Below are 56,638 nucleotides of genomic sequence, written 5' to 3'. Positions count from 1 at the left end.
TGCTGGGGGCGTGGGACCACGCGTCGGGCGACGCCAACGCCACGGGCTATCAGGCCTCGACCTACGGGGTGCTGGTGGGGCTGGACTCGGCGGTAGCGGACGACTGGCGGCTGGGGGTGGCGACCGGTTACACCCGCACTTCGCTGCACGGCGGCTACGGGTCGAAGGCGGACAGCGACAACTACCACCTGGCGGCGTACGGCGACAGGCAGTTCGGGGCGCTGGCGCTGCGTGGCGGGGCGGGCTACACCTGGCACCGCATCGACACCAGGCGGTCGGTGAACTACGGGATGCAGTCGGACCGCGACACGGCGAAGTACAGCGCGCGCACCGAGCAGCTGTTCGCGGAAGCGGGCTACAGCGTGCAGGGTGAGTGGCTGAATCTGGAGCCGTTCGTGAACCTGGCGTACGTGAACTTCGAGAACAACGGCATCGCGGAAAGCGGCGGCGCGGCGGCCTTGCGCGGGGATAAGCAGCACACGGACGCGACGGTGTCGACGCTGGGCCTGCGTGCGGACACCGAATGGCAGGTGAGCACGGGCACGACGGTGGCGCTGCGCAGCGAGCTGGGGTGGCAACACCAGTACGGCGGGCTGGAGCGAGGCACCGGGCTGCGGTTCAACGGCGGCAACGCGCCGTTCGTGGTGGACAGCGTGGCGGTCTCGCGCGACGGGATGGTGCTGAAGGCGGGGGCGGAAGTGGCGGTGAACAAGAACGCCACGCTGTCGCTGGGCTACGGCGGGCTGCTGTCGCAGCACCATCAGGACAACAGCGTCAACGCCGGCTTCACCTGGCGCTTCTGACGTTCAGCGGCGATCTCAACGACAACGGAGCCGGCATGCCGGCTCCGTTTTTATTTGCGGCCGCGGGGTGAGAACGTATGATGGCGCGGCGCCAGAGCAATAAAAAACCGGGATCCTGACGGATCCCGGCTTAAAAGTGGGTAAAACAGATTAGCGCTAAAGGCTCAAGCCCCGTATTGCTTGTGCAGTCCGAGCGATGTGGACATCGTCTCAGTAGCGGCAACGGAACAAATTTTCCCTGGTGTCATTATGGTTATTATCAAAAAACGTGCTGGTGTTATTTTTTATAGTGTATTGCTGTATGTCTCTTTTGATACCATGTTTGACGATGCAACATGGTATGTCAAGCAACGTTTTTAACGCATAATTGCATGAGATGCTAGTTTTAGATGTGGCTTTTTCAGCAGAAATAATCAAAACGACTGATAAATCAGTAAAAAAAATCGAAGGAACAAATGGATAACAATCATCAAAAATTCGATTCACAGTCGATTGCCAATCGGGTCAGGGAGCTGTTTTTACATTATGGGATTGGAAAACGTCAGCATGCCCGAGAGCTCAGCCGCATCCTGGATCTGAGTTTTTCACATGCGCATCGCAAACTGAAGGGGCAAAGCCCCTGGACGCTGGAACAGATCAACAGCGTCGCGGCCGCGTTGGGAGAAACGCCGGCGGCGATCGCCGATTTGAGCGCCGAACACGAGACCGTCGAACCAAACATGGCGCGCGACGCCATCTTTTTTGTGGCAGGGGTGGAAATTCCTTGCGTCGGACACATCGGCGATCCGTTGCCCGCCGGACGGCTGTCGGAGTTCGTGGCGTTAAGGGCGGATCGGCAATGGCATATCTATCGCGCCGATGAGGCACCGGCAGGTGAGCGTTACGGTGTCGATCTGATCGAAATCCGCCCCGGCTACGGCGACGACGAGCGGCTGAGCATCGCGGTGTTGGACGATTCGCATCAGGCGGCCGATGAGCTGGCCAAGTACCTCGGCAGCTGCGGTTTCAACGCGGTGGCGTTTTACGACGTCGACAGCTTCTGCCAGGCGTTGCAACAAAGCCTGTTCGACGGTTACGTGGTGGACTGGCTGATCGGTGAGGAAACGGCGGATCGCTGTATCGCCACCATCCGCGCCTCCGACAACCCGGACGCGCCGGTCCTGGTGCTGACCGGCGAATTGGGCACCGACCGACGCGAATCGGAAATCGCTCAGGCGATGCGTGAGTATGACGTGCTCGGCCCTTATGAAAAACCGGTGCGGCTCCATGTGATCGAAGCCGCACTGCAACGCTGCTTTAATCTTTAGCGGGGAACACCTCGGCCAGCGCGCTCGACAGCGCATCCAGCCGCACCGGCTTCATCAGGTAGTTGTCGAACAGGGCGCGCTGATCCGCCGTCAGCTGCTCCGGCGTGTAGGCGCTGATGCCGATGATCGGCACATGGCGGTTGGGGCCGCGACGGTTGCGCAGCTGCCTGGCCAGGGCGGCGCCGTCGATGCCCGGCATCTGCAGATCCAGCAATAGCGCGTCGTAAGGGCGTCTGAGCAGTTTTTGCAGCGCGCGTTCCGGCGAATCGCACAGTTCGTGCTGGTAACCCAGCTTGTCCAGCAGCGCCGCAAAGGCGTCACCCACCGACTTATTGTCATCCACCACCAGAACCTGCTGCGGCTTTTGTTGCAGAGGGGCTGTGGCGGCGGCGGGTTCGTCGGCGCGCTCTTCTTCACTGATCTGCACCGGAATGCTGACGATAAAGGTGCTGCCCTTCTTGATTTCGCTGTACACCGTGATGGTGCCGTCGAGCAGCGTCACCAGGCCGTGCACGATCGCCAGCCCCATCCCCACGCCGGCATACTGTTTGGTATGTGACTGATCCAACTGGGTAAAGGGTTTGAAAATCTGATCGAGCTGGTCTTTTTCGATACCGATGCCGGTGTCGGTCACTTCAATAATCAACGAACTGCCGCCCGGCTGGCGGCGCAGGCAGCTGTGCAGCGTAATGCTGCCGCTGTCGGTGTATTTGTAGGCGTTGGTCAGCAGGTTGACGATAATCTGCCGGATGCGCAGCGGATCGGAGTGCACCAGCAGGTGGCTGCACTCCACTTCGCAGCTCAGTTTGACCTGCTCTTTGCGGGTCAGGGTGGCGATTTCGTTGGCGGTCTCCGCGATCAGCTTCTGCGCGTCGAACGGCACGATGCGCAATTCCATCATGCCGCTGTCGAGGTGCGCGTAGTCGGTCAGATCCTTCATCTGGCTTTCGATTTGCTGTGCGGCGGTCTCCAGGCGCTGGAAGGTGTCCGCATGCTCCGCCGACACCCGGGTGTTCACCAGCACGTCGATGGCCGACATCACGCTCTGCAACGAGGTGCGCAGCTCGTGGCCGATGGCGCCGAGGAAGGCGTTTTTGGTGCGGGTCGCTTTCTCCGCTTCGATCGCCTTGGCCTGCTGGCGAATGGTCAGCCGCTGCTGGCGGAACACGATCAGGGTGATGGCGATCAGCGCGATCACCGAGAACATGACGATCACCAGCCCATAGAAAATGATGTGCCGTTTCTCGATGTAGTCCTCATAGGCGGCGGTGCGCTGCTTCACCTCAGCGTGGTCGGTCAGGTTGGCCATTTCGATGGCGTAAGGCTTGATGGCCCTCATGGCCGCGGAAACCTGATTGAAGTCGATTTTCGGGCTGTCCAGCAGCTTGTCGATGCGATCCATCTGTATGCGCATCTGTTTGACCACTTCCGGATAGTCCGGTTCGGCGTACAGCGGCTGGGTGGATTCGGAGACGGTTTCCAGCACGTAAAAGCGCGAATAGAGGATTTCAAACCGCAACCGCAGGTTGTCGTTGTCCACCTGCGCAGCGTGGCTTTGCTGCTCGACCAGCGTGTCGAATTCCGCCAGCTTGATGGAGAACTTGGCGATCGACCACGAATAGTTCTCCTGCGTACCGGCGATGGCGTACAGCCCTTTCTTCGACAGGGTGGCGCTGTAGTAATAGAGCGTAACGGTCGACGCCACCAAAAACAGCGCGGCGAAGATGGCCGGGATCGCCAGCCTGCTGCCGTTCTTAAAGGTCGTCAGCTTCATTTGATCACGATCCTGTCGACTTGCCAGATAAAGCGCGAATTGTACAACGGCGAGTTCAGTTCAGGCCCGGCGGCGTCGCGCGGGTAAACCAGGAACAGCGGGCCGAAGTTTCTAAGCTTCAGCATCTCCCCGTCCATCTTGTAGGCCAGGATCATGTTGTACTTCTTGACGTCGGACAGCGGCACGTCGATGTAATAATCGTTCAGCGCGTAGAAGGTCAGCGTCTCGCCCTTGGCGCCGACGCGCTCGAGGATATCGGCCACCGAAATCCCTTCGAATTTTCTCTGCGGCGTCCAGGACGTGGAGGTGGTGATGCTGTGCACCGGCATCGCCAACAGCTGCTTATCGGTGAACAGATAGCTTTTGTTGACCGGGTCGGTCACGTTGTCGATCTTGCCCGCCACTTCCAGGGTAAAGCTGAGCGCGCTGCTCTGGGCGATAATCAGGGCCACGCAGGCCATCGCAAGGGTTTTGCATAGTTTGAACAGCATCGGTGTTCTCCAGAGGCGCGGGGAGGTTGTATCAGTCCCGCTAATTTATCAGGCAGAATAATGGCAGAAAAAGCAGGCGGGTGCGAAGGGAATAGTAAACCGCACAAAAAGAACAGGCCGGTGTTTACCGGCCTGAGAATGGGCTAACCGCAGCGGTTAGCGCATGGTAACGAACTCTTCCGCCGCGGTCGGGTGGATCGCCACGGTGTTGTCGAAGTCCTTCTTGGTGGCGCCCATCTTCACCGCTACCGCGAAGCCCTGCAGGATTTCATCCATGCCGAAGCCGATGCCGTGCAGGCCGACGATCTTCTCTTCTTTGCCCGCGCACACCAGCTTCATGCGGCACGGCTGACGGTGCTGCGTCACGGCGCTGTACATGGCGGTGAAGGAGGATTTGTATACCTTCACGTTGTCCGCCCCGAACTTCTCGATGGCTTCCGGCTCGGTCAGGCCGACGGTGCCGATCGGCGGGTGGCTGAACACCACGGTGGCGATGTTGCTGTAATCCAGGTGCTCTTCCGGCTTGTTGTTGAACAGGCGCTCGGACAGGCGGCGGCCGGCGGCCACGGCGACCGGGGTCAGCTCTACCGCGCCGGTGTTGTCGCCCACCGCGTAGATGCCTTTGACGTTGGTATTCTGGAACTTATCGACGTCAATGTAGCCTTGCTCGTTGGTCTTCACCCCGGTAACGCCGAGGTTCAGGTTGTCGGTTGCCGGTTCGCGGCCGATGGCCCAGATCAGGCAGTCGACGGTGAATGCCTTGCCGTTTTCCAGCTGCAGCGTCAGGCTGCCGTCGGCGTTCTTGACGATCGCTTTCGGCACCGATTCGGTGTGCAGGCTCGGCCCTTCGGTGTTCATCACTTCCACCAGGGTTTCGACGATCATCGGATCGAAGCTGCGCAGCGGCGCGTGCTTGCGCACGAACAGATGCGTTTCCGCGCCCAGCGCGTTCAGCACGCCGGCGATCTCCACGGCGATATAGCCGGCGCCGACGACGGCGACGCGCTTGGGCATGGCGTCCAGCTCAAAGAAGCCGTCGGAGTCGATGCCGTATTCCGCACCCGGAATAGCCGGGTGGCTCGGGCGGCCGCCGGTGGCGATCAGGATGTGGTCGGCGGTGATGAGCTCGCCGTTCACTTCCACGGTGTGCGCATCAACGAAGCGCGCGAAGCCTTTGATCACGTCGACCTTGTTCTTGCCCAGCACGTTGTCGTAGGCGTTGTGGATGCGGTCGATATAGGCGGTGCGGTTGGCGACCAGCTTCTTCCAGTCGAAGGCGTTGACGGTGGTGTCGAAGCCGTAGTCCGGGCCGTACTGATGGATGGCCTCGGCGATCTGCGCCGCGTGCCACATGACTTTTTTCGGTACACAACCCACGTTTACACAGGTGCCGCCCAGCTCTTTGGCTTCAATCAGCGCACACTTTTGGCCGTACATGGCTGCCCGGTTGATCGATGCGATACCGCCGCTGCCGCCGCCAATTGCTAGATAATCGTAATGTTTCGTCATCTGGGATTTCCATGAGTTGTGAATTTGAAGAGGGTAAGAGTTTAACGCCTGACCGGGGTTTGTCGCAAAGATTGCGTCGATGGCTGCGATAGGTGGACGCAGGGCGCGGCGAACCGCGCCCTGCTGGGGATTATTCCGGTACCACCCAGTTCACCAGATGGTGGCCGATGCCCGACGGCACCAGCACCTTGTGCAGCCACGGCAGCACGTTTTTCATCTGCTGTTCCAGCTTCCACGGCGGGTTGATGACGATCATGCCGGAGGCGGTCATGCCGCGCTGATCGCTGTCGGGTTTCACCGCCAGTTCGATCTGCAGAATGCGGCGAATGCCGGTGGCTTCCAGATCGCGCAGCATGCGTTTGATCTGCTGGCGCATCACCACCGGGTACCACAGCGCGTAAGTGCCGGTGGCGAAACGCTTGTAGCCTTCCTGAATGCCTTTGACCACGTCCTGGTAATCGGTCTTCATTTCATACGGCGGGTCCATCAGGATCAGGCCGCGGCGCGACAGGGGCGGCAGCTGGGATTTCAGCTGCTGATAGCCGTCGGCGCGCTGCACTTTGGCGCGTTCGTCTTTCTGGAACTCGCTGCGCAGCAGCGGGTAGTCGCTCGGGTGCAGCTCGGTCAGGTGAATTTTGTCCTGCGGGCGCAGCAGCTGGCGGGCGATCAGCGGCGAGCCGGGATAGTAGCGCAGCGTGCCGGAACGGTTGAAGTTGTGTACCACGCTCATGTAGGCCGCCAGCTCTTCCGGCAGATCGTCGCGCTGCCACAGCAAGCCGATGCCTTCCAGGTATTCGCCGGTGCGCTCGGCGTGTTCGCCGCTGAGCTGATAACGGCCCGCGCCCGAGTGGGTATCCAGATACAGGAACGGCTTCTCTTTTTCCTTCAGCGACTCGATGATCAGGCTCTGAACGGTGTGCTTGAGCACGTCGGCGTGGTTGCCGGCGTGGAAACTGTGGCGATAACTTAACATGACGGGTGGCGATTCCTTGTACTCCGCAGGCGGAGCATTCAATGCAATAAGGCTTATAATCTGCACAGTATAAACTGTCTGGCCGGGAAAAACCGGACTCCGTTGCCGCAGACGTTCACACACCGGGGCAGAACGAGGCGTAAACGGGCGTTTCGGCGGCGGAGGCATCGGTTCGAACGGGTTGAAACGCTGTGAATCACCAGGAGAAAGCATGAGCTGCATTTTTTGCGACATCGTGGCGGGCAAGGCGCCGTGCCATAAAATTTGGGAAGACGACGACCATCTGGCGTTCCTGTCTATCTTTCCCAACACCGAGGGTTTCAGCGTGGTGATCCCCAAGGCGCACCACCCGAGCTACGCCTTTGGCCTGCCGGATGAGGTGCTGAGCGCGCTGATGCTGGCGACCAAGCGGGTGGCGAAGCAGCTGGACCGCGCGTTCGACGACGTCGGCCGCTGCGGCATGGTGTTCGAGGGCTACGGCGTCGACCATGTGCACGCCAAACTGATCCCGTTGCACGGCACCGCGTCGCAGGATCGGTGGCGGCCGATCGAATCGACCTCGCCGAAGTTTTTCGCGCGTTACGAGGGCTATATCTCCTCCCACGACGCCGCGCGCGCCGACGACGAGCAGCTGGCGGCGCTGGCCGCCCGCATCCGCCAAAGCGCCGTTTAAGGCACGAACGATCAACGCCGGGCATTGATTTTCCTGTTGTCTGGCTCCATGTTAGAGATTCATACGCATTTTAAGGCTCGCCCCTGCGGCGGGCCTCAACGCTAATCAGGACTGCCCTATGACAAATCCGTTGCTGACCCCGTTTTCCCTGCCGCCGTTCTCGGCGATCCGCCCTGAAGATATCGTGCCTGCGGTGCAATCCGCGCTGGCGGACTGCCGCGCCGCGGTAGAGCGCGTGGTCGCGCAGCCGGGGCCGTTCACTTGGGACAATCTGTGTCAGCCGCTGGCGGAGTCGGACGATCGCCTGTCGCGCATCTGGTCGCCGATCGGGCACCTGAACTCGGTGAAAAACAGCCCGGAGCTGCGCGCCGCCTATGAGCAGGCGCTGCCGCTGCTGTCCGAGTACGGCACCTGGGTCGGCCAGCACGAAGGGCTGTACCAGGCCTACCGCAGCCTGAAAGAAGGTGCGGCGTTCGAGGCGCTGAGCGTGCCGCAGCGCAAGGCGGTGGACAACGCGCTGCGTGATTTCGAACTGTCGGGCATCGGCCTGTCGGCGGATAAACAGCAGCGCTACGGCGAGATCGTCGCACGCCTGTCCGAACTGGGTTCTACCTACAGCAACAACGTGCTCGACGCCACCATGGGTTGGAGCAAACTGATTACCGATGAAGCCGAGCTGAGCGGCCTGCCGGAGAGCGCCCTGGCGCAGGCACAGGCGATGGCGCAGGCCAAAGAGCAGGACGGCTGGCTGCTGACGCTGGACATGCCGAGCTACCTGCCGGTGTTGACCTACGCCGACAACCGCGCGCTGCGTGAAGAGATGTACCGCGCCTTCGCCACCCGCGCCTCCGATCAGGGGCCGAACGCCGGCAAATGGGACAACAGCGACGTGATGGCGGAAACGCTGGCGCTGCGCCACGAGCTGGCTCAGCTGCTGGGCTTCGATACCTACGCCGACAAGTCGCTGGCGACCAAAATGGCGGAGAGCCCGGAGCAGGTGATCGGCTTCCTGAGCGATCTGGCCAAGCGCGCCCGCCCGCAGGCCGAGCAGGAGCTGGCGCAGCTGCGCGCCTTCGCCAAACAGCACTATGGCGTGGACGAGCTCGAAGCCTGGGACATCACCTATTACGGCGAAAAACAGAAGCAGCACCTGTTCTCCATCAGCGACGAGCAGCTGCGCCCGTACTTCCCGGAACAGCGGGTGGTGGAAGGGCTGTTCGACGTGGTGAAACGCATTTACGGCATCACCGCCAAAGAGCGTAAAGACGTGGAGACCTGGCATCCGGACGTGCGCTTCTTCGATCTGTTCGACGCGAGCGGCGAGCTGCGCGGCAGCTTCTACCTCGATCTGTACGCCCGCGAAAACAAACGCGGCGGCGCCTGGATGGACGACTGCGTCGGCAGCCTGCGCAAGGCCGACGGCACGCTGCAAAAGCCGGTCGCTTACCTGACCTGCAACTTCAACCGCCCGCTGGGCGACCAGCCGGCGCTGTTCACCCATAACGAAGTGACCACGCTGTTCCACGAGTTCGGCCACGGTCTGCACCACATGCTGACGCAGATCGATACCGCCGGCGTCTCCGGCATCAACGGGGTACCGTGGGATGCGGTCGAACTGCCGAGCCAGTTTATGGAAAACTGGTGCTGGGAGCCGGAAGCGCTGGCGTTTATCTCGGGCCACTACCAGAGCGGCGAGCCGCTGCCGAAGGCCATGCTCGACAAGCTGCTGGCAGCCAAGAATTACCAGGCGGCGCTGTTCATCCTGCGCCAGCTGGAGTTCGGCCTGTTCGATTTCCGCATGCACTTCGAATACAGCCCGGAAAAAGGGGCGCAGATCCTGCCGACGCTGGCGGAAGTGAAGAAAATGGTGGCGGTGGTGCCTTCGCCAAGCTGGGGCCGCTTCCCGCATGCCTTCAGCCACATCTTCGCCGGCGGCTATGCGGCGGGTTACTACAGCTACCTGTGGGCGGAAGTGCTGTCGGCCGACGCCTACTCGCGCTTCGAAGAAGAGGGGATTTTCAACGCCGAAACCGGCAAATCCTTCCTCGACAACATCCTGTCGCGCGGCGGGTCGGAAGAGCCGATGGCGCTGTTCAAACGCTTCCGTGGCCGCGAGCCGCAGCTGGATGCTATGCTGCGCCATTACGGCATTAAAGGATAACCCGACACGTGAGCGTGTGTTTATTGTGTGAAGCAGGTGCCGATCCCGGCGCCTTGTCTGTTTTGGCGCAGCGCTGGCAGCTGACGTCCGACGACGACGCGCCGATGGCGCTGGTACTGACCCCGCAGCGGCTGGAGCTGCGCAAGCGCGACGAGCCGAAGCTCGGCGGGATCTACGTCGATTTCGTCACCGGCACCATGGCGCACCGGCGCCGCTTCGGCGGCGGCCGCGGCGAGGCGGTGGCCAAAGCGGTCGGCATCAAGGGCAGCTATCTGCCGGACGTGGTGGACGCTACCGCCGGGCTGGGGCGCGACGCCTTCGTGCTGGCGGCGCTGGGCTGCCGGGTGCGGATGCTGGAGCGCAATCCGGTGGTGGCGGCGTTGCTGGACGACGGTCTGCAGCGCGGCTATCAGGATGCGGAAATCGGCCCGTGGCTGCGTGAGCGTCTGACGCTGCTGCACGCCTCCAGCCTGACGGCGCTGGCGGATCTCAGCCCGCGCCCCGAGGTGGTGTATCTCGATCCGATGTTCCCGCACAAGCAAAAAAGCGCGTTGGTGAAGAAAGAGATGCGGGTGTTTCAATCGCTGGTGGGCAGCGACGATGACGCCGACGGCCTGCTGGAGCCGGCGCGCCGCCTGGCGACCAAGCGCGTGGTGGTGAAACGCCCGGACTACGCGCCGCCGCTGGCCGACGTGCCGGCGCACGCCGCCACGCTGACCAAAAGCCACCGTTTCGATATCTACATGCCGCTGTAATGCCAGCCGGGCCCGCGGTGTCGGGCCCTCAGTTTTGCTCCCGCAAGCTTTTCCCCACGCCGCCGCCCGGATGCACCGCCAACAAGGCCTCCTTGTCGTAACCGCTGCGCGCCATCAGGCAGGCGCAGGCGGCGTCGAAGATCGCCAGCACCAGCACAATGGAGGTGGTGGCCAGCAGGTTCAGCGGATCTATCTCCTTTTGCACCCCGGTGGCGATCGTCAGCTGCGCCGCCTGCGCGATGGCGGAATGCGGGTTTTCCGTGACCGCGATCAGCGTCACGCCCTTGGCCTGCAGCGTCGGCAGCAGGCGGGTCAGCTCGTCGGAATTGCCGCCGCGCGAGATCAGGATCAGCAGATCGTCGGCGCGCAGAAAGCCCAGATCGCCGTGCGCCGCGCCGGTGGCGTCGAGGTAGACCGCCGGCCGTTCCACGCAGGCCAGCATGTGGGCTATCTTGCGCGCCGCAATCCCCGAGGTGCCGACGCCGGTGACGGCGATTTTACCGCGGCAGTCGGCCAGCAGCGCCAGCAGCCGTTGCCAGGTGCGTGCGTCGAGGCGCTCGCCCAGCTGCGCCAGCTCCTGGCTGTAGGTTTGCCAGCCCTGCACGGCCTGCCGCCATTCCTGCTGCATCACGCCTCCTCCTGCATCAACCGGCGGTATTTCATGTGGTCGTTGTACAGCTCGTGGAATACCCGGTATTTGCGGTCGTAGTAGCTTTTTATCTGGTTGGTCTGCGGCGTGACCGTCTTGCCGATGCGGCTCATGGCGCTCATCGCCTCCGGCAGGGTGTCGAACACGCCCGCCGCCACGGTGCCCATCATGGCGCCGCCGAGCAGCATTGCTTCGCTCTCCTCCGGCAGCAGCATGGCGCAGCCGGTGGCGTTGGCGTGCTCCTGCACGAAGATCGGGTTCTTGGTGCCGCCGCCGCTGGCCATGATGGTGTCGATGCTGTAGCCGCTGTGGTTCATGGTTTCGATGATGTGGCGGGTGCCGAGCGCGATGGCCTGAATGGTGGCCAGGTAGTGCAGCGCCATGTCCTCCGGCGTGCGCGACAGCTTCAGCCCGGTCAGGATGCCGGTCAGCGTCGGGTTGGCGCGCGGCGAGCGGTTGCCGTGGAAGTACGGCAGCATATGGATGTCCTGCGTCAGGAAGGCGATATTCTCCGGCTCGCCGGCCATGCGGCGCAGAATGGCGTTCAGCACCTCATAGATGGTCTGCCCCTGGGTTTTCGCCTGCGCCAGCAGCTCCGGGTAGCACGGGTGCGACTGGATGACGTGGTCGATCAGCGCGCCGGTGGCGGACTGGCCGCCCTCGTTCAGCCAGTATTCCGGCAGGATCGCCGAGTAATACGGCCCCCAGACGCCGCCGATAAAGCGCGCGGTGCGCGACATCGCCATATGGCCGGTGGAGGTGCCGCCGATCAGCGCGACGCGGCGGTTGAAGTCGGCCACCTCGCCGGAGACGCCGGTGGCGCCCAGCGTGCCGAGGGTGCCGGCGTGGGCGTCGATGATCGACACGCTCACCGCCGTGCCGGCGATCAGCCCCATCTCGCTGGCGGCGCGCTGGGTCAGGCCGTGGCCCAGCGGCTCGCCCATCATTTTGACGTCGCTGCCGATCTTGGCCGCGTCATGTTCCAGCACGTCTTCCAGCCCGATCTGCTGGAAGTAGCTCTTGTCCCAGCGCTGTTCGTGGCCGAGATAGGTCCACTTGCACACCGTCGAGCACAGCGAGCGGGTGGCGTCCTGGGTGGCGCGCCAGGTGAGGAAGTCCGGCAGATCGAACAGGTAACCGGCGTTGGCCCAGGTGGTGGGCATGTGCTGTTTCAGCCACAGCAGTTTCGGCGTCTGCATCTCCGGCGAAATGATGCCGCCGACGAAGTCCAGCACCCGGTGTTTGGTGGCGTTGATGCGCTCGGCCTGGGCGATCGCCCGGTGATCCATCCACACGATGATGTTCTGTTCGGTGCGGCCGGAGGGGCTGACGGTCAGCGGCTTGCCCTCTTTATCCAGCACCACCAGCGAACAGGTGGCGTCGAAGCCCAGCCCCTTGACCTGGATCGGGTTGATGTCGGCCTGGTTGACCGCGTCGCGCACCGCATTGCACACCGCCTGCCAGATGTTATCCGACGACTGCTCGACGAAATCCGCCTTCGGCCGGTACAGATCGATGGCCCGGCTGGCCTGGCCGACCATGCGGCCATTGAGATCGAATACGCCCGCGCGCGCGCTTCCGGTGCCCACATCTACGCCAATAAAATAGCTCGCCATTATTTTCTCCTAAAGGTTGTGCCTCGCCATTGCCCGTGAGCGCCGCTGGCGGTCATTTAAGCGCGAAGCAAAGCGTGAGCCGTGAAGTTTGGTGGGCCCAAATAAGCGGTGAATAACGATGCTGCGCGCTTAAATGGCCCCAGCCCGAAGGGACGCGCCCCAAAATCCCGCTTTCTGCGTTGTCAGGTTTGGACATAGACCCGCTATGCCCTGCACCTTCCGCCTTGATAGCGGAATTTTGGGTCTGCGTCGGCGCCACGTTCAATGACGGGGCGCAACCTAAACTTTTCGATTCTGTAACGCGATAAACAGGATCAGCACGCCGCCCCACAGGGCCATGGTCAGGTAGCTGCTGACCCCCAGCAGATTGAGGCCGCTTTCCAACATTTGCAGCACGATCAGCGCCAGCACCAGCCCCAGAATACGGCCGAAGCCGCCGTCCGGGTTAATGCCGCCCAGCACCGAGGCCAGAATGGTCACCAGCAGATAAGATTCGCCGTAGCCGGCCTTGGCCGAGTTGAACTTGGCCATCATCAGCAGGGCGGCGCCCCAGCCGAGCAGCGCCGACAGGATATACACCGCGATCTGCACCCGCGCGGTGTTCACGCCGCTGAAGCGGGTGGCCTGCTCGTTGGAGCCGATCAGGTACAGGCTGCGGCCCAGCGTGGTGTGCTCCAGCAGCAGCCACAGCCCGGCCGCCACCAGCAGGAACAGGATCAGCGCCACCGGCACGCCGAGCACGGCGCCGTTGCCGAGAAATTGAATCGCCGCCGGGAAGCCGGAGATCACCGCGCCGTTGGACAGCAGGATATTCAGACCGGTGATCAGGGTCATGGTGCCGAGCGAGGCGAGGATTGGCGAGACGCCGATCCAGGCCACCAGCGCGCCGTTGAGCGCGCCGATCGCCACCGCCACCAGCAGGCCGGCCAACAGTGCCAGCGCCAGGAACAGCGGCTGGTCAGGGTGGCTGACGATGATCGCCGCCATCACCAGCGAACAGGCGTTGGCGCCGGCGATGATCGAAAGATTGATGCCGCCGGTCAGCATGGTGATGCCCATGCCGAGCGCCAGCAGGCCGAGGATCGGCAGCTGCGAGGCGATCGACTGGAAGTTGCCGAGGCTGAAGAAGCGCGATCCGAGCAGCCCGGCGAAGAGCAGCGCCACCGCGATGATGATCGCGCCCTGCAGGCGAATGATCCGATCGCTTGGGATCAACCGAGTTAACTGCGTCATGTCAGATCTCCTTGAGCAGCTTGCGTTTTTCGTTCCAGGCGGTGGTGCTGATGCTGATCAAAATGATCGCGCCGCTGAACACCTGGTGCCAATAGGCCGAGACGCTGAGCAGCGTCAGCCCGTTTTGCAGGAAGGCCAGCAGCACCACGCCGAGCAGGGTGCCGGTCAACGAGCCGCGGCCGCCGCTCATGCTGGTGCCGCCCAGCACCACCGCCGCCAATACCGTCAGTTCGAAGCCAAGCAACGAATTGGGGGCCACCGACTGGGTGATCTGCGCCTGCACCACCGCCGCGACGCCGGCCAGAATGCCCATGTAGCCGTAGACGCAAAAATGCAGCCGCAGCAGGTTCAACCCCAGGCGCGACGCCGCGTCGCGGTTGCCGCCCATCGCGTAGATCTGGCGCCCCAGCCGGGTGCGGTTCATCAGCACGCCGGTGACGATGATGGTCCCCAGCAGGCACAGCAGCGGCAGCGTCAGGCCGTAGTCGTAGCCGTCGGCGCCCTGGAACGAGAACCAGTTGATGCCGTTCATGAACCAGTCCGGGAAGCCGTACAGCCAGGTGCCGTTAGTGGCGTACACCAGCAGGCCGTAGAACAGGTTAAGGGTGGCGATGGTGATGATGATCGCCGGCACCTTCAGCCAGTACACCAGGAAACCGTTCACCAGCCCGAGCAGCAGGCCGACGCCAATCGCCAGGGCGAACGCCAGCGGGAAGCTGCCGCCGTGCTGGATCACCCAACTGGCCATCACATACTGGGCGATGGCGGTGACTGCCGGGAACGAAATGTCGATGCCGCCGGCGATCAGCACCACGAACAGCCCGCAGGCCAGGATGCCGAGAATGGCGTAGCTGGTGGCGACGTCGGTCAGGTTGCCGAGCGTCAGGAATTCGTCGGTGCCGGCGCTCAGGCCGATCGCCAGCAGCAGCACCAACAGGCCGAGATAAAACTCGTGCCGCCCGGCCAGGCGGGCCAATAATGACTTATCCATTCACCACCTCGGCGATCTGTTGCTCGGTACTCTGGTGCGGCGCGAATTCGGCGATCAGTTCGCCCTTGCGCATCACCATCACCCGATGGCTGTTGTAATAGGCTTCCGGGATCTCGTCGCAGATCATCAGCACCGCCATGCCCAGCTGCGCCAGATCGCGGGCGATCTGGTAGATCCCTTCTTTGTTGGCGATGTCCACGCCGACGGTGGGCGAGTCGAGGATCAGGATCTTCGGCTGGGTCGCCACCCACTTGGCGATGGCGATGCGCTGGGCGTTGCCGCCGGACAGGGTTTTCACCGGCAATGCGCTGTCGGACACCTTGATGTTCAGATCGCGGATCAGCCGGTTGACCAGCTCGGTCGCCTTGGCGTGATCCAGCAGCCCGAGCGAGGTATGCAGCCGATCGAAGACGGTGACGATGGTGTTGTCGTAGATGGATTGTTCCATGATCAACCCCTGCGTCAGGCGATCCTCCGACACATAGCCGATGCCGTGGCGCACCGCTTCGCGGTTGTTGTGCAGCTGCACCGCCCGGCCCTCAATGCGGATCTCGCCGCTGTCCGGCCGCGTCATGCCGAACAGGCTGAGGCACAGTTCGGTGCGGCCGGCACCGAGCAGGCCGACGATCGAGACGATCTCGCCGCCGCGCAGCGCCAGATTGACGTTACGGTATTTCTCGCCGCGGCTGAGGTTGCGCAGCTCGAGCAACGGCGCCTGTTCGGCCGGCGGCAGCGGCGGCAGCGGGCTGTAGTGGAAGCGTTGGCCGGTCATCAGGAACGCCAGTTCATGGCTGTCCAATTCGCTGGCCGGCCAGGTGCCCACCAGCTTGCCGTCGCGCATCACGCTGATGCGATCGGCGACTTCCATTACTTCATCCAATCTGTGGCTGACGAATACCACGCAGATGCCGGCCGCCTTCAGCTCGTTGACCACCCGCAGCAGGCCGTCGACCTCCTGGCGGGTCAGCGAGGCGGTCGGTTCGTCCATGATAACCAACCGCGCCTCGGCGGCGATGGCGCGGCAAATCGCCACCAGTTGCCGATCGGCGATCGACAGTTTTTCCACCTTTTTATCGGGGTCGATGCGCACCCCGACTCGCGCCATGGCGTCGAGCGCCGTCTGGCGCATCACCCGCTTGCGCACCCAGAAGCGGCCGCCGGGCAGGTAACGGTGGATGGCGATGTTCTCCGCTACCGTCAGGTTGGGGAACAGCGACAGGTCCTGGTAGATCACCTGTATGCCGTAATAACCGGACAGCTGCGGCGTCAGGGCGTGGAAGAGTTTGCCTTCCAGCGAAATGTTGGCGCCTTTTTCCGGCTGATAAACGCCGGAGATAATTTTAATGATGGTGCTTTTGCCGCAGCCGTTTTGCCCGGCCAGGCAGTGCACTTCGCCTTTATTCAGCGTCAGGTTGATCTGGTCTAATGCCAGCACGCCTGGGAATCGCTTGCTGATATTCTCCAGGGTGATAAATGCGGGGGAGGCTGTCATAACGTTAACCTGTGCTTGCGTAGCGGCCGAAGCCCTGGGCGCAGCCATGCTGCGCCCCTACGAGGGTTTAACTACTTTCCCGGTGTGGCGAAATTACGCGAAAAATCAGAATCCAAGCGATTGGGCGTTGTCTTTGGTGACTTCCAAAATCTTATTAAACCGAATCACTTTGTGTTCCATGTCGACGTCGGCCTTGCCGAGGCCCTCGATCGACAGATCCTTATTCACTTCCTTGCCCTGCAGCAGCTGGTCGGCCACTGTCACCAGCGCATAGCCGGCGTCTTTCGGATCCCACAGCAGCGCTTTTTTGATGTCGCCGCGCATCAGGTAGGGGGCGGCCTGCGCCGGCATGGCGATGCCCACCACCGCGATTTTGTCCTTGGCGCGTTTCTTGGCCACTGCCTGGCCGGCACCGATCGGGCCGAGTGAGCCGAAGCCGATGATGCCCTTCATCTGCGGATAGGTTTTCATCAGGTCCAGCGTGGTGGCGTAGGATTTGTCGATGCTTTCCGCCACCGGCAGGCGCGAGGTGACTTCAAACATATCCGGGTATTTTTCTTTCTGGTATTTGATGGCGGCGTCGGCCCAGGCGTTGTGCAGCGGCACGGTCAGCGAGCCGACGTAGATCGCGTAGCCGCCTTTGCCGCCCATGTCTTTTGCCAGCTCATCGACGTTGGCCTGCGCGTATTTCTCGCTGTCGATGGTCTCGATGTCCCACTGGCCGATCTGCTGGTCCGGGGATTCATGGGTCAGCACCACGATGCCTTTGTCGCGCGCTTTTTTCAGCACCGGCTCCAGTACCTTGGCGTCGTTCGGCACCACGATGATGGCGTTGACGTTCTTGGCGATCAGATCCTCAATCACCTTGACCTGCGCGGCCGGATCCGGCGTAGAAGGGCCGGTCTGGTAGGCGTTGACGTCGAGTTTTTTCGCCGCTTCGTTGACGCCCACTTCCATGCGGTTGAACCACGGAATGCCGGTCACTTTAGCGACCACGGCAATCTCATACTTATCAGCGGCGAACACAGGTGTTGTTGATAACATGCACGCAGAAACCACACATGCATTTAATAATGCGAGGTTAAATTTCATTAGCTGTACCTTTTTTTATCTGTAGGGGTGGCGGTTTTTCCACCGCTGCAGATTACAAAGGAATGGAAGAGGGGGCGTAGCCGAAGTTAACGGAATGTGATCTGCGCACATTTAAGTAAAATAATGGCGCACTTAGTGTTAAATAAATGTTTAATTATTGGGTGGTGGTAAATTTACCACCGATTAAGAAGCAATAAATAACCGATTATTAACTTTTATTTAACGCATTGGCATCATTTTGCTGGCGAGAAAGCAGAAAAAAATGCCGGCGCAGAGGCCGGCATTGAAGCATTTAATCGATGTGTGAACAAGATCACCTTTAAGGCGGATTACAGCACGCCCTGAGCCAGCATGGCGTCCGCGACCTTGACGAAACCGGCGATATTCGCGCCGTGCACGTAGTGGGTTTGCTTGCCTTCGCCGCCGTATTCTACGCAGGCGTGGTGAATATCGGCCATGATATGTTGTAAACGTACATCCACTTTCTCTGCTCGCCAGCCGATGCGCGCGGCGTTTTGCGCCATCTCCAGCCCCGAGGTGGCCACGCCGCCGGCGTTGGCCGCCTTGCCCGGCGCGAACAGCACGCCGGCGTCGAGGAAGGCGTCGGTGGCCTGAATGGTGGTCGGCATGTTGGCACCTTCCGCTACCGCCTTCACCCCGTTGTGGATCAGCGTCTGCGCCGCCTCGAGATCCAGTTCGTTCTGGGTGGCGCACGGCAGGGCGATATCCACCGGCACGTTCCACGGCTGCTGGCCCGCCAGATACGTCAGGCCGCGTTCGCGGGCGTAGTCCGCCACCCGGCCGTAGCGTTGGTTTTTGATCTCCGCCAGGTGCGCCAGCTTCTCGGTGGTGAAGCCGTCTTCGTCCACCAGGGTGCCGCCGGAATCTGACACGGTGATCACGCGCGCGTCCAGCTCCAGCGCTTTCTCGATGGTGTACTGCGCCACGTTGCCGGAGCCGGACACCGCCACCCGCATGCCCTCAAAGCCCAGGCCGTGGCGCTGCAGCATGGCGTCGGTAAAGTACACCAGGCCATAGCCGGTCGCCTCGGGGCGGATCAGGCTGCCGCCGAAGGAGAGGCCCTTGCCGGTAAATACGCAGGCGGTATTGTTGGACAATTTCTTCATCATGCCGGCCATAAAGCCGACTTCGCGGCCGCCGACGCCGATATCGCCGGCCGGCACGTCGGTGTCTGGGCCCAGATGGCGATACAGCTCGGTCATCAGCGCCTGGCAGAAGCGCATGATCTCGCCCTGGCTTTTGCCCTTCGGATCGAAATCGGAGCCGCCTTTGCCGCCGCCCATCGGCAGGGTGGTCAACGCGTTCTTGAAGGTCTGCTCAAAACCGAGGAACTTCAGGATCGACAGGTTTACCGACGGGTGGAAGCGCATGCCGCCCTTGTAGGGGCCGATGGCCGAGTTGAACTGTACGCGGAAGGCGCGGTTGACCTGCACCTGGCCGCGATCGTCCACCCAGCTGACGCGGAACTGAATGACGCGCTCGGGCTCCACCAGGCGCTCCAACAGCGCCTGTTCGCGATAGTGCGGGTTGCGTTCGATAAACGGCCACAGCGAGGTGAATACTTCGCGCACCGCCTGCAAATATTCCGGCTGGTGGGGGTTATGGCGTTGTAACGAGGACAGGAAAGACTCTACCGATACGGCATATTCCATGGATAACTCCTTTTCGCATTAAATTTCCCCCGCTATTTCTTATAGATATGGGTATAGGCGATGCCCGGGGGAGGATGTTGTGTCTTTAGCGACTATATCATCGGAGGGCGGTTGATTATCAAGCGATTAATCGGCGTGGCGGCATGAAAAACGCCCGCAGGGCGCGGGCGTTGGGCAGTTAAGTTAGCAAGTGCTTACTTTATTCGTCTTCTTCATCGCGCAGCGGCACGATCAGCATATCGATGTGCACGGTATTGATCAGCTGGCGGGCGGAAGACATCAGCTTGCTCCAGAAGTCCTGGTGGTGGCCGCACAGCACCAGGTCCATGTCGTATTTCTTGATGGCATCGACCAATACCTGCGCCAGATCGCCGCTGCCGCTCAGGGTCTCGGTGATCGGGTAGCCGGCGTTCTGCGACAGCTCGGTCAGCGCCTGATGGGTTTCCTCGGAGATGCGTTTTTGCATGTCGCCGAGATTGACGTCGATAAGGCCGGTATAGAGGTCGGAATAGTTGACATCGACGTGGATCAGAGAAACTTTAGCGTTGTACGGCCGCGCCATCGAGACGGCTTTTTCTACCAGGATTTTGCTTTCCGGGGATAGGTCCACCGCGATCAGTATGTGTTTGTAAGCCATAAGAATACTCCTTCCATAAACATGCCGATTAAAAAGGGTTAGCAGGCGTTCCGTTTACCCGCCTGGCGCTTTTGGTTCCATAGTATCATTCGGATAACGCAATGATATGTTGGGGCGATCACACTGCGCCGCATCGAAAATCTCTCCGCCCGATACCTTTCGTTGTACACCCGCGCGGCGTAAAAGCCTATGAATTATGCGGATGCCACCGGTCTGACCGCTTGAATTATAAGCGTTATTAAACAAAGTATAGCGCTAAATGTGCAATCAGCGCGCCAGATGCGGCTGCAGCAGGCTTTCAAACCACTCATGAAACACCGCCAGGCGGCGCGATCGCTGGCGGCGGTGGGGGTAGATCAGGGCGATCGGCATGGAGGCGGCGCGGTAACCGGGCAGGACTTCCACCAGTTCACCGGCGTCGAGCAGGTGTTGCACGTCGTAGCGCGGGATTTGCATCAGCCCCAGCCCGGCGCGGCAACAGGCGATATAACTTTCGGCGTTGTTGACTACCACCCGGCTGGGCAGTTCGAGCCGTTGCGTATGGCCGTCGTCGGCCAGGTATTCCCAGGGAAATTCGCGGCCGGTTTTGGGCGAGGCGTAGCCGATGCTCCAATGTCCCTTGGCGAGATCGCCGGGCTGGAGTGGATGACCGAATTCGTCCAGGTAAGCGGGGCTGGCGCAGTTGATCAGCGCGATATGACCGAGCGGGCGCATCACCAGGCTGCTGTCGTGCAGATCGCCGACGCGCACCGCGCAGTCGACCCCTTCCTGCACCAGATCGATGGCGCGATCGGCGGAGCCGAGCACCAGCTGCAGATGAGGGTGGCGCCGCAGCAGGCCGGGCAGCGCTGGCGCGATCAGCCGGCGGGCGATGCGGCTCGGCACGTCGACGCTGAGCCGGCCGGAGGCCTGGCGCTGGCTGGCCTGAAACGACTGATCGATGTCTTCCACCTCGGCCAGCAGCGGGCGCAGCCGCTCGAGCAGCTGTTCACCGTCGGCGGTCAGCCGCACCTGTCGCGTAGTGCGGTGCAGCAGGCGCACGCCCAGCTGCGTTTCCAGCTGTTGCACGGCGGCGGACACCGAGGCGCGCGGCACCTCCAGCGCATGGGCCGCCCGAATAAAGCTGCCCATCTCCGCCACCTGTATGAATACGCGGTATTGATTGAATCTGTCCATCTCGTTGACCTGCTGTTCCTTGGCGCCGTTTCTGACAGAGAGTGTAGCCGCATGGCGCGGTTGCGTGCGAGCAGGTGCGGGGGCATCTCCGCCCCGTCGGACTTATTTGGTGGTGTAGCCGCCGTTGATCAGGATGGTTTGGCCGGTTATCCACCAGCCGTCGCTGACCAGATGGCGGATGAACGGCACCACGTCTTCGATATCCGTCAGGCCGGTTTGGCTGAACGGCGACAGCGCCGCCGCCGTCTTGTGGTAGGCCACGGCGTCCGCGCCCTCCGCCGGGTAGAAGAACGGGGTGTCCATCGGGCCGGGGCCGACCGCCGTCACGGAGATGCCGCGTTCGCCGAACTCCTTGGCGGCGGCGCGGGTGAAGTGCTCCACCGGCGCTTTGGTGCCGGCGTAAGCGGCGTAAAATGGCGTGAAGGCGCCGAGCAGCGAGGTGACCAGCGTGCAGATTTTACCGTTGTCGTTGAGGTGTTTGCCCGCCTCTTTCAGGAAGAAGAACGCGGTTTTGGCGTTGACCGCCGTCATCTCGTCGTACTCGGCTTCGCTGATGTCGACCATCGGCTTTTTCAGCACTTTGCCGACGGTATTGATGGCGATATCCGGCTTGCCGACGGCGGCGACCGCATCGGCGAACAGCTTTTCGACCGCGCCCGCGGTGGTGAGATCGGCCTGCAGCGCGACGCCCTGCGCCCCGGCGGCCTGAATGGCGGCGACGGTTTTCTCCGCCTCGGCTTGGGAAGCGGCGCTGTTGTAGTGGATCACCACCGCTTTGGCGCCTTGTTCAGCCAAATCGCGTGCGATCAGCCCGCCGAGGTTTTTGGCGCCGCCGGCGATGAGGACGGTTTTTCCCTTGATTGAATGGTTTGCCATAACAGTTTCCTTGGATGAGCGTAACGGAAACCTGAGTCTAGCCAGCGTGGGGGGAAAGATCAGCGGCGTGGGGCGGGATAGACTATCCAGAAAAACCGACCAATCACCGGCCGGCGAGGAGCTGTTATCTCGCCCCGGCGGGGGCTTTCCAGCGCAGAGCGGTAAATTTTATCCACTGATCAGGCCAGTTTGCGTTTCATTAACCTACAATGATGGATATGGGCCTCATCATTTCCCCTCTGAGTGGAACCACGCTGTGCAAATCTCTCTGTGCGGTGCGGTAACGTCTCCGGAGGCGGTGGGTGATGGGCGTGGCCCGTGCAGGCAAAAAAGGGGATGAGAGCGGTAAGCTCCAGCAGAGTATCGGGTAATGAGGTAGGGCGGTTGGACCCGGCGGATGGCCGCGGATAACAACGCCTTGAGGGGGCAATCATGATCAGTACCGTCGCGCTGTTTTGGGCCTTATGTGTGGTGTGTGTGGTAAACATGGTGCGGTATTACTCTTCTCTGCGCGCGCTGCTGGTGGTATTGCGCGGCTGTGACCCGCTGCTGTACCAATACGTCGACGGCGGCGGTTTCTTCACCGCCCACGGGCAACCCAGCAAGCAGCTGAGGCTGGTGCGCTATATCTTCGCGCAACGCTATGTCGAGCACCACGATCCGGAGTTTATTCGCCGCTGCGAGCGGGTGCGCGGGCAGTTTATGCTGACCTCGGCCCTGTGCGGCCTGGTGGTCATCAGCCTGATAGCGCTGATGATTTGGTATTAATGCCTTCCTGTTTCCCTTGTTGCAGGCAAAAAAAGGTGGCCTTTCGGCCGCCTTTCTCATGATGCTTATCGCTTAGATCAGTTTCAGCGCCACCCAATACAGCGCACCGGAAAGCAGAATCGAGATGGGCAGGGTCAGTACCCAGGCCAACAGGATGTTCTTCACGGTTTTGCTCTGCACGCCGCCGCCGTCCACGATCATCGTCCCGGCAACCGCCGAAGAGAGGACGTGGGTGGTGGAGACCGGCATGCCGGTATAGCTCGCCACGCCGATCGACAGCGCTGCGGTCATCTGGGCCGACACGCCTTGGGCGTAGGTCATGCCTTTCTTGCCGATCTTCTCGCCGATGGTGGTAGCCACGCGTTTCCAACCCACCATGGTGCCGAGCGACAGTGCCAGCGCGACGGCGACGATGATCCACATCGGCGCGTACTCGACGGTCTGCAGCAGATCCTGACGCAGGTTCTTCAGGAAGCGCTGGTCGGCGGATGAGGTTTCCGGCAGCTTGGCGACTTTATCCGCCGTGTCGGTCACGCACATCAGCAGGCGGCGCAGGTGGCTGCGCTGCTCAACCGTCAGCTGGTCGTAGCTTTGCAGGTTGGTCAGCATCCCCTGAGCCAACTCGATCGCCGGCATGGCGCGCGAACTGTCGCAGTGGAACTCGGCCGGCTTGCCTGGTGCCGCGTCGTCATCCGGGCTTGGCACCAGCGGCGTCAGCGACACCGCATGCGACAGCGCGTCGCCGTGCTGTTGGTAATATTGCTGCAGGTGGGTCACGGCGTCACGCGTACGGGTGATGTCATAACCGGTTGCATTCATATTGACCACGAAGCCGGCCGGCGCAACGCCGATCAGCACCAGCATGATAAGGCCGATGCCTTTCTGGCCGTCGTTGGCGCCGTGCGAGAAGCTGACGCCAATCGCCGACAGGATCAGCGCGATACGGGTCCAGAACGGCGGCTTGCGTTTGCCGTCGACCTTTTCACGTTCCGCAGGGGTCATGTGGATACGCTGGCGTTTCTTGGTGCCACTCCAATAGCGGCGCAAGGCGAACACCATCACTCCCGCCACCATCATGCCGACCAGCGGCGAGAACAGCAGAGAAAGGAAAATACCAATCATTTTCGGGACGTTAAGCGCATCCACCACCGAAGTGTGGGTCATCAGGGCGTTGGTTAAACCGACACCGATGATGGCGCCTATCAGCGTATGGGAACTGGAGGCCGGCAGACCGAAATACCAGGTGCCGAGGTTCCAGATGATTGCCGCCAACAGCATGGAGAAGACCATGGCTAATCCGTGTGCTGAACTGACGTTCAACAACAGATCGGTAGGCAGCAAGTGGACGATGGCGTAAGCAACACTCAAACCGCCGAGCATTACGCCAAGAAAGTTGAACAAACCAGCCATCACGACCGCAAGTTGCGAGCGCATGGCGCGGGTATAAATAACTGTAGCGACCGCATTGGCCGTATCATGAAAACCGTTGATGGCTTCATAAAACAACACGAACAACAATGCGAGAATTAACATCAGGCCGGTATGGAAATCCAGGCCAGCGAACAAATGCAGCATAAGCGTTACGCCAGTTTGTGGACATGAACGCCGCGCATTATCAGTGACAACCGGGGCCGGGGAAAAGGAAAATATGACGTTTTTTTGATTTGGACATGACGAAATGATGGCGTGTCTATAACAAAAATATGAAATATCAACGCGTTATTCTCCTCTGACCTCTGTAATATTTTCTTACTATGGCGTTGGCGGCGCCGGGGCTTTACAATCTGCCGCCGTGAATTTGGCGGTGACCGGCGGCGAAACGGCGTAATATGGCGCTCTTTTGTCGCGATTGTGGTTTTGATAAGTGAGGCTCAGGTGGAACAGTTTGATGTCGTAGTGATTGGGGCGGGCGCTGCCGGCATGTTTTGCGCCGCGCAGGCGGGGCAACTCGGTTGCCGCGTGCTGCTGCTCGACAACGGCAAAAAACCGGGCCGCAAGATCCTGATGTCCGGCGGCGGGCGCTGCAACTTTACCAACATGTTCGCTGAACCGGCAGCCTACCTGTCGAACAACCCGCATTTTTGCAAATCGGCGCTGGCGCGCTACACCCAGTGGGACTTCATCGATCTGATCAACCGTTACGGCATCGCCTACCATGAAAAAACGCTGGGGCAGCTGTTCTGCGACGACTCGGCGCAGCAGGTGGTGGATCTGCTGGTCAAAGAGTGCGAGCTGGGCCAGGTGACGATGCGCCTGCGCAGCGAAGTGTTGGGCGTGGAGAAAACCGAACATGGCTACGCGCTGGCGCTGAATGGTGAAAAAGTAAGTGCTCGCTCACTTGTGGTGGCCAGCGGCGGTTTGTCCATGCCGGGGCTGGGCGCTTCGCCGTTCGGTTACAAGCTGGCGGAGCAGTTCGGCCTCAAGGTGCTGCCGACGCGCGCCGGGCTGGTACCTTTTACCCTGCATAAGCCGCTGCTGGAGCATGTGCAGATGCTGTCCGGCGTCTCGGTGCCGGCGGTGATCACCGCCGAAAACGGCGTCAGCTTCCGTGAAAGCATCCTGTTTACCCATCGCGGCCTGTCCGGCCCGGCGGTGCTGCAGCTGTCCAGCTATTGGCAACCGGGTGAGTATGTGAGCATTAACTTACTTCCTGAGCTTGACCTGACGGCCTTCCTCGATGAACAACGCCGGCAGCACCCGAACCAAAGCCTGAAAAACACCCTGGCGTTGCAACTGCCTAAACGGCTGGTGGAATGCTTGCAAACGTTGGGACAACTGCCGGAAGCCACGCTGAAGCAGCTGAATGCGCCGCAGCAGGCGGCGCTGGTAGATCTGCTGCAGAACTGGCGCGTGCAGCCGAACGGCACCGAAGGTTACCGCACGGCGGAAGTGACGCTCGGCGGCGTCGACACCCACGAGCTTTCCTCCAAGACGATGGAAGCCCACAAGGCGCCGGGGCTGTACTTTATCGGCGAAGTGGTGGACGTGACCGGGTGGTTGGGCGGCTACAACTTCCAGTGGGCGTGGAGTTCAGCCTGGGCCTGCGCGCAGGCGCTGGCGGCGAAGGGGCGCTGAGGGCGCCTTGGCAATCCGCGTTCAGCGCGTTGTCGTCGCACGGCTTGAGAAGGGTGTCGACCGGGCCAGCATGGCGGCGAGATGGTTTCTGGCCAGCGGTGCCAGTGGGATCGCCTGGCGATTAACGAGATCGAACCCTATCACTTCTTCAATTTTGGCCGAGGGCAGAAAGCGCGTCTTCTCGGTGCTCACCCTGAACATCTCGGCAACGAGCAGGTGCTCCGGTTCGTTCGCCGCCGTATCGGTAAAACGACCGATACTGCTCATCTCTCCGGCGGTAAAGTCGGCATTCAGCGCCTCTTTCAGTTCTCGGATCAGTGCCATGACCGCTTGTTCATGGGGGGCGATTTTACCGCCTGGTTGCATAAACCAGATCGTGTTGCGTTTTCTGAGCAGCAGTACCCGGCCTGCCGGATAGGTGATAACGGCCGCCGCGATATGTATTTCCTTCTGTTCTGACCTATTAATATCCGGGATATGAGATAGCGCTGGGGGCGGGCTTGCTCCAGATGAGACGTCCTATGGGAAAATGGTGCGGCTTTAAGGGGAAGCGTCAAGCCACGGCGCTGAGGAAGCTATTGAGGTAATTCCTATTTTTATGCGTCGTGTCAGTCACATATCGCTAAATAATAACGTATTTTTATTTCCCCCGAAAGTCTTGCCGGAAGTGGGTTGAAAGATGAATATTATTGGCAATATCTCTTTCTGCTCGCTTGGCATAACGTTTGGCGCCTTTATGATAGGGTTTTATTATTATTTCTCAGCATTTACGGATTCATGATAATTTTTCATTGTAATGAAATAAGGGTGTTATACGTAGCTGATGATCTTATGTGATATTTTTCAGCACCAAAATATTGCCAGAGGATTAAGGGGCGCATGACGGCAGCGTCTTACTCCGCCAAATTGGCCTGGTAAGCGTGCGGCAGGCGCATTCCGATGAGACGACGCACGGCTTAAAGTGAGGAGTGCCGATTCCTGGTATGGCTAATGAATGTTGGTGCTATTAATTTCATTAATTATCATTTTCTCGGTTTTGCTCGATAAATTTTATTAAAATCAGTTTGTGCTTTTGCCGGAATCTATCTATATATGATATACCCATTAAGAAAGTGTGTGATAATTTCCTGCTTGCGTACAGGGGGATTTTGGCCGCCGGATAGATGACGGAAGTGAATATATTCACATTGAATGCATTAAACGGGCTTTCTTTACCATTGATCTGATTTTACGAAAAGTTATCGGGGGAGTAGATGGATATCACGATAAATATTTATTCTTCGCTTAACCAGGTGTCGCAAGAAGAATATCATCGGCTGCATTCGCATAGAAAAGGCACGGTATTTTATGACTGGCGATTTTTGTTGGCGGCGGAGACATCCCCGTTATTGGCGGTAAAGAAAACCTATTATCTGGCGGCGTATTCACATGGCCGATTATTGGCGTTACTCCCTGTTTACCTGCAGGATTTGGCGGTAGTCGACCCTTTCAAACGCTTGGCCGAGCATGCGGATATTTATGATCAGGGCAATGATACCGGTTTATTCAGTCATATCATGCATTGCTATGACAGCATGATACCCAGCCGGCAGGCCTCGATTGAATTGCATGCGGCTTTGTTTAACCGGCTGCGTGAACTGGCCGAGGAAGAGGGCGCGCGTTATTTTGGCCTGCTGAACGTGCGCGATCCCGACTTGCGGCAACATGCCGATGCGTTGGGGCTGAACGTCAATTTCATGCTGGATCGCTGGTATATCGATTTGACGGAGTTCGATGATTTTGAACATTTTGTCGAGAAGCTGCCCGCCGATGGTCGGCGTGAAATGCGGCGACAATTGCGCAAATTCGACCCCAATCGTTGCACCTTGTCGATGCTTGCGCCGCCTTTTGATCAGCGTCTGGAGCAACTGACCGACCTGTGCCATCAAACGACCGCCCGCCTCGGCACTCCTCAGTACTTTCCGGCGGAACCGCTATCCCGTTTCAGTCGTTTATGCGGCGATCTTATCCGGCTTTCTCTGGTTGAACAGCAGGGGCAACTGGTCGGCGGGGTCATCTGTTTCGAACAGGAAGAGACGTTGCATATCTGGTCCGCCGGCATGCGTTACGATCTGGTGGAGTTCAGCCCCTATACGCTTGCCTTTGCTCAGGCTTATCGTTATGCGTTTGAAAACGGTTTCACTCGCGTTGAAGGCGGTCGGCTGAATGAGAAAATCAAGACCCGCCTGGGGTTCCGGCCCGAACCTTTGTACGCCATCACCAGCGATCGGCTGAATCCCGCGACCGTACAGTAATGAAACGGCCCAATCCCGTAATGGAGCGATCTATGCAAGATAATGCCTGCTGTGCCGATGATTATCGCCGTTTTGTCCACCAATTGTCTGGGCGTGTGCGATCGCGCTATCACCCGGAATATGCCGGATGGTTGCGTCAGTCCGCGGGAAGCCAGCCGGTGGTTCAGCGGTTGCCCGAGATGATCGTCCGCGCCGAAACGGTGGAAGATGTCATGGCAACCGTGCGTTTTGCCGCGCAATACCACCATCCTTTGAGCATCAAGATGGGAGAATGCCGCTACGGCCACGATTTTGTACGCGGCAACGGTATCTTTTTGGATATTTCCGCGTTGCGCGACTGTGTTCTTGATGCCGACAACGCGCTGGCGATGGTGGGGCCAGGGCTATCCTGCCGGGAGTTAAATCACCGCCTGGAAAAACAGGGGCTGACGTTTCCTATCGGTGATGAGGAACATGCCACGATCGGCGGATTTTTGCTCGCCGGGGGGATCGGGAGCCATTTACCTTCCAGGGAGCGAATGGGCGGGTTAAATATTGTTGCGGTAGATCTGGTCACGGCCGATGGCCAGTTGCACCGCGTCAGTGAAAGTGAACATTCACCGCTGTTTTGGGCCGCGCAGGGAGCGGGAACCAATGCTTTCTGCGTGATGGTGCGGTTCTACCTCAAGTGCTGCTCCTGACGGTCGTCCTTCAGGCTTATCAACTGCCATATCACGCGTGGAAACAGTTGTTGGAGAACATCGAGGGGACGCGTTTGCAAATCAAGACTGCGATTTTGCGTCAGGAAGAGCTTCCCCGACGTCTCTGCAATGGAACAGCATGCAAGAAGAGGAAGCCAGGGGAATAGGCCGGCGGAATCACGTTCACTGCGCCGGCTTTTTCCCCAGGCTGGCCGTTGACGTCGACCAGATCAACCATGGCCGCCCCGGCGCGCAGATGCGCCAGGCCCAAATCGGCCGCCGTTTGGCGATATCGCAGCCGACCAGCTGGGTATAAAAATGCAGGCTTTTCTGCATATCGCGCCTGCGCAAAACCACATGCTCGATAGCCTTCAGGCTGAAAGGGGGGCATCATTTTCTCCCTGAATCGCGGCGTTACTCATCAGCATAATCGGCAACGCCCGTTTATCCTGTTTCCGCCCCCTATTGCTGCCAGCGCCGCCGCTTATCGCAGGGCGGCCACGATCTCTTCCAACGCCGTGCGCTGCGCCTCGCCGAGCGCGCTCTCCGTCGCTGCATTCTCTGCCAGCAACGTTTGCAGGCCGATCAGCCAGTCATAGATATAAAACGCGGTGTTTTTGGTCGGCGTCGGCGCCAGCCGGGTTAACCGCTGCTGGCGGTTCCAGTCCACCGCCGGCTGCGGCGGCGGGGTAAAGATCGGCTGGCCGGGATTGACGCGGCTCTCGGGGCGCGTTGCCGCATCGCGCCGCTGGAAGCCGAGCCAGGCGACGAAGTCGCCCAGTAGCGCCAGCGCCTGGCTGATTTGCCGATCTTCGCTCTGTTCCGGCAGGCCCCCGGCGCACAGCGCGCGTTCCAGCTCATCATCGAGCCGCAGGCGGCAGGCGGCGCCGATCAGCGCATCGACCAGCAGTTCCAGGTGCGGCTTCTCGACGCCGAGCAGGTCCAGCAACCGGCGGCTGTCCGGCAGGCTGCGCAGATGGTTGATCCAATCCGCGAACACCCGTGCGGCAAAGGGCGATGCGGGGGGCTCGCCGGGCGCCGCGGCCTCCGGCGCGCCGAACAGATCGATGTCGAGCCCGAACGGCGCAGGCGTCGCTGCCGGGGCCGGCGCGGCGTGCTGCTGTTGCTGATAAAGCTGGCGCAGCGTATCGCGCTGGGGCAACAACCGCTCCAGCAGCTCGCCGTGGCGGCCGGCCTGCGCCTGCAACGCGCGCAGCAGCTCTTGGCCGCGCAGCTGCGCCGCGTGCGGATCGGCGGCGGTGAGCCAGTTGCCGAGCAGGCTTTCCGTTAGCTCGCGCTGCAACTCTTCGCGCTGTTCGAGCAGGCGCGCTTGCTTCTGGGCCGGGCGCGCCTGCGTGGCCAGGTAGCTCACCATGCGGCGGCAATCCTGTTCATCCAGCGCCAGCAGCGTGGCCCAGCTGTCGCCGGGTTCGCCGACCTGCCGCTGTACGGCGTCGTCGGGGCGCACCTTGCTTTCTCCGCGCTGATCGAACGGCGTGATCGCCCAGATCAGGCCGGGCTTGCGGCGCTGGCGCAGCGCCGGGGTTTCCCCCTGGGTTTGGTTGACCCAGCCAGCGAGCGCCTGGCCGACGCGGGCGGCGTCCTGCGGCGTGGCGGCGGCATCGGCCACCAGCAGCAGGCTGGCATGCAGGCCGTCCGCACAACGGGTCAGCAAATGGGCGCGTTTCGCCTGTTGCAGCCGCTGCGTCGGTTCCGCCTGCGGGCAGGCGCGGCTGCCGGGCAGGTCGATCAGCGCCACGTCGGCGGGCAGGCCCGTCTGCGCCGTTTGCGGCAGAACGGTGGTGACTTCGGCGGTCAGCCAGGTCAGATCGCTCAGCGCGATCTCCCGTTCCCCGCCGTGTTCGGCCATCACGACGATCGTCGCGTTTTCCGCTGCGGCGCTCGCGGTCAGCAGCGGCAAGGCGCGGTGCTGAGCATGCACCTGCCGGCTGCCGCCGAGGGCATGCAGCGTGTGTGCCAGCTGGCGATAACGCGCCGTCAGCGTCGCCTCTTCTCCCCACAGCGGCGCAAACAGGCGCGCGCGATCGTCGATGCTCAGCTGCGGCGCCAGCGCCACGGCCTGCGGCCAGAAATGTCTGTCCAGCGTCTGTTGCCCCTGGTCGCCGTGGCGGCGTTGGCTGTCCCACAGCGTCAGCACATCGCTGTCGCTGAGGCCGTCGAGGGCGACGGTTTGGCGGTGGCGCGCCAACGCTTGCAGATGGCCGGCGATCGCGCGGGCGTCCCAGTCCAGCCGGAAGCCGCCCATCGCGGCGGCATCGAGCGTGATGGCCAGCCACTGCGCTTCATCGAACAGCGCCAGGGCGAGAGGATACTCGGCGTACGGCGACGGCGCCGTAGCGCAGTAACGCACCGCCAGCGCGGCGTCTGCGTGCAGCCTTTCTGCGCCGGGGGCCAGCGCCGCCAGCAGGTGGGCCTTGGCGGTGGCGTTGTGGCCGTACAGGCCGATAGCGACCTGCTCAGGTTGCGCATTCGCCAATTGCAGCGCGCGGTTATGGCAACGGCGCAGGCGCAGCGTCAGGCGATCCGCCTCCTGTTCCAAACGGGTGGACTGCCGGCGCGCGGCGTCCACCCAGGCGATCGCCTGCAGAATGCCGGTGCTGAGTGCGTGGTTCGGGGCCGATTGGGCGGTAGTGGTAGCTTTCATCGTGGGTAAATGCTCCCGCTGTCTATCCAGTAGTGGGTCGCGCCGGAGGCGCTGGCAGCCAGGGTATTGAGTTTCAGTTGCAGGTGGTGCGCCGGGACGGGGCTGCCGTCGGCCAGCAACGCCTGCGCGATCCTGACGCTTTCGGCGCCCTGTTCGGCGCTGGCGGTAATGGCCAGCCGCAGGCTGATCACCGCGTCGCCGGCCAGTTTGCGCGCCAGCTGGGCGTCATTGATGGTCAGCGTATAGAGCGGCGAGGCCGGCCAGCGTTCGTTGTCCAGTTGGCGAAAGCCCAGGCGCAGCGGGCCGCGCAGCTGGAAGCTGCCGGCGGGGTCGAGCGCGAAGTCGGCGCGATCCAGATCGATGTCGCGGTAATAGACGTTATCGTCCGCCAGCATGTTGTTGCCGTCCAGCATGCCCAGATGGCGAATGGTGGAGTAGGGCTGGAAATCGCCGACGTTGAAGTAAAAACTCTCCAGGCGCAGGTCGATCGCCAACAGGCACAGCATGGCGCCCACCGCGGCGGTGGATTTCGGGTTGTCGATGCGGCCGCGTTTGTTGAACGGGTACCAGCTGCGGGTGTGGTAGCCTTCGAGCGGCAGAATGCGGCTGGCGGGCAGCGGCTGCAGATGGCGCAGCAGCGCCTGCACGCCGGGGAAACGCGCCGGGCGGCCGGTCAACAGCAGCACGTCGCAGGTGTACAGCGCCACCACCTCGGCCAGCAGGCGCAGGCAGCGGCCGATGCCGATGCGATCGGACAAGAAGGCGGCGTGCAGATCGGCCAGGCGGATCACCAGCGGGGTGTGCAGAATATCGAAAGCGTCGCTGTCGGCTTCGCGCTGCACCTCGCCGTTGATAAACGCCAGCACCTGCGGCGTCGGCGGCTGCGGCAGCAGATCGCCCAGGCTGGCGGCGATTTCCGCCCGGCTGTCCAGCGGATCGTATTCTTCATAGGCGCCGAGCAGCGCGCGTCCGGCGGGCATGAAAATTTGCAGCGCGGCCTGCTGACGCAGGGTGGAAAGCCCGTCCATGCGCCCTTCGTTGCCGAACAGCCTGTCCATCAACGCCGGGGCGGCGCTCACGCCGGCGGCTTCGAACGCCTGCTGCACGGCGGGCAGGATAAACTGCTGGATGGCGTCCAGCAGGATATCGTCGCCGGCGACTTTAAAGCCCTCGCGGAACAGCAGGCGCGGGTTGATTTTGATGTTGTTGCCCACGCCGTCGTCGAGCGAATAGTGCGTGATCGCCAGATCCGTGGTGCCGCCGCCGATGTCGATCGAGGCGATGCGCAGCGTTTTTCCCGCCTGCTCACCCGGCGCCAGCGGCCGGTCGGGCCGGGCCATGGCGGCGAAAAAGGCGTCGGTGCGGCCGGCGAAGTTCACCTGGGTTTCATTGTACAGATAGACCATCTGGCCGCAGGTGGCCTCGTCCCACTCCATCTGCACCTGCGGTGCCGGGAAGCGGGCGTGCGCGCCGTCGAACGGCGCATCCTGCGGGTGCCAGCCGAGGGCCTTCCACACCAGCCCGATCGCCTCCTGCATGCGGCGGCGGAAGATCTCGCGCTCCGGCTTCGGCATGGCCGAAGGCAGCGTCAGAATGATGGCGCGCAAACGGCGCGGCGCGGCGGCGTTTGGCATGCGGCTGCGCTGGGCGATGCTGTTGATCTGCATCAGCGCCTGCGCCAGCAGCTCGCTCAGCATCAGCGTCATCACCGCGCTGCGGCTGTAATGGGCGGCGAACACCGGCAGCCGTTGCGCCGTCGGCAGGGCGGACAGCGGCACGCCTTCGTCGTTGATCAGGGTGGTCAACGGCGCGGCGGCGGCCATCGGCTCGTGCCGCTCGTTGAAGCGCCAGCCGGGCGCATAGCGCTCCTCGTCCCACAGGTAGCGGCGCGGGCTGGAAATGCCGGTGGTGCCTTCATGGCCCGTTCGCCGCTGCGCCAGCTGCGCGGCTTCGCGGCCGACGCGGGTGATGGACGGCCACTGGAAGGCATCGTCGCGCCCGCTCTGGAACGACAGATGCGGCTTGCCGAAGCCGGCCTGAGAAAACTCGACCCGGCTCTCGAACAGTTCGTTGTAGACGCGGTGCGGTTCGGACAGCGAGCGCAGCTGCAGCTCGTAGGTTTGCTTCAGGCCGTTGCTCTCTTCCGGGTGGTCTTCGACCAGCACGCCGCAGGTGTGCGAGTTGCCGACGTCCAGCACCAGATCGACGTCGATCGCCGGTTGCTGCAGCGTCGCCGCCACCATCTTTATCTGCGGCACCGTCAGCTGATGGCCGAGCATGTGCAGCAGGTTAAGGTAGTGCGCCTGATACTCGAAGGTTTTCAGCCCGGCGTTGATCTCCGCCTCGGCGCGCTGCTCCCGCTCGGCGGCGCGCTGGCTGAACGCTTCGCGCAGCCAGCCGTCGACCCAGGTCAGATCGAGAAACTCGCCCAGCTCGTGGTTGCGGTGAGCCAGTGCGAAACGGAGATCGGTGCCGAGATCGCTTTCGCCCGGTGCCAGCGCCTCTTGGCCGGGCGCGGCGGCGCGGGTGTCGAAGGCCAGTACCACGCGCAGCAGGTTGCCGTCCTGATCCGGTTCATCCAGCTGCACCACCTGCAGACGCGCCCAGTTGTCCGGGCCCGACAAAAACAGGCCCGCCGGGGTGTGGCGCAAGACGGGCAGCGGCAGCCAGAGCTTATCCAGCAGGCGCAGCGACTGCTGCAACGGATAGCTGAACTCCGGCCGCACCACTTCGGCGGCCTCGCCGCCCGCGGCCGGCAGCTGGTATTTGCCGCTCTCGGCCTCCCATTGCAGCCGCAGCAGCGGGCCGCTGGCGGTCTTGCGCACGAATTTGCCGGGAAACTCGGTGTCCAGCCGCGGCGTCAGGGCAAAGTCCAGAAACTGAATGCCGCTGTCCTGAATCAGCGTAATGCCGTGTTTGTAGTCCGTAAGGGGTGCCAGCATCATTTACTCTCGCGCTTGAACGTCATGGGATAGGTAGTGTCCGCATCGTAGCGACCGGTGCACTCCGCCGCGCCGGTTTCGCCCTGGCGGCAGACGATTTCCGGGAGCTGGTAGCGGCTGCCGTCGCTGCAGCGTGCCTTGGTGCGGCTGTTGATCACCAGATTGCCGGACTGCATCAGCCCGGCTTCGACCGCCACCCGGCAGCTGACGCCGTCGCCGTAGGCGATGACGGCGCTGCCTTTGCCGCCGTTCAGGCGGTATTGCAGGCTGGGGCGTTTGCCGGTGATCGGATCTTTCAGCGCCACCGTGGCGCGCCATTTGCCGTTAAGGAAACGGGTGGAGCCGGCCTTCACCGCCTCGGGCGGCAGCACCAGCGCATTTTTGTCCGCCGGCTGCGGGATGACCGGCGCCGGTGGCGGCGGCATCAGCGTCGCGTGCGCCAGCGGCAAGCGCAGCTTGGGCAACGGCGCGGCTGCCTTCACCGGCGGCGCCGGATGCTGGACCTCCGTCGGCATTGCCGGTTGCGGCGGCGGCGAGCGGTGCAGCCAGGCGGCCAGCGCCGCACTGCCTAGCAGCAGTACGGGCAAGAGCCAGAGCACGTGGCGCCGGCGCGGGCGAACGACGGCGAGGGATGCGACGGATACCGCCGGGGCGGGCACCGGTTCAGGCTCGGCGGCCGGTTTTACCGGCTCGACAACGGCCGGCTTGCGCGGGGCGGCGATCGGCGCCGGTTTTTCCACTTCCGCTTCGACCGGGCGCAGGCAGGCCAACGGATCGTCCGGGCTCTGCGCCTGCGGCTTGATAAAGCCCCAGAAGGTCAGCACCGGCCGGTCGTCCACCAGGTAAACGTGGTTGGGATCGGGCATGTGCATCGCTTTGGCCAGCAGCGCGCCGAACAGGCGATGGCTGGGGTGATCGGTCGCCTGGGCCTGTTCCGTCAGGCTGCGCAAGGTCGTCAGGCAGTGTTCCAGATGGCGCACCGCCTGCGCGCGCTGGGCATCGCTCGCCGCCAGCCAGGAGGTGACCTTGCCGGGGAAGGGCGCATACCAGTCGATGCGGGTGCCGCTTTCGTTCGGCTGGGGGATCGCCAGACAGTCGGCGGCCTGCTGCTGCCGGCGAAGACGCAGGGTTTCCCGCAGCTGCTGGGCGCAGGCGTAGACCGGTTGCCCGTTTTCGCCTAAAGCCAGCACATCATCCAAACTGCCACTGCGTAAGAAGGGTTTCACCACGGCACCGCACCTTGTCCTGTTCTGCAAAAACGCATAAAAGTCCATGATACCCCGCAGGTGGAGCTGCCAAACGGCCAAGGACAGCCCGAAAAACGCCCTTCTTTGGCGTTAGCGGCGCGCTTTGCTAACCGGCACAGTGAAAATTTCGCTATCTGGACCTGTTTGTGAACCGCTTTATCTGAAAAATAGAACCTAGCCCCGGCAAACGACGCCGGGGAACGATGTTCTCTTTCACTATGACATCGCCTCGCGGGTTGCCGATTTCGGTATGCCTCAGGCGTGCGGAGCGTTCACATGACGGACAGTCAGTCTGAAAAAACTCTCGTTGTTCCCCCTGCACATCCCGCCGCCGGGCATTCGGCTCAGGGCTGGATGAACGGCTTCCTCGGCATGATGATCTTCAGCGGCTCGCTGCCCGCCACGCGGGTGGCGGTGCTGGAGCTCGATCCGCTGTTTCTGACGGCGGTCAGGGCGGCGATCGCCGCCTTGCTGGCCCTGTGTGCGCTGCTGATCACCCGGCAGGCGCGGCCGACGCGGGCCGATTTGCCGCCGCTGCTGTTTGTGGCGCTCGGCGTGGTCATCGGTTTTCCGCTGCTGACGGCGCTGGCGCTGCAGCACACCACGTCGGCGCATTCGCTGGTGTACATCGGCCTGCTGCCGCTGGCGACCGCCGGTTTTGGCGTCTTGCGCGGCGGAGAACGGCCCAAGCCCGCTTTTTGGGCTTTTTCAGGCGTCGGCGCCGTGCTGGTGGGCGCTTTCGCGTTGAGCCAGGGGAGCGGCGGTGCCTGGCAAGGGGATGCGCTGATGGTCGGGGCGGTGTTGCTGTGCGGCCTGGGTTATGCCGAAGGGGCGGTGCTGTCGCGCCGGATCGGCGGCTGGCAGGTGATCTCCTGGGCGCTGGTGGTGGCGTTGCCGTTGACGCTGGCGGCCACCTGGCTGGCGACGCCGGCCGGTTGGCCTGCGATCAGCGGTGCCGCCTGGCTGTCGCTGGTTTACGTCTCGGTGTTCAGCATGTGGATTGGGTTTATTTTCTGGTATCGCGGCCTGGCGCAAGGCGGCATCGCCGCCGTCGGACAGTTGCAGCTGCTGCAGCCGTTCTTTGGCCTGGCGCTGGCGGGCTGGCTGCTGCATGAGACCGTGCAGCCGATGATGATCGCCGTGATGGCCGGCGTGGTGGTGTGCGTGTTCGGCGCCAAGCGTTTTTCCCGCTAGGCGCCGCTACCGGCGCAGGCCTGGATCACCTGTCCGAGCCGTTCCACCGCCTGTTGCACCTGGCGATCGGCGTAACCGCCCAATCCCAGCACCAGACCCGGCTCACCGTGGCCGGGCGCATACATCGGCGACACCGCCCGCAGCGCCAATCCGGCTTCGTTGGCGCATTGGGCGACCCGCACGTCATCGAGATCTTTCCTCAGCCACAGCACCATGTGCATGCCCTGATCGCAGGGCTGCACTACCGCCAGCTCAGCGGGAATATGCGTGTTGATCGCCTCGATCAGCACCCGGCGTTTCTCGGCGTAGACGCCGCGCATTTTGCGGATATGCCGGTCGAGATACCCTTCGGCGATAAAGGCGGCCAGCACGTGTTGATCTGCGCTGGGCGGATGGCGATCCATCAGGATCCTGGCGCCGCAAAACGCGTCGACCAGCGGCGGCGGCACGATGGCGTAACCCAGCCGCAATGACGGGAACAGCACCTTGCTGAAGGTGCCGAGATAGAGCGTCCGTTCGGGTGCCAGCCCTTGCAGCGAGGGGAACGGATGACCGGCGTAGCGCATCTCGCTGTCGTAATCATCCTCCACGATCCAGGCCTGCCGCTCTCTGGCCCAGGCCAGCAGGGCGCTTCTTTTCGCCATGCTCATCGGCATGCCCAGCGGATATTGATGCGACGGCGTGACAAAGGCGGCGCGGGCGTCGGCGGCCAGACGGATGCCGGCGGCGACGTCGATGCCGTCGTCGGCGACGGGCACCCTGACCATGCGGCGGTCGCGAAACAGGCTGTCGAAAATGGCGGTAATGCCGGCGTAGGCGGGGTCTTCCACCCAGGCGCTGTCGCCGGCGTCCAGCAGGATCTGCGCGGCCAGATACAACCCCTGCTGGGTGCCGGAGGTAATGAGGATTTGCTGCGGCGTGCAGTTCACGGAGCGGGAACGCCGCACATAGTCGCAGATGGCTTCGCGTAGCGGCAATGCGCCCAGAGGATCGCCATAGCCCGAAGGCGCGCCGGGGCCGCGTGCCCGGATGCGGTTGCCGAGCCGCCGCCAGACATCGTCGGGCGCGGTATCGCCGATCGGCACCGAGACGGTGAACGGCACCGGCGGCAGCGCCCGTGCCTGGGCGGCAAAGCGTGCCAGATGCTGCGCCTGTGAAGAAAGAGGAACCGCTACCGCCGAACTCGCCTGCGCGTTGGCGTGCGGCGTGCGGCGCGCCGCCTGATAGTGAGCGATCCGGGTGCCCGAGCCGGGCTGCGGTTCGAGAAAACCTTCCGCCGTCAGTTGAGCAAACGCCTCCAATACCGTGCCGCGTGCCAGATCCAGCGCCGCCGACAGCCGGCGCGTCGAGGGCAGCAGATCGCCCGCTTTCAGCTCGCCCCGGTGGATGGCCTGGCGCAGGGCCTGCGCCAGCTGGTGGCTAAGCCGGCCCGCCAGGCGATCGAGCTCGCCGATGGCGGGGACGTCAACGACTTTGGCTGTTCTGGGCATGCATTCCGGCTCGCTTGATAGGGCAAAAATGAGCATTCAGAGTAAACCACTCTTGCCCTGTTGGCTAATGCGCTGCGCAAGATTGAAAAAACAACGCGCGCCCGGCGCTGCGGCGCTTATGCTTTTGGCGAAGTGAACGTTTTTTTCACGGGGATAATACGCATGCATCTTATTCTTGCACCGAGCAATCTGGGCCTGCGGTCGTTGCGGCCCTGGCATATTCCCGGCGCCTGGCGGGCACCGCAGGCGCTGCTTGTCGATATGCTGGCGGCGATGTTTCAGCAACCTGAGGCTTAATGTGCAGCGGTGGGCGACGTTGTTTTTCATCGCACGCCATCGTTATTATCGGCTGCTAAAGGGATTTTTCCGCTATTTCTGCAGCGAATGCCAACGCTGAGGGCACGAGAATCTATAAATGGGCTTAAAATTAGATAATTCCATAAGTCTGTTATTCTGTTTTTTTCTATTTTTTTCTAATTATCATATATGAAAACCTATTTATATTGTTTTTATAGCTTTGTATCTCGTTTTTGTTGTAACTTGCGATATATAAGACTGATATATGTTGCCTTCGTGTAATATGGGTCTGTGAAATTTAACCGGCCAACTTCATCATTTTTTAAATGTATATCGATAAAGATAACGTTGAAATGTCGCTGCGGCGGCGATGAATGAGATAAACCTACGTGTGGATAAGGGAGAAAGGCGGCAGCGTCCAGGCTATTTCATTAGCATTTGCCACTGCTTTTATTTTAAATGCAGGATTAAAAACTCACTGCTTGATGACGATGAGAATCATGATTATTGACTTGATGATGAAAATACGGAGTTGAAAATAGTGCGCGTGCGTAATTATTCGATAAAAAACGCTGTTATTACCGCCATTAGCCGCTCATAACTGATTAATTGACGGGGATTGCCCAAGAGATTTCTGAATTTATAATGGCTTGTCACCATTATGATTCTAAATGACGTTTTTTTATATTTTCCAGGGAATTCTAATGATGGAACGCAATCTTTTCGGTTTTATTATCGATAACGATATTCAACTGGACATCGCCAATAAGCGGCTGGTGAAAATCAATTCCCTGTCGCCGGAGAAATGGGTGCATTTTAGCGCGGTCACATTAAATGACGCCATGGTGCGTTTGCTGGTTTTTTTACTGCAACAGCACGGCAAGGGGAAAAAGCTCACCAAAACGGAAATACTGAAAAAGGTCTGGGATGACAACAGCTATTCATCATCCAGCCAAAAACTCTGGCAAACCGTGAAAGAGCTGAGGCTTAGGCTGGATGCGCTCGGTTTGCCGCATGACTTCATCGTTAATGTGAAGGGGGCGGGTTATACCCTAAATAACCCAGTCGTTACGCCTTTATTCTACGAGTGATTGTATTTGACATGCGTCGTGGGAAAGCCACGCATGGCAATACGCTCGTTCCCGCTGGATATCATCTATGGAAATAGAATGCGTTGTTTTTAATATAATCAGGAGCATATATGAAAAAGTCCTCCGCGATATTGTTTACCCTATTAGGCCTGGCGGGTCAGAGCCAGGCCGGGTTGATTCAGGCAACTGGCACCGGGACGATCAATTTCAGCGGCACTGTAACTGCAACGACCTGCGATGTGTTGGTCAATGGGGAATCGGCCGATGGTAACGTGATACTGCCGACCGTCAGTGACAGTCAACTGAGTACGGCGAGCTGGACCGCCGGGCGTACGACATTTGAGTTGGCGCTGCAAAACTGCGAAGGTGCATTAAAGACAGCCAGCGCGTTCTTTGAAGCTGGGCCTGGCGTGGATGCGAACGGGCGTCTGCGTAACCTTACTGGCACGGCGCAAAACGTCGCGCTGCAGTTGCGTGAAGGATCCGGGTCTTTCAACCCCATTGTGGCGGGGAGTTCAGGTCAGGTATCGAATGCCATTTATTATACGGTAACTAACGGAGCCGCCACTTTACCCTATTCGGTTGAATATTACGCTATGGGTGCAGCGAGTGCCGGCACGGTGGTCAGCAACGTCGTCTATTCATTGCAATACAAATAACGACGACTTCAGGGGGGCTTTCCCCCCTATATCCTATAAAAGAGTGAGGTTATATTATGGGCAGCAAGGCTCGTGCTATTTCTCATGCGATTTTTCTGGCGTATACGGTTTTTTTTTCTGCCGCTGCTTCCGCCAGCGTGGTGATTAGCGGAACGCGGGTTATTTATTCTGCGGAGGCAAAAGACGTCACCGTTAAATTAAGTAACGTTGGAGAGTCACCGGTATTAATTCAAAGCTGGATCGATGACGGCGATCCGCAGGCAAAGCCGGAAAATATCAACGTCCCCTTTATTTTGACGCCGCCGATTAATCGCGTTGATGCCGGCAAGGGGCAAACGCTGCGTCTCAGCTATACCGGCGCGGCATTGCCGACAGATAAAGAGAGCGTGTTCTGGTTGAACGTGCTGGAAATTCCGGCAAAAAAAGCGCTGCGGGCGGATGAGAGCGCGCTGCAAATGGCCTTTCGATCGCGTATCAAACTGTTCTTCCGCCCTGTAGGGCTGAGCGGCAACGCCAATGAAGCGGCGAAGAAGCTGAACTGGTCCGCAACGGCGGGGGGAGTCAAAGCCTTCAACCCGACGCCGTATTTCGTCTCGCTGGTGAGCCTGAGCGCCAACGGCAAAGAGATTGAAGGGCAAATGATCGCCCCGCAATCCGCCCTGGAATTTAACGGTCTCGGCGCTGCGGCGGGAAAAAATATCGGCGTTGAATTCGTCAACGATCACGGCGCCATCCATCAGTTTGAAGCGCGGGTGCAATGAGCGGCCGGCGTTGCCATTAATGCATCACCGGCCGTCGCCGCTTTCGCAGGGAAATGAACATGACCGAATATTTTTGCGTTGCGCGCGGCGGCCTGGCCATGGTTGCGCGGTTGACGCCGGCATTGTTGTGCGCCATCGGTGCGTTCAGCGGCCATGCCGGGGCGGAAAGCGTCGAATTCGATCCGTCATTTCTTAACGTAGGCCAACGTGACGCGGTGGATTTATCTCGCTTTGCGCGCGGCGCTTCGGGGCTGGCCGGTAAACACCGGGTCGCGGTTTATCTCAACGGCGACGGCATCGGCAATAAAGAGATCGAGTTTAAGACGCGTGCCGACAGCAGCCTGTATGCCTGCCTGACGCCGGCTCTGGTGCAGGGCATAGCGTTTAACGACGCCACGTTGCCAAAGGGGGCGCTGGCACCGCTGGCGCAGGGAGAGGCATGCTTCGATCTGTCTCGGCAGATACCCGATGCGCAGGTGAATTTTGACAGCGGCGAGCAGCGGTTGGATATCCTGATCCCGCAAATTTATATGCACAAGACCGCGCGTGGCAGCGTCAATTCGGCGCAGTGGGACAGCGGCGTCTCGGCCCTGTTCATGAATTACAACCTGAACGGCTATACCAGTTCATCGCGCGGCATGGACTACAACTCGTTTTTCGCTGGCTTATCCGGCGGCATGAACCTCGGCGCCTGGTATCTGCGCCATAACGGTGCCTATCACTGGATGCAAAACGGCCCGTCTCAATACGACAGCATTAACACCTACCTACAGCGCGATATCCCGGCGTTGCAGGGCCGGGGCGTGGTCGGTCAGTCCAATACCACCGGCCAACTGTTTGACACGCTGTCGTTTAACGGTGTGCAGCTGGCCAGTGACGAGCGCATGCTGCCGGAGTCGCAGCGCGGCTATGCGCCGGAAATCCACGGCATCGCCAGAACCAATGCGCAGGTGACCGTGCGGCAAGGCGGGCAGATCATCTATCAGACGACGGTCACGCCGGGGGCATTCCTGATAGACGATCTGTACCCCACCGGCTACGGCGGCGATCTGGAGGTGACGGTACGTGAAGCGGACGGCTCCCAGAGCGTGTTCAGCGTGCCGTATGCGGCGGTCACTCAACTGCTGCGGCCGGGCGCCGATCGCTACGAAGTCGTGCTTGGCAAGGCCGACAACGACAGCCTGCGGGATAAGCCCTGGCTGTATCAGGCCACCTACCAGCGCGGTCTGTCCAATACGCTAACCGCTTACGGCGGGTTGCAGGGGGCGGAGCATTATCAGGCTGCGCAGCTGGGGGCGGCCGTCGGCTCTGCGTTAGGCGCGGTCGGGTTTGACGTAACCCAAAGCGACAGCCGGCTGAGCCGCGATCGGCGGCTGGCGGGGCAGAGCTATCGGCTCAGCTACAGCAAAACCGTCAACGAAACCCTGAGCAGCCTGTCGCTGGCCGCCTACCGCTTTTCCACCTCCGGCTACATGGATTTCATGACCGCGATGCAAACGCGCGATCGGATAAGCCAAGGCGGCGAAGAGGGCGATATTTTGCGCGCCCGCAATCGGGTGACGTTTTCCATCTCGCAGGGGCTGACGTCGGGGTGGGGGCAGTTCTATGTCAGCGGTTCGTTGCAGGATTACTGGAACGGGCAGGGGCGCGATAAGCAGTATCAGCTGGGATACAGCAACAGTTATAACGCCATCGCCTATAGCCTGAGCATGACGCGCAGCCAATCGAGTTTCGGCCGCGCGCAAAACAATTACCTGCTGAGCGTCAGCTTACCGCTGGGGCGCCGCGGTGATGCCGCAACGCCCCAGTTGCGCCTTGGGCTGGCTCGCGACAGCAGCGGATCATCGAGCCAGCAGGCGACCGTGTCGGGCAACGCCGGTGCCGATCGCCAATTCAGCTATGGCCTGAGCGCGTTGAATACTTCTCGCGGCGGTTCCAGCGGCTCGCTGAATGGCCAGTACCGCGATCGGGCCGCGCTGTTGAGCGGTGCCTACAGCACGGGCCGCAGCTACCGCAGCGCTTCCGCCGGGATCAGCGGCACCGTGGTGGGCCATGCCGGTGGCGTCGTGTTCAGCTCTTACGGCTCGGAGACCTTTGCTTTGGTGGAGGCGAAAGGGGCCGAAGGCGCGAGCGTCTCGAACTATCCCGGCGTGTTTGTGGACGCGCGCGGTTACGCGCTGGTGCCTTACCTGAATCCGTACCAGCTTAACGAAATCAATCTGGATCCTCAGGGGGCGGCGTCTGATATCGAGCTGGATGAGACCACGCAGAAAGTGGCGCCGTACGCCGGGGCCTTGGTGAAAGTGAAATATCGCGCCCGTAAAGGCACGCCGATTCTGATCGATACCGCCGCTGCCGGCGCACCGGCGCCGTTCGGCGCCGAGGTGCTCGACGAGGGCGGCGCCGTGGTTGGCGCCGTGGGGCAAGGGGGGCTGGCGTATGCGCGGGTCAGTGAGGATCAGGGCCGCCTGACGCTCCGCTGGGGCAGCGGCGGCGCCAACCAGTGCCGTCTGGGCTATCGGCTGATGCCGCAGCAGCCGGGCGCTCGCCCGGCACTGCAGCGTTTTCGTCTGCCTTGCCGCAGCGGCGCCGAAACGGAAAATTGACATGAGCGTAAACCAGAACAGGGGAGAGAGCGGCGTGAAACAGAGAAATATCGGCGTCATTTGGCGCAGCCTGGCCGTGTTGGCGCTGCTGCTGGCCAAATCGGCCTGGGCCGACTGTTATTACAGCGAAAGATCCGACCTCAAAAGCGAGCTGCAGGTCAATGCGCCGTTTGGCGCCGGCAATATCACTATTGGCGCCGACGTGCCGGTCGGCACGGTTATCTATACGCAAAACTTCAATCCGTCATTCAGAAGCGTGTACGTCAAATGCGATACGCCGCAGACGTTCGTGTCCTGGATGATGGACTTTGAAACGCCGCCACATCCCTTATCGGCCTGGAGTTCCGCGACGTTCAAAAAGGTGTATGAAACCGGGTTACCGGGTGTGGGCGTCTTTATCGATAACCATTCTTTGGATAACTACCTGCTGCCATATATTACCAACGGCACGCACGTGGTGGAGGAAAATGGATGGTCGAGTAACTTGTTCAAATATCGCATCCGCTTAATCAAGACCGGGGACATTCAGCCCGGCACCCTTACCGGCGCCGATCTGCCTTGCATGATGACCGGGGTAGGGCCGACCGCGGCGCCCTTTACGGCGATGCGGCTGTGCTTTACCGGCGCGATCAACGTGGAGGCGCAAACCTGCACCACGCCGGACGTGTTCGTTGCCATGGGCAAGTATGATATGGGCCGCTATTTCACCGGCAAAGGCAGCGTGACCGAATGGAAAGATGCGTCTATCCGCCTGTTGAATTGCCCGAAATTTCACGGCACGGTCGAGGCTCAGTATTCCGATAACGGCACTGGCAGCACCACCAGCACAACCGGCAACAGCCTGACGCTTTCATTGACGCCCAATACGGCGGTGATCGATGACGCCAACGGCATCATGAGCGTGAAAGAGGGCAGCGGCAGCGCCGGTGGCGTAGGCATTCAGTTGGAATATGGGGCGTCTTCGCCGCAGAGCGTACGGTTCTCGCGGGCGATTAAAATCCCGCTGCCCGTCACGACGCCCAGCGCTTTCACCATCCCGCTGCGGGCCCGCTATATCCAAACCGAGCCTACGGTCACGCCGGGCGCCGCCGACGCGACCGTTACCTTCAACATCAATTACTATTGAACCGGCGGGGCGCTCAACTCAGCCCCCGCTGACTCAGCAGCACCTTATTCAACTCGCTGTTTTTACGCACGTTCAGCTTGCGCATCGCCGAGCGTTTATGGGCGCTGATGGTTTTCTGGCTGCGTTGCAGCAGGCCGGCGATGCTGCAGGCGGACATGCCGCTGCTCATCAAACCCAGCACCTTTTTCTCGCAGTGGCTGAGCGCGGCGATGCGGCAAGCCTGGCATTTCCACATGCCGGCGGCGTGCAGCGCCACCCACGGGTGCTGGATGAACTTTTCCAACGCCATCTGCAGCTTGAGGCGAATGGCGTAGGCCGAATCGCGCCGATGAATGCTGAACAGCGGCGGCGAGTTTTTTACCTGTTGCTGGGTCGCGTCGTCGAGGATCAGCAGGCTCAGCTGCCGCTGGCGCGGGATGCCGTAGGGGCTCTGATAGCAGCAGGCGCAACCCCAGCGCGCTTCCGGCGTGCGGAACACGATTTCGATATTATCCAACGCCTGCAGCGCCAGCGGTGAGAACTGCGGATACCGGCGCTGGCATTCGTTCAGGGAGTGCAGATAGTCCTGCAGCAGCAGACGCAGCCCCTGCTGGTAGAAGTTATCGCTGTCGAACAGCGTGAAGCGAATATCTGGCATGGGTGGCTCCTTAAAAGGCCGCGGCACCTTGCCGGAGCAAACGGTGACGGCCCATCGCCGGCGTTCGCGCGCCGGTCGTTTTCCTGATTTCCCTGGGACGGTGCGGGCTTATTGGTACGCCAGCACAAAATTGGCGACGGAGGTGAATTCGCCTTCGGTAATGCTTTGGTTCTGAATCGCGCTCGGCTGCCCCTGCACATAGGCGGTGAAGCTCAGGCTGTTGGGGCCGTTCTGCAGCGTGACGGCGCTGGTGGCCTTATTCAGATCGATATCTGCGCCCTGATGATCGAACAGGGCGATGGCGGCGCCGTTCGCGCCGTTGTTGATCGCCAGCTTGCCCGGCAGCTCTCCGTCTTCGGTGCCGCTGAAGGTCACGCTGACGGATTTGAACACCGTAGTCTTGCAGTCGGTCAGCTTGATGCTGAACGGCACCGGCGTGGTGTGGCCGTAGCGGTACAGGGTTTTGACGATCACCGTGCCCATCTCCACCAGTTGATCGGCGGACTGCGGTTCGATATTGCACGGGCGGCTCACCACGGTGCCGTGGAACTGCACCGGCGCGCCGATAAGCTCGGTGTTCGCCGCCGCCGGCATGGCGGCAACCCACCAGGGCGCGCAGCTCAGCAGCGCTAAAGCGCGTAGACGCATTTTCGTTTCTCCCTCGGTTACTGGAATGCCGCCACGATGGTGGCCGATGCGTTGAATTCCCCTTCGCCGATCTCTGCGCCGCCGTTGGCGAACGGTGCCGCCACCAGGTTCCAGGCGCCGCCGTTGCCGATATTCGGCACCGGGTAAAACTCATTCGGGATGACCAGTTGGCCATTGTGCGTCAGCCGGATGCCGAGATCGTTCTTGTCGGTTTTGAACACCTCGTTGCTGAAGGCGGCCGCGGTGCCCGACACCGCCAGCTTGATGTTCAGCGTACCGTCCTCGAAGCTGCCGCCCTCGCACTGGAAGCGCACCGGAATGCTTTGCGGGTAGTTCGAGCCGTTGAGATCGCTGCCGCCGATCTCGCCGAACTCCACGTTGATCAACTGGCCTTCGTTCACCACGCATTTATCCGGCACGTAGAGGATCGCGGACTGGATAAACACCTGCGCCATCGGGTTGGGGCCGAAGCCGCCGTCGGTCGAACCGAGGCGGCCGTACATCTCGATGATCTGCCGATCGTTAATCTCAACGCCGTTAATGATCTTTTTGCGCACCCGGAAGGTGATTTTGCCTTTGGAGCCGCTGCCGTAGTTGTTGACCTGCAAGTACGGTGGCCGGCAGCTGTGCTGATTAAGCAAATTCGATTCGTTGTAAAAAGGCACCGTGACATAGGCGTTCTTGTTGCCGGCGATCCACACCTCGGCCTTTAAATCCAGAAAGTCATTCAGTTTTAAATAGCCGTTGCCGTAGTCGGAGGGGGGCAGCGCCGAATCCGACTTGTAAAAGTGCGGGCTGGTGGGGATGGGGGTATCGCAATACACCTTGCCGGTGTAGGTTCCGCCCAGATCATAGGGAAACAGTTTGGTGAACCCCACCTGGTTGGTGATGTTGCTTTGATTCAGATCGATATAGAACTGTTTCGGCCCGCCGTCCGGCGTGACGTAGCCGTTGGCCCAGGCGGCGGGGGCCGCCAGCGCGATCGCCAGCGGCAGGCAGAGTTTGGTCAGTTGAGTTTTCATCGCGTTCTCGAGCCTCACAGGTAAATCACCTGAATGTGCGCCACGGCGGCGAACCCGGCGGCCATCACCGCCCGTTGGGTGGATTCCACGCTGGCGCTGAACCACAGGGTGTTGCTGCCGGGTTGCAGAATGTAGGGGCGGCTGCGCTGATTCAGCGCCAGCGCCTGGCCCTGCTGGTCTTGCAGCCGCAGGCCGATGCCCTGCACGCCGCCGTTCAGCTTCAGCAGCGACGGGTTGTCGACGTCGCTTTCGCCGAGAAACACCAGCGTCGCGGCCTGCTCTCCTTGCAGATAGAGGCGGCCGGCGTCGCCGTTGCGCGGGCCGGCCGGGTTATCCGCCAACGCGCGCGCGCCCAGCAGGCAGTTGCGGAACGAGAGGCGAAAACGCACCGGCGCGCTGCGATCGCCGGCGTTGCGGAAGTCGCGTGCGCTGACGTCGCCCAGATCGACGGACTGATCCCGGCTGTCCGGCGTCAGGCTGCAGGGGGAGCTGAGCAGGCCGCCGTGAAAGCTGACGGTGCCGGTGGTGCCTTCGATCACGCCCAGCGGCGTTGCCGCCAGCGCGCCGCCGCCGCACAGCAGTGCGCCGAGCAGCAGCGGGCGCAGTCGATCGGTGAATTCAGCCATGCTGGACCTCCTTATTTTTTCTCGGGCACGGCGGTGCAAACGTTGCCGTTGCAGGCGAAGCGCAGTTCGGGGTGGCCGCCGTAGTCGTTGATGTAGGTGATGACGAAGCTGTTCATGCCGGTGTCGTGCAGCTTGAGGCTTTCGCTGGACTTCGGCTTCAGCATCAGCGGCTGGAAGCCGCCGATCGCGCCGCCGCCCTGTTTTTGTGTCTGCCGCGTCATGCCGGTCAGGGTGATGTAAAACGGCGTCGGGTTGTCGACGGTGACGGCGCCGCCGCTTTTACGGAACACCAGCTTTTCCTGCCACACCTGGCCCTTGGGCGCGACGATGGCCTTCGGCCGGTAGAACAACTTGATCTGCGTTTGCAGCGCCAGCTGCATCACGTTGGTTTTGGTGCTTTTTGGCGGAATTTCGCGCAGGTTGAAGTAGAACACCGACTCGCGATCCTGCGGCAGGCGATCCGCCTCCGGCGTCTTGGTGATGCGCACTACGCTGCGTTCGCTCGGCTCCACGCGCTGCAACGGCGGCAGCACCACCAGCGGCGAGGTGATTTTCTGGTGCTGCTCGTTCTCCAGCCAGGACTGCGCCAGGAAAGGCAGCTCTTTGTTTTCGTTGACGATATTCAGGCTGATCGATTTGGCGTCGCTCACATAGACGGCGCGCGTGCGATCCAGCGATATCGCCGCGTCGGCGGTGGGCAATACGGCGCCCAGGGCCAGGCCGGCGGCGGTCAGTAGCGTTATCGGGTGTTTGTTCATGTCATTATTTCTCAGCGTTACGGATTACAGGGTGGCGCACGGCAGCAGCAGCTGGTCCAGCGGCTTGGCGGTGCCCGGGATCACGATGCGGCAGCGGCGTTGGCCTTCCCAGGCGACGTCCAGTTTTTCCTCCGGCTGCACGCCGGTCAGGTAGACCGAACCGCCGTCGTTGACCACCGCGACCTCGCGGCCTTTCTCGCTCAGCACCGCGGCGCCGAACGGCGGTTCGCTGCCGTCCGCGAGGCGAATGGTGGCCAGCAGCTTGCTGCCTTTCACCACCTCGAAGTGGCGGTAGCCGATCGCGCCTTCGGTCAGCGTGCCTTGCACCACGGCGCGAGTGGCCTCGACGTCGTCCGCCAGCTTGTTGACGTCGATGCGGGTGTCGGTGTTGTAGTAGCTGGTGATGTCGGAAATCACCGCCAGCCCGAAACGGTTGCTGTAGGCGCGGCCGTTGTTGATCGGCACGCCGGCGATGCCGTCGGTGTCGAGCATCATGCGGCTGCCGCCGTTGCTCGAGTTCTGGTGCGCCGCGATACCGTGCCGGGTGGCGGTGAGGCCGCCGCGGAACGAGCCGCCGATCGACGAGTAGCTGTCCTGCTGGTAAGAGGCGCTGGCGTTCAGCGAGCCGAACGAAGCGTTATGGGTGTAGTACCCGCGCGCCAGCGGTTTGCCGGACTGATTAACGCCGCCGCTGATCTGCCAGGTATTGTCCGGATCGCTGTAGTCGTTGTACGACGTGGTCTGCGTGACATCGCCATTGTTGGTTTGCAGCGCATAACCGACGCGCCGGCGATCGCCGATCGGCACGGTGAAATTGAGCATGACGCTGTCGTCGGTGCGGCCCTGGTAGTAGGTGCGGTAAGCCGACAGCGAGGCGGTGATGTTGCTGATATCGCCGACGCTGAACAGCTTGCTGGCCGACAGCCCGTAGCGATCCTGAGTGCGCGCATCCCAATAGGTCTGGTGCGAGTAGGTCAGGTAGGCGGTGATCGCCTTGGCGCTGTCTTCCGCCATAAAGGTTTTGCTGGCGGTGATGGTGTACAGCTCTTTCTGGCGGCCGTTGTAATTCTTGTCGTAATCGCCGTAACGCTCCTGCAGGTACTGCGACATGTTCATGAACTTGCGCTGCGAGAAGCGATAGCCGGCGAAGGTGATCTGGCTGTTCAGCTCGTCGAAGCGTTTGGCGTAGTTGAGCTTGAACGACATGCCGCTGGCGGTCGGTTCGCCGGGCAGGCGGGCGATCGACTGGGTGACGTCCAGCGACATGGCGCCGAACACGTTCAGATCGCGGCCGAGGCCGAGCGCCCAGGCGTTATAGTCGCCGCCGAGCAGCGCGCCGCCGTACAGCGACCAGGCGTTGCTCAGCCCCCAGGAGAAGTCGCTGGCGGAAAACAGCGGCCCCTGGGTGCGGTGGTTGTAGGCCGAGGTTTTGCCCAGCGCCACGTTGTAGCGCACGTAGCCCGGTCGGGTCAGGTACGGAATGGTGGCGGTATCCACCTGGAAGGTCGAGACGGTGCCGTCTTGCTCTTCCACCTTGACGTCCAGCTTGCCGCGTACCGAGCTGTTGAGATCCTGAATGGCGAACGGCCCGGCGGGCACGGTGGTTTCGTACAGCGTGCGGCCTTCCTGCGAGACGGTGATCTTGGCGTTGCTCTTGGCGATGCCGCGCACTTCCGGCGCGTAGCCCTGCAGGTTGGGCGGCAGCATGCGCTCGTCGCTGGCCAGGTTGAGGCCGGTGAAGCGATAGGCGTCGAACACCCCGGAGTCGAGGTAGATCTCGCCCAGCGTCAGCTTGGCGGCCTGCATCGGCAGCGCGCGATAGGCGTAGATCTGGTTCCAGTCGAAACCGGTGCTGCGATCGCCGGCCTGCTGATTGTAATTGGCCTGGTAGTCTGCGCGCAGGCGCCAGGCGCCCATATTGGCGCCCAGCGTGCCGTAGCTGCTCAGGTTCTGGGCGGTGTTGTTGTTGTGGTTCTGCTTGCCTAACTGGCCGCTCAGGTTGTAGTCCAGCAGCAGGCCGGGGATGCCGTCGTCCCACTGCTCGGGCGGCGTCCAGTCGGGATCGGAGTATTTCATCCATGCCTGCGGGATGGTGATCGCCAGCACGCCGCCGCCGATGCGATCGGAGACGGTCGCGCCTTTGATGCCGCGAATGTCGGCGCACTGGTTGTCGTGCCACAGGGTGACTTTTTTGGCCGCTTCTTCTTTCAGCGCCATTTTTTCCACCAGGTCAGGCGGCAGGCACACCTGGCTGCCGCTTTTGTTATCCGGCGACGGGAAATACTGAATGCTGCGCTGGGGCAGCGTTTTCTGGTTGATCTTGATGTCCAGCAGATAAGCGCCGGGCATGACGTAGTCGGCATCGGAGAAACGCGAAAGATCCACTTTGCTGCGCTCGCCGATGTCCAGCACGTCGGTATTGAACTCCGTGGCGGAAAATGCCGGACGCACCCAGAGGAAAGATAGAATGACGAGGAGAGGTAGGTGTTTCCGTGTCAGTAATGACGTCATAGCATAATCACTCATGGCAAGTCCGCGCCCAATAGCAGGTCATCCGTACGACCTGAATACGTAATGCTGTGCAGCGCCCGCCGGCGCTAGAGATAAGACAGGGTGAATTTGGCCAGAGAGCTGAAGCCGCCCGCCCGCGCCTTGTCGGGATGCAGGCGCAACTGCGCGCCGAAGCGCAGCGTGTTGTCGCCGGCGACGATCTGGTAATCCGCCGTCGTGCTGCCGAGCGGGATCGGGGTGCCGGCATCGGTCAACAGCTCGATAGCCACCCCCTTCGCCTCGCCGTAAACGCCCAGCAGGGAAGGATCCCGGCTGTCGGCGGTGCCGTCGAAGGTGACGTTGGCCGCGCGATAGATGAAGTCAGGCTTCACCTGGCTGGCCAGCTCGCAGTTCACCAGTTTGATCGTGAAATGGCGGCGGCTGCCGATCAGCACCGATTGCCCGTCTTGCGAGGCGTCGCTCATGGAGATCAGCCCGAAATCGACGGTTTGATCCAGGCTGTCGCTGGCGATGCCGCACGGCGTTTCGACGATGGTGCCGCCCAGGCTGACTTTGCCGTGGCCCTGATTTTTCGCTGCCGCCGCCGCGCCGCTTACGCTGAGCGCGATGAGCAACAGGCCGCAAAGGCGGATAGTCATACTGGCGTCTCCCTGTCTTTCCCTGTTCCCTTGCCGGTATCCTCGGCATGCAATAAAGCGGGGGGATGCCCTGAGACATCCCCTGTGGGGTATTACAGGTAAGCCAGGGTGAAGTTCGCCACGCTGGTGAAGTCGCCCGGTACCACGGTGCTTGAGGCGCTGCTGCCCTGCAGGTAAGCGGCGAATTTCAGCGAGTTGTCGCCGTCGTTCAGGCCCTGGCCGTCGGTCGCCGTGCCCAGTTCCACTTCTTTGGAGTGCAGGTTGTCGTAGATCACGATGCCGGCGCCGGTTGCGGTGCCGCTCAGGGCCAGCAGCTTGTTGTTAACCGGATCAGGCGTGCCGGTAAAGGTCACTGTGACGTTTTTCATGGTGGAGATGGAGCAATCTTTCAGTTCGATGTTGAAAGGCTGCATGCTCGATTTACCCTGGTTGGCCAGGATGCGGCTGCTGATCTGGCCCATCGGCACGGTCTGATCAACGGATTCCGGCGCGACGCTGCATGGCGCATCGATAATTTCGCCGGTAAAGGTGACTTTACCGCTGCCCTGATTAGATGCGGCATGAGCAACAGATGCGGAAGCGAAAGCAATCACGGTTGCCAGCATTAATTTATTCAGTTTCATTTCTCAGGTTCCTGTAGAGAGTTTTTAAATAAAAAGAACAGCACATCTAAATCCCCCGCGACGGCGGCAACGCCATGTCGCCGGCCGTGCGGTTGGAGCCAGATCCTTTTGCTCTGGGCAATACGCCAACCTCCGTTATTTATGAGAAATAACGAGATTTGGAAAATCGACAATGGATTTTCAGGTAAATAAAATACGAGTTTTATGTGTATCGTGTTGCTGGGAATATTCTTGCAAATAATAGTATTGCTTGGAAATAGATTTTATTAAATTAAGTCAAATTCAGAATATAAAACCAAAAGGAAAAAGAAATATATTTGCTTTAAAATCAATAGATCGTATACAAATATTATCCAGTATAAATCACTATATAAATAACGATATGCGAGATATTAGATCGGGGGAAATAGGGGTACACCTACAATTCACAATATTGTTTTGCTAATATCGCCCTTAGGCAGCAGATGATGCATTTCTCTTTAGAAACAAAATATAAAACATAATTCTTTGTTTTTGTTGTTATTTCATGGTTTTCTGTTCACAAGTGATTGGGTTTCTTATTCGCGTTTAACTCGCGTTTAGATCTGATTAATTAACAATTGAATAACAATTTCACCGGTAGTGAATTATTCTATCGCGTTGCGGTATAGGGATTTTTCGCTGTCTAACCAGTTTTGATTAATCAAATTAAGGCATGTGCCGCTGCCGTTCGCCACATAATGATGACCTAAGTGACAATTAAAGGATTATAAACAGAATGATAACGATGATTAATGCTTGTGGCGGACGCCGCACGGTAGCTTTGGCTATATTTTTGCTGTCTTTCTTGGCGCTGACAGGCTGCGTGAGCGGTGGCAAGAAAAACCTGAATTCTGTGCAAAAACTTTCACAGAACAATCCTAATGATAAATCCGATGAGCAACGCATTGCGCTTTGCCAGCAGCGGGTTAATTCGTTAAAGAATATTAATCCACAAAGCTACCAAAAGCGCATTGCCTATTTTAACGGCCTGCTTGCCAACGCCTCTGGATATGCCGGGGTACGCGGCAACGTGGATGAAAGCACCCGCAAAGCGATTGACGCTCTTTATCAATACAAAACCGAGAAATTCTGCGCCGACGTCGAACATGAGCTGATGTCCGATCTGTCCAGCCGGGTTGAGAATCTGTAGCCATGAGGCGATGCGCACAAGGATGGGCGATGGTTTTTTTGCTGTTGGCGGCGAACGGGGCTGCTTGCGCCGCCGACGACGGCATTCCCGCCCTGTTGAAGTTTGCCGAACAGCGGCAGGCACCGCCGGTTGCGCCCAGGGAAGAGACCGCGCGTAAACCGGCGCCCGCACCGGCCGCCAAACCGGCCGCTATCACCGGGGCAGAAGGCGCTCGTTTAACGTCACTGAAGCCGTCTTTGCAACAGCAGACGGAGAGAATTCATCAGTTGGAGCGGCAGTTGGCGGCGGTTCAGGCGGCGCCGCAACGGGAGCGGGCCGTCGTCGATATTCGGCCGCTGGCCGATGCCCTGAAGGGATTGCGGCAAGCCGTTGCGCCGCTGCCTGAGGTGGGCACATTGGCCGCTGCGTTAACGCGGGCCGAACAGCGCAGCGCAAGTTTGGCGGCGCAGCTGGCGCAGCAGCAGCAGCGGATCGACACCTTGCTGGCCGAGCGGCAGCAGGCAACCGAACCGCCCTCGCTGGCCAGCGAGGCGGACAAACAGGCGTATGCCGCCGGCGTGTCTTTGGGGCGCGACATTGTGCATTTGCAGCAGGAGAACCGGCGTGCGGGACTGGAGGCGGACAGCCAGCTGTTGCTGGCGGGCATCGCCGATACCCTGGCCGGGCGGTTGCGGCTGGATGAGGCCGCCATCGATGGCGCGTTACGCACGGCGCAGCAGCGGTTGCAGCAGACGCCGGCGCCACCGCTGGACGACAAAGCCTACCTGGCCGATTTCGCCCGTCAGGAGGGCGTCAAGCAGGATGCGCTCGGTTTCTACTACCGGGTGGACTATGCCGGCAATGGGGCGATTGGCGCCGACGATCGGGTGGATATCGTGGTGCGTGAAAGCCTGACCGACGGCCGGGTGATCAAAGACATGGAGCTGGTGGGAACGGTGATCTCGCAACCGTTGACGCGCTATCCGCCGCTGTTTCGCGCCGCTATCGAGAAGCTGCAACGCCACGGCTCGATAACGCTGGTGGTGCCGCCGGTGCTGGCGTACGGCAAGCAGGGCAGCCCACCGGCGATACCCCCGGATGCCACCATGATTTACACCCTGCGCATCGCTGACGTGCAGCCGTGAGCAGGGGGCTCAGCAGTAACCACTCAGGAGGAAGGCTATGGCCAAGGCGCCGAAAACGTTTGAAAGCAGAAAATCGCTGATGCTGAATGTGTTGCAAGGATTGTGCAGGGATCGCGTCGAAGGTTCCGGGGGCCATCATCCCCCGCCGGAACAGTGGCCGAAGACGCGCGAGCTGGCGGATAAATGCGGTGAAAACATTTACACCACCCGCACCCTGCTGCTGGCGCTGGAAAAGGAGGGCAAGGTACATTGCACCCACCGCAGCATCAATAATTCTCTACGCTGGTACAGCTGCGACGAACAGGCAGCGATAAAAAAAGAGTGATTCGACCCAGGCGGTCGCTTTTGACTATTTCTACAGCTAATCATTAATTAATCTTATCATTTGGCGGGGCGTTTTGTTCCGCCAATCCTCCTCTCCGCTCTCTGCCATCCGCGCAGGCATTGCTAAGATGTTTTTTGCGGCCATATACTTATCGCTCCGACGGGAACAGGTGTAGGGAGCCGGCATCGTAATGAAGGAAAAGAAAGACATACTGAGATTGGATGATATTCATTATCAAATAGACAACCAGGTGATCCTGGACTCCGTCTCTTTCACGCTGGGTGAAGGCGAGTTCAAACTGATCACCGGGCCTTCCGGCTGCGGGAAAAGCACCCTGCTGAAAATCATCTCTTCCTTAATGGATCCAACGAGCGGAAATATCTATTTCGAGGGCCAGGCGATCGCCGAGATGTCGCCGGAGGCGTATCGCAAGCAGGTTTCTTACTGCTTCCAGACGCCGGCGCTGTTCGGCAATACGGTTTACGACAATCTGGCGCTGCCCTACCAGATCCGTCAACAGTCGCCGGATGAACGAAAAATGCAGGCCGATCTGACGCGTTTCGGGCTGCCGGAGGCGATGTTGACCAAAAGTATCAATGAGCTGTCCGGCGGCGAGAAACAGCGCGTTTCCCTGATCCGCAACCTGCAGTTTATGCCCCGGGTGCTGCTGCTCGATGAAGTAACCAGCGCGCTGGACGAGGAAAACAAACACAACGTCAATGAGATAGTGCATCAGCTGGTGGCTGAGCACCGGCTGGCGGTGCTGTGGGTGACGCACGATACCGAAGAAATAGCGCATGCGGACGAGGTGATCACTCTACGCGCGCACCGCGCCGAGCAACGGGAGCAACCGCATGAATCAGCATAACATCACCAACGAATCCTTGGGCTTGTCGATGATCCTGGTGGTGGTCGCCATCCTGATCAGCCACCGGGAAAAGCTGGCGCTGGAAAAGGACATTATCTGGAGCATCTGCCGCGCGGTGGTGCAGCTGATCATCGTCGGCTACGTGCTGAAGTATATTTTCGACCTGGATAACGCGGTGCTCACCGTGCTGATGGTGCTGTTCATCTGCTTTAACGCGGCCTACAACGCCAAGAAACGCAGCAAGTACGTCGAACACGCGTTCGTGACGTCGTTTATCGCCATCACCACCGGCGCGGTGCTGACGCTGGCGGTGCTGGTGTTGACCGGCTCCATCGAATTTACGCCGATGCAGGTGATCCCCATCTCCGGGATGATCGCCGGTAACGCCATGGTGGCGGTGGGGCTGTGCTACACCAACCTCGGCCAGCGTTTCAAAAGCGAGCAGCAGAAGATTCAGGAGATGCTCAGCCTGGGGGCGACGCCCAAGTTCGCTTCGGCGGCGCTGATCCGCGACAGCATCCGCGCTTCGCTGATCCCGACCGTGGACTCGGCGAAAACCGTTGGGCTGGTTAGCCTGCCGGGCATGATGTCCGGGCTGATCTTCGCCGGCATCGACCCGGTGAAAGCGATCAAATACCAGATTATGGTGACCTTCATGCTGCTTTCCACCGCCAGCCTGTCGACCATCATCGCCTGCTATCTGGCCTACCGTAAGTTTTACAACCAGCGCCACCAGCTGGTGGTCGGTAACCTGAAGTAACGCCATGAAAAACGGCCTCCGCGGAGGCTAATGCCGATCGTTTAAGAACACTTGAACGATCCACTCAGTAAGAGACAATCCGGATTCAGCCCTCTGATTCCGGATTTTTTTATGTCTGAACACGATATGGATTTCGTTGTTGATGTTTGCC

Annotated in this window: 50 protein-coding genes; 21 read left to right on the top strand and 29 right to left on the bottom strand. The window is 60.8% G+C overall.

Annotation, left to right across the window (positions count from 1 at the left end):
* Both M6G53_RS19630 and M6G53_RS19625 read left to right on the top strand, forming a co-directional pair.
* Positions 1-803: autotransporter outer membrane beta-barrel domain-containing protein (locus M6G53_RS19630; RefSeq protein WP_253333930.1), on the top strand; the 803-nt coding region annotated here is incomplete at its 5' end.
* 455 nt (positions 804-1,258) lie between these two features.
* Positions 1,259-2,110: a helix-turn-helix domain-containing protein gene (locus M6G53_RS19625; RefSeq protein ID WP_253333928.1), complete on the top strand. Its 852-nt coding sequence runs from the start codon at positions 1,259-1,261 to the stop codon at positions 2,108-2,110.
* On the opposite strand, the gene M6G53_RS19620 is transcribed toward M6G53_RS19625, so the two are convergent.
* From M6G53_RS19620 to M6G53_RS19605, 4 genes are all read right to left on the bottom strand, one after another.
* Positions 2,100-3,884, bottom strand: coding sequence for an ATP-binding response regulator (locus M6G53_RS19620; protein WP_253333926.1), 1,785 nt, complete (start codon positions 3,882-3,884; stop codon positions 2,100-2,102). The genes M6G53_RS19625 and M6G53_RS19620 overlap by 11 nt on opposite strands.
* Positions 3,881-4,375 carry a putative pterin-binding protein gene (locus tag M6G53_RS19615; protein ID WP_049202894.1) on the bottom strand — a complete coding sequence of 165 codons (495 nt, stop codon included), beginning with the start codon at positions 4,373-4,375 and terminating at the stop codon, positions 3,881-3,883. Before M6G53_RS19615 ends, M6G53_RS19620 begins: the two co-directional genes overlap by 4 nt.
* A 156-nt stretch (positions 4,376-4,531) precedes the next feature.
* Positions 4,532-5,884: a glutathione-disulfide reductase gene (gene gorA / locus M6G53_RS19610; RefSeq protein WP_253333924.1), complete on the bottom strand. Its 1,353-nt coding sequence runs from the start codon at positions 5,882-5,884 to the stop codon at positions 4,532-4,534.
* A 130-nt stretch (positions 5,885-6,014) separates the two neighbouring features.
* A complete protein-coding gene (locus tag M6G53_RS19605; protein WP_004931012.1) occupies positions 6,015-6,857 on the bottom strand; it encodes a 23S rRNA (adenine(2030)-N(6))-methyltransferase RlmJ in 843 nt (280 codons plus the stop codon).
* A gap of 211 nt (positions 6,858-7,068) precedes the next feature.
* Between M6G53_RS19605 and M6G53_RS19600 the strand changes: the two genes are divergently transcribed.
* The 3 genes from M6G53_RS19600 to rsmJ all read left to right on the top strand — a co-directional run bounded on the left by M6G53_RS19600 (position 7,069) and on the right by rsmJ (position 10,446).
* Positions 7,069-7,530 (top strand): HIT family protein, encoded by a 462-nt coding sequence (locus M6G53_RS19600; RefSeq protein ID WP_253333922.1) that lies wholly within the window; start codon positions 7,069-7,071, stop codon positions 7,528-7,530.
* A 118-nt stretch (positions 7,531-7,648) separates the two neighbouring features.
* Positions 7,649-9,691, top strand: a complete 2,043-nt coding sequence (gene prlC, locus M6G53_RS19595) for an oligopeptidase A (RefSeq protein ID WP_253333920.1) — start codon at positions 7,649-7,651, stop codon at positions 9,689-9,691.
* 8 nt (positions 9,692-9,699) lie between these two features.
* Positions 9,700-10,446 carry a 16S rRNA (guanine(1516)-N(2))-methyltransferase RsmJ gene (gene rsmJ, locus M6G53_RS19590; RefSeq protein WP_049273186.1) on the top strand — a complete coding sequence of 249 codons (747 nt, stop codon included), beginning with the start codon at positions 9,700-9,702 and terminating at the stop codon, positions 10,444-10,446.
* A gap of 28 nt (positions 10,447-10,474) precedes the next feature.
* On the opposite strand, the gene M6G53_RS19585 is transcribed toward rsmJ, so the two are convergent.
* The 10 genes from M6G53_RS19585 to M6G53_RS19540 all read right to left on the bottom strand — a co-directional run bounded on the left by M6G53_RS19585 (position 10,475) and on the right by M6G53_RS19540 (position 21,881).
* The gene (locus M6G53_RS19585; protein ID WP_253333918.1) at positions 10,475-11,074 is read right to left on the bottom strand and encodes a KpsF/GutQ family sugar-phosphate isomerase; all 600 of its coding nucleotides are present in this window, start codon (positions 11,072-11,074) and stop codon (positions 10,475-10,477) included.
* Complete coding sequence (locus M6G53_RS19580) at positions 11,074-12,711, bottom strand: FGGY-family carbohydrate kinase (RefSeq protein ID WP_038873847.1); 1,638 nt, start codon at positions 12,709-12,711, stop codon at positions 11,074-11,076. The genes M6G53_RS19585 and M6G53_RS19580 overlap by 1 nt, the downstream gene beginning before the upstream one ends.
* Positions 12,712-12,990: 279 nt before the next feature.
* Complete coding sequence (locus M6G53_RS19575; RefSeq protein WP_038873845.1) at positions 12,991-13,944, bottom strand: ABC transporter permease; 954 nt, start codon at positions 13,942-13,944, stop codon at positions 12,991-12,993.
* Between the two features lies 1 nt (position 13,945).
* Positions 13,946-14,935: an ABC transporter permease gene (locus tag M6G53_RS19570; RefSeq protein ID WP_253333916.1), complete on the bottom strand. Its 990-nt coding sequence runs from the start codon at positions 14,933-14,935 to the stop codon at positions 13,946-13,948.
* Complete coding sequence (locus tag M6G53_RS19565; RefSeq protein WP_253333914.1) at positions 14,928-16,427, bottom strand: sugar ABC transporter ATP-binding protein; 1,500 nt, start codon at positions 16,425-16,427, stop codon at positions 14,928-14,930. Before M6G53_RS19565 ends, M6G53_RS19570 begins: the two co-directional genes overlap by 8 nt.
* Before the next feature lie 105 nt (positions 16,428-16,532).
* On the bottom strand, positions 16,533-17,519 hold the full coding sequence (locus M6G53_RS19560) for an autoinducer 2 ABC transporter substrate-binding protein (RefSeq protein WP_253333912.1): 987 nt from the start codon (positions 17,517-17,519) through the stop codon (positions 16,533-16,535).
* A gap of 329 nt (positions 17,520-17,848) precedes the next feature.
* Positions 17,849-19,192: an NADP-specific glutamate dehydrogenase gene (gdhA, locus tag M6G53_RS19555; protein WP_253333910.1), complete on the bottom strand. Its 1,344-nt coding sequence runs from the start codon at positions 19,190-19,192 to the stop codon at positions 17,849-17,851.
* 199 nt (positions 19,193-19,391) lie between these two features.
* The gene (gene uspA / locus M6G53_RS19550) at positions 19,392-19,829 is read right to left on the bottom strand and encodes a universal stress protein UspA (protein ID WP_004930988.1); all 438 of its coding nucleotides are present in this window, start codon (positions 19,827-19,829) and stop codon (positions 19,392-19,394) included.
* Positions 19,830-20,096: 267 nt separating this feature from the next.
* Complete coding sequence (locus M6G53_RS19545; protein ID WP_253333908.1) at positions 20,097-21,005, bottom strand: LysR family transcriptional regulator; 909 nt, start codon at positions 21,003-21,005, stop codon at positions 20,097-20,099.
* A gap of 102 nt (positions 21,006-21,107) precedes the next feature.
* A complete protein-coding gene (locus tag M6G53_RS19540) occupies positions 21,108-21,881 on the bottom strand; it encodes an SDR family oxidoreductase (protein WP_253333906.1) in 774 nt (257 codons plus the stop codon).
* A gap of 432 nt (positions 21,882-22,313) precedes the next feature.
* Between M6G53_RS19540 and uspB the strand changes: the two genes are divergently transcribed.
* Positions 22,314-22,649 (top strand): universal stress protein UspB, encoded by a 336-nt coding sequence (gene uspB, locus M6G53_RS19535; RefSeq protein ID WP_016930435.1) that lies wholly within the window; start codon positions 22,314-22,316, stop codon positions 22,647-22,649.
* 72 nt (positions 22,650-22,721) lie between these two features.
* On the opposite strand, the gene pitA is transcribed toward uspB, so the two are convergent.
* A complete protein-coding gene (gene pitA, locus M6G53_RS19530) occupies positions 22,722-24,224 on the bottom strand; it encodes an inorganic phosphate transporter PitA (protein ID WP_094141593.1) in 1,503 nt (500 codons plus the stop codon).
* A gap of 300 nt (positions 24,225-24,524) precedes the next feature.
* Between pitA and M6G53_RS19525 the strand changes: the two genes are divergently transcribed.
* Positions 24,525-25,724, top strand: coding sequence for a BaiN/RdsA family NAD(P)/FAD-dependent oxidoreductase (locus tag M6G53_RS19525; RefSeq protein WP_253333904.1), 1,200 nt, complete (start codon positions 24,525-24,527; stop codon positions 25,722-25,724).
* Between the two features lie 21 nt (positions 25,725-25,745).
* Here M6G53_RS19525 and M6G53_RS19520 read toward each other — a convergent pair whose 3' ends face one another.
* Positions 25,746-26,162, bottom strand: a complete 417-nt coding sequence (locus M6G53_RS19520) for an NUDIX hydrolase (RefSeq protein WP_436286538.1) — start codon at positions 26,160-26,162, stop codon at positions 25,746-25,748.
* A gap of 815 nt (positions 26,163-26,977) precedes the next feature.
* Here M6G53_RS19520 and M6G53_RS19515 point away from each other — a divergent pair.
* Both M6G53_RS19515 and M6G53_RS19510 read left to right on the top strand, forming a co-directional pair.
* Positions 26,978-28,018 (top strand): GNAT family N-acetyltransferase, encoded by a 1,041-nt coding sequence (locus tag M6G53_RS19515; protein WP_253333901.1) that lies wholly within the window; start codon positions 26,978-26,980, stop codon positions 28,016-28,018.
* Between the two features lie 32 nt (positions 28,019-28,050).
* The gene (locus tag M6G53_RS19510; RefSeq protein WP_253333899.1) at positions 28,051-28,698 is read left to right on the top strand and encodes an FAD-binding oxidoreductase; all 648 of its coding nucleotides are present in this window, start codon (positions 28,051-28,053) and stop codon (positions 28,696-28,698) included.
* 183 nt (positions 28,699-28,881) lie between these two features.
* On the opposite strand, the gene M6G53_RS19505 is transcribed toward M6G53_RS19510, so the two are convergent.
* The 4 genes from M6G53_RS19505 to M6G53_RS19490 all read right to left on the bottom strand — a co-directional run bounded on the left by M6G53_RS19505 (position 28,882) and on the right by M6G53_RS19490 (position 35,534).
* On the bottom strand, positions 28,882-29,034 hold the full coding sequence (locus M6G53_RS19505) for a hypothetical protein (RefSeq protein ID WP_253333898.1): 153 nt from the start codon (positions 29,032-29,034) through the stop codon (positions 28,882-28,884).
* A gap of 148 nt (positions 29,035-29,182) precedes the next feature.
* On the bottom strand, positions 29,183-31,363 hold the full coding sequence (locus tag M6G53_RS19500; protein ID WP_253333896.1) for a virulence factor SrfC family protein: 2,181 nt from the start codon (positions 31,361-31,363) through the stop codon (positions 29,183-29,185).
* Positions 31,360-34,305, bottom strand: coding sequence for a virulence factor SrfB (locus M6G53_RS19495; RefSeq protein WP_253333894.1), 2,946 nt, complete (start codon positions 34,303-34,305; stop codon positions 31,360-31,362). The genes M6G53_RS19500 and M6G53_RS19495 overlap by 4 nt, the downstream gene beginning before the upstream one ends.
* Positions 34,305-35,534 (bottom strand): SrfA family protein, encoded by a 1,230-nt coding sequence (locus tag M6G53_RS19490; RefSeq protein ID WP_253333892.1) that lies wholly within the window; start codon positions 35,532-35,534, stop codon positions 34,305-34,307. The genes M6G53_RS19495 and M6G53_RS19490 overlap by 1 nt, the downstream gene beginning before the upstream one ends.
* Positions 35,535-35,906: 372 nt before the next feature.
* Between M6G53_RS19490 and M6G53_RS19485 the strand changes: the two genes are divergently transcribed.
* Entirely contained in the window at positions 35,907-36,746 is an 840-nt protein-coding gene (locus M6G53_RS19485; protein ID WP_253333932.1) for a DMT family transporter, read from the top strand.
* Here the strand turns inward: M6G53_RS19485 and pdxR are convergent.
* Positions 36,743-38,236, bottom strand: a complete 1,494-nt coding sequence (pdxR, locus tag M6G53_RS19480; RefSeq protein ID WP_253333890.1) for a MocR-like pyridoxine biosynthesis transcription factor PdxR — start codon at positions 38,234-38,236, stop codon at positions 36,743-36,745. The two genes, M6G53_RS19485 and pdxR, sit on opposite strands and share 4 nt — an antisense overlap.
* Positions 38,237-38,398: 162 nt before the next feature.
* On the opposite strand from pdxR, the gene M6G53_RS25520 reads away from it, so the two are divergent.
* The 6 genes from M6G53_RS25520 (at position 38,399) to M6G53_RS19455 (ending at position 44,776) form a co-directional block, all read left to right on the top strand.
* On the top strand, positions 38,399-38,533 hold the full coding sequence (locus tag M6G53_RS25520; protein ID WP_301286261.1) for a hypothetical protein: 135 nt from the start codon (positions 38,399-38,401) through the stop codon (positions 38,531-38,533).
* Positions 38,534-39,237: 704 nt separating this feature from the next.
* Positions 39,238-39,624, top strand: coding sequence for a winged helix-turn-helix domain-containing protein (locus tag M6G53_RS19475; protein WP_253333888.1), 387 nt, complete (start codon positions 39,238-39,240; stop codon positions 39,622-39,624).
* A 110-nt stretch (positions 39,625-39,734) separates the two neighbouring features.
* Positions 39,735-40,283 (top strand): fimbrial protein, encoded by a 549-nt coding sequence (locus M6G53_RS19470; protein ID WP_253333886.1) that lies wholly within the window; start codon positions 39,735-39,737, stop codon positions 40,281-40,283.
* Positions 40,284-40,339: 56 nt separating this feature from the next.
* A complete protein-coding gene (locus M6G53_RS19465; protein ID WP_253333883.1) occupies positions 40,340-41,044 on the top strand; it encodes a fimbria/pilus periplasmic chaperone in 705 nt (234 codons plus the stop codon).
* Between the two features lie 59 nt (positions 41,045-41,103).
* Positions 41,104-43,650 (top strand): fimbria/pilus outer membrane usher protein, encoded by a 2,547-nt coding sequence (locus M6G53_RS19460; protein ID WP_253333881.1) that lies wholly within the window; start codon positions 41,104-41,106, stop codon positions 43,648-43,650.
* A 1-nt stretch (position 43,651) separates the two neighbouring features.
* Positions 43,652-44,776, top strand: a complete 1,125-nt coding sequence (locus tag M6G53_RS19455) for a fimbrial protein (RefSeq protein ID WP_253333879.1) — start codon at positions 43,652-43,654, stop codon at positions 44,774-44,776.
* Positions 44,777-44,789: 13 nt separating this feature from the next.
* Here the strand turns inward: M6G53_RS19455 and M6G53_RS19450 are convergent, their stop codons facing one another.
* The 8 genes from M6G53_RS19450 to M6G53_RS19415 all read right to left on the bottom strand — a co-directional run bounded on the left by M6G53_RS19450 (position 44,790) and on the right by M6G53_RS19415 (position 52,239).
* Entirely contained in the window at positions 44,790-45,413 is a 624-nt protein-coding gene (locus tag M6G53_RS19450) for a helix-turn-helix transcriptional regulator (protein ID WP_253333877.1), read from the bottom strand.
* 108 nt (positions 45,414-45,521) lie between these two features.
* Entirely contained in the window at positions 45,522-46,061 is a 540-nt protein-coding gene (locus tag M6G53_RS19445; RefSeq protein ID WP_253333875.1) for a fimbrial protein, read from the bottom strand.
* A gap of 17 nt (positions 46,062-46,078) precedes the next feature.
* Positions 46,079-47,083 (bottom strand): fimbrial protein, encoded by a 1,005-nt coding sequence (locus tag M6G53_RS19440; protein ID WP_253333873.1) that lies wholly within the window; start codon positions 47,081-47,083, stop codon positions 46,079-46,081.
* A 14-nt stretch (positions 47,084-47,097) separates the two neighbouring features.
* Positions 47,098-47,709, bottom strand: coding sequence for a fimbrial protein (locus tag M6G53_RS19435; RefSeq protein ID WP_253333870.1), 612 nt, complete (start codon positions 47,707-47,709; stop codon positions 47,098-47,100).
* Between the two features lie 11 nt (positions 47,710-47,720).
* Positions 47,721-48,467 (bottom strand): fimbrial biogenesis chaperone, encoded by a 747-nt coding sequence (locus M6G53_RS19430; RefSeq protein WP_253333868.1) that lies wholly within the window; start codon positions 48,465-48,467, stop codon positions 47,721-47,723.
* Between the two features lie 24 nt (positions 48,468-48,491).
* Positions 48,492-50,993 (bottom strand): fimbria/pilus outer membrane usher protein, encoded by a 2,502-nt coding sequence (locus M6G53_RS19425; protein WP_436286537.1) that lies wholly within the window; start codon positions 50,991-50,993, stop codon positions 48,492-48,494.
* A 71-nt stretch (positions 50,994-51,064) separates the two neighbouring features.
* Positions 51,065-51,616 (bottom strand): fimbrial protein, encoded by a 552-nt coding sequence (locus M6G53_RS19420; protein ID WP_253333864.1) that lies wholly within the window; start codon positions 51,614-51,616, stop codon positions 51,065-51,067.
* 92 nt (positions 51,617-51,708) lie between these two features.
* The gene (locus M6G53_RS19415; RefSeq protein ID WP_253333862.1) at positions 51,709-52,239 is read right to left on the bottom strand and encodes a fimbrial protein; all 531 of its coding nucleotides are present in this window, start codon (positions 52,237-52,239) and stop codon (positions 51,709-51,711) included.
* Positions 52,240-52,996: 757 nt separating this feature from the next.
* On the opposite strand from M6G53_RS19415, the gene M6G53_RS19410 reads away from it, so the two are divergent.
* The 5 genes from M6G53_RS19410 to fetB all read left to right on the top strand — a co-directional run bounded on the left by M6G53_RS19410 (position 52,997) and on the right by fetB (position 56,487).
* Positions 52,997-53,410 carry a YuaE family lipoprotein gene (locus tag M6G53_RS19410; protein ID WP_253333860.1) on the top strand — a complete coding sequence of 138 codons (414 nt, stop codon included), beginning with the start codon at positions 52,997-52,999 and terminating at the stop codon, positions 53,408-53,410.
* Between the two features lie 29 nt (positions 53,411-53,439).
* On the top strand, positions 53,440-54,534 hold the full coding sequence (locus M6G53_RS19405) for an FKBP-type peptidyl-prolyl cis-trans isomerase N-terminal domain-containing protein (protein ID WP_253333858.1): 1,095 nt from the start codon (positions 53,440-53,442) through the stop codon (positions 54,532-54,534).
* A 37-nt stretch (positions 54,535-54,571) separates the two neighbouring features.
* Complete coding sequence (locus M6G53_RS19400; protein WP_089195278.1) at positions 54,572-54,859, top strand: FaeA/PapI family transcriptional regulator; 288 nt, start codon at positions 54,572-54,574, stop codon at positions 54,857-54,859.
* Between the two features lie 190 nt (positions 54,860-55,049).
* The gene (fetA, locus tag M6G53_RS19395) at positions 55,050-55,727 is read left to right on the top strand and encodes an iron efflux ABC transporter ATP-binding subunit FetA (protein ID WP_253333856.1); all 678 of its coding nucleotides are present in this window, start codon (positions 55,050-55,052) and stop codon (positions 55,725-55,727) included.
* Positions 55,714-56,487, top strand: a complete 774-nt coding sequence (gene fetB, locus M6G53_RS19390; RefSeq protein WP_019455206.1) for an iron efflux ABC transporter permease subunit FetB — start codon at positions 55,714-55,716, stop codon at positions 56,485-56,487. Before fetA ends, fetB begins: the two co-directional genes overlap by 14 nt.
* The last annotated feature ends 151 nt before the right edge of the window (positions 56,488-56,638 follow it).

The sequence above is a fragment of the Serratia nevei genome, from assembly GCF_024160145.1.
GTDB lineage: Bacteria > Pseudomonadota > Gammaproteobacteria > Enterobacterales > Enterobacteriaceae > Serratia > Serratia nevei_A.
Note: the sequence above shows the minus strand (reverse complement) of the source record. Positions and strands in the feature narration are given on the sequence as shown.

Excerpts from the sequence above, each read along its gene's own strand:
- M6G53_RS19625 (WP_253333928.1), top strand. The coding sequence starts at position 1,259 with ATGGATAACAATCATCAAAAATTCGATTCACAGTCGATTGCCAATCGG.
- M6G53_RS19620 (WP_253333926.1), bottom strand. The coding sequence starts at position 3,884 with ATGAAGCTGACGACCTTTAAGAACGGCAGCAGGCTGGCGATCCCGGCC.
- M6G53_RS19615 (WP_049202894.1), bottom strand. The coding sequence starts at position 4,375 with ATGCTGTTCAAACTATGCAAAACCCTTGCGATGGCCTGCGTGGCCCTG.
- gorA (WP_253333924.1), bottom strand. The coding sequence starts at position 5,884 with ATGACGAAACATTACGATTATCTAGCAATTGGCGGCGGCAGCGGCGGT.
- M6G53_RS19605 (WP_004931012.1), bottom strand. The coding sequence starts at position 6,857 with ATGTTAAGTTATCGCCACAGTTTCCACGCCGGCAACCACGCCGACGTG.
- M6G53_RS19600 (WP_253333922.1), top strand. The coding sequence starts at position 7,069 with ATGAGCTGCATTTTTTGCGACATCGTGGCGGGCAAGGCGCCGTGCCAT.
- prlC (WP_253333920.1), top strand. The coding sequence starts at position 7,649 with ATGACAAATCCGTTGCTGACCCCGTTTTCCCTGCCGCCGTTCTCGGCG.
- M6G53_RS19585 (WP_253333918.1), bottom strand. The coding sequence starts at position 11,074 with ATGCAGCAGGAATGGCGGCAGGCCGTGCAGGGCTGGCAAACCTACAGC.
- M6G53_RS19580 (WP_038873847.1), bottom strand. The coding sequence starts at position 12,711 with ATGGCGAGCTATTTTATTGGCGTAGATGTGGGCACCGGAAGCGCGCGC.
- M6G53_RS19575 (WP_038873845.1), bottom strand. The coding sequence starts at position 13,944 with ATGACGCAGTTAACTCGGTTGATCCCAAGCGATCGGATCATTCGCCTG.
- M6G53_RS19570 (WP_253333916.1), bottom strand. The coding sequence starts at position 14,935 with ATGGATAAGTCATTATTGGCCCGCCTGGCCGGGCGGCACGAGTTTTAT.
- M6G53_RS19565 (WP_253333914.1), bottom strand. The coding sequence starts at position 16,427 with ATGACAGCCTCCCCCGCATTTATCACCCTGGAGAATATCAGCAAGCGA.
- M6G53_RS19560 (WP_253333912.1), bottom strand. The coding sequence starts at position 17,519 with ATGAAATTTAACCTCGCATTATTAAATGCATGTGTGGTTTCTGCGTGC.
- gdhA (WP_253333910.1), bottom strand. The coding sequence starts at position 19,192 with ATGGAATATGCCGTATCGGTAGAGTCTTTCCTGTCCTCGTTACAACGC.
- uspA (WP_004930988.1), bottom strand. The coding sequence starts at position 19,829 with ATGGCTTACAAACACATACTGATCGCGGTGGACCTATCCCCGGAAAGC.
- M6G53_RS19545 (WP_253333908.1), bottom strand. The coding sequence starts at position 21,005 with ATGGACAGATTCAATCAATACCGCGTATTCATACAGGTGGCGGAGATG.
- M6G53_RS19540 (WP_253333906.1), bottom strand. The coding sequence starts at position 21,881 with ATGGCAAACCATTCAATCAAGGGAAAAACCGTCCTCATCGCCGGCGGC.
- uspB (WP_016930435.1), top strand. The coding sequence starts at position 22,314 with ATGATCAGTACCGTCGCGCTGTTTTGGGCCTTATGTGTGGTGTGTGTG.
- pitA (WP_094141593.1), bottom strand. The coding sequence starts at position 24,224 with ATGCTGCATTTGTTCGCTGGCCTGGATTTCCATACCGGCCTGATGTTA.
- M6G53_RS19515 (WP_253333901.1), top strand. The coding sequence starts at position 26,978 with ATGGATATCACGATAAATATTTATTCTTCGCTTAACCAGGTGTCGCAA.
- M6G53_RS19510 (WP_253333899.1), top strand. The coding sequence starts at position 28,051 with ATGCAAGATAATGCCTGCTGTGCCGATGATTATCGCCGTTTTGTCCAC.
- M6G53_RS19505 (WP_253333898.1), bottom strand. The coding sequence starts at position 29,034 with ATGCAGAAAAGCCTGCATTTTTATACCCAGCTGGTCGGCTGCGATATC.
- M6G53_RS19500 (WP_253333896.1), bottom strand. The coding sequence starts at position 31,363 with ATGAAAGCTACCACTACCGCCCAATCGGCCCCGAACCACGCACTCAGC.
- M6G53_RS19495 (WP_253333894.1), bottom strand. The coding sequence starts at position 34,305 with ATGCTGGCACCCCTTACGGACTACAAACACGGCATTACGCTGATTCAG.
- M6G53_RS19485 (WP_253333932.1), top strand. The coding sequence starts at position 35,907 with ATGAACGGCTTCCTCGGCATGATGATCTTCAGCGGCTCGCTGCCCGCC.
- pdxR (WP_253333890.1), bottom strand. The coding sequence starts at position 38,236 with ATGCCCAGAACAGCCAAAGTCGTTGACGTCCCCGCCATCGGCGAGCTC.
- M6G53_RS25520 (WP_301286261.1), top strand. The coding sequence starts at position 38,399 with ATGCATCTTATTCTTGCACCGAGCAATCTGGGCCTGCGGTCGTTGCGG.
- M6G53_RS19475 (WP_253333888.1), top strand. The coding sequence starts at position 39,238 with ATGATGGAACGCAATCTTTTCGGTTTTATTATCGATAACGATATTCAA.
- M6G53_RS19470 (WP_253333886.1), top strand. The coding sequence starts at position 39,735 with ATGAAAAAGTCCTCCGCGATATTGTTTACCCTATTAGGCCTGGCGGGT.
- M6G53_RS19465 (WP_253333883.1), top strand. The coding sequence starts at position 40,340 with ATGGGCAGCAAGGCTCGTGCTATTTCTCATGCGATTTTTCTGGCGTAT.
- M6G53_RS19460 (WP_253333881.1), top strand. The coding sequence starts at position 41,104 with ATGACCGAATATTTTTGCGTTGCGCGCGGCGGCCTGGCCATGGTTGCG.
- M6G53_RS19455 (WP_253333879.1), top strand. The coding sequence starts at position 43,652 with ATGAGCGTAAACCAGAACAGGGGAGAGAGCGGCGTGAAACAGAGAAAT.
- M6G53_RS19450 (WP_253333877.1), bottom strand. The coding sequence starts at position 45,413 with ATGCCAGATATTCGCTTCACGCTGTTCGACAGCGATAACTTCTACCAG.
- M6G53_RS19445 (WP_253333875.1), bottom strand. The coding sequence starts at position 46,061 with ATGCGTCTACGCGCTTTAGCGCTGCTGAGCTGCGCGCCCTGGTGGGTT.
- M6G53_RS19440 (WP_253333873.1), bottom strand. The coding sequence starts at position 47,083 with ATGAAAACTCAACTGACCAAACTCTGCCTGCCGCTGGCGATCGCGCTG.
- M6G53_RS19435 (WP_253333870.1), bottom strand. The coding sequence starts at position 47,709 with ATGGCTGAATTCACCGATCGACTGCGCCCGCTGCTGCTCGGCGCACTG.
- M6G53_RS19430 (WP_253333868.1), bottom strand. The coding sequence starts at position 48,467 with ATGAACAAACACCCGATAACGCTACTGACCGCCGCCGGCCTGGCCCTG.
- M6G53_RS19425 (WP_436286537.1), bottom strand. The coding sequence starts at position 50,993 with ATGAGTGATTATGCTATGACGTCATTACTGACACGGAAACACCTACCT.
- M6G53_RS19420 (WP_253333864.1), bottom strand. The coding sequence starts at position 51,616 with ATGACTATCCGCCTTTGCGGCCTGTTGCTCATCGCGCTCAGCGTAAGC.
- M6G53_RS19415 (WP_253333862.1), bottom strand. The coding sequence starts at position 52,239 with ATGAAACTGAATAAATTAATGCTGGCAACCGTGATTGCTTTCGCTTCC.
- M6G53_RS19410 (WP_253333860.1), top strand. The coding sequence starts at position 52,997 with ATGATAACGATGATTAATGCTTGTGGCGGACGCCGCACGGTAGCTTTG.
- M6G53_RS19405 (WP_253333858.1), top strand. The coding sequence starts at position 53,440 with ATGGTTTTTTTGCTGTTGGCGGCGAACGGGGCTGCTTGCGCCGCCGAC.
- M6G53_RS19400 (WP_089195278.1), top strand. The coding sequence starts at position 54,572 with ATGGCCAAGGCGCCGAAAACGTTTGAAAGCAGAAAATCGCTGATGCTG.
- fetA (WP_253333856.1), top strand. The coding sequence starts at position 55,050 with ATGAAGGAAAAGAAAGACATACTGAGATTGGATGATATTCATTATCAA.
- fetB (WP_019455206.1), top strand. The coding sequence starts at position 55,714 with ATGAATCAGCATAACATCACCAACGAATCCTTGGGCTTGTCGATGATC.